Here is a 40,932-nt window from a genome sequence, read left to right on the forward strand (position 1 = left end):
CCAAGCTTTTCACGCAGGCGCTTCATCGTGACCGTCAATGTATTGTCATTCACAAAGCTTCCGCTGCTGTCCCAGATCTGCTCAAGAAGCCGGGCGCGTGTCATAGTCCTCCCTTTATTCTCCATCAGGATCTGAAACAGCTGGTATTCCGGCTGGCTTAAGCTGATTTCTCTGGAGCCCCGGAACACCGCCATCCTTTCCCGGTCCAGCGCCAGATCGCCGCAGCAAAGCCTTGCCGGCCTCCGCCCGCCTGTCCTCCGTAAGAGTGCCTGTATCCTGGAATACAGCACCTCCAGCTCAAAGGGCTTCACCACATAATCGTCCGCTCCGCTCTGAAAACCGGACACCACGTCCCTGGAGTCTCCCCGGACCGTAAGAAAGATGAGCGGAAGCTCCGGCTGCCTCTCCCGAATCCAGCGGCACAGAGCGTCGCCCCGGCCATCCGGCATATTCCAGTCCACCAGAGTCAAATCAGGCAGCTCCAGCAGCAGCTTCCTCCTGGCTGTCTCGATCCGGTCAAATACAGTGACCCGGCAGTTCTTCTGTTCCAGATATTCCTTTACCGCGCAGGCAATCGCCGCGTCGTCCTCCACATAATAAATATCAGGCATGGCTGGCATTCTTCCCTTTCTTTCTCTATTTTGCGCCCTGCTTCGCCTGCACAGGCTTTCATTCCTTTACAGAATCAGCAAATGCGTCAGAGGTATTTTTTTCATTGTACATGGAATTAAAAGCTGCTGCAACCTTTCCCGGCTGGGAAGTGTTCTCAGGTATCAAATGCTCCATATGAATACCTAAGGCTTTAAAAGTTCCAGGCCGCCAGCACGCCAAATAACCCAAAAACCAGGAGCCGTATCCGGCTCCTGGTCTGCTCATCGTGCGCCCGGCGGGACGCACGTTCTATTTCTTTATCATATTACACATTTCTACAGCTATTCTGAAAGATAGACCTGGAGAAGCTCTACCGCCTTTTTACGTCTCTTTTCGCTGCAGTTATCCAGATAAAACATAATGCTTTTTGTTTCCTTCGGAAGTTCATGTTCCTCTTCTTCCCCAAAAGCAATATAGTCCAGTGTAAGCCCCAGCGTACCGGCAATCCCGATCATTGTTTCCAGAGACATCCCGCAATAGCCGCGCTCAATATCCGCATAATACTTTTCTGCTTTTCCGATATATTCTGCCATCCTCTGCCTGCTGATGCCGAGCCTCTTCCTCTGATCGCTGATCCTTCGCCCAGCCGCGATTTTATCATAATACTGTCTATTCTGTTCCATAAAAATCTCCTTCTGATATCTTCCTGTCCTGTTTCTTTCTGCCGCAGGCCTGACGCCCGGCAAAAAAAACGGCTGTATGCTCCAGAAGTAAAATACGGCCGGGGAGGAGCCCTGCTCCTCCCCAGCCGCCACAGACCCAAATCAGATCTGTACTCAGTTTCCGCTTATGCCAAGCTTATCTCTGTCTGCTTTTACGGAAATATACTACCAATGCTGCAGCGATAGCCAAAAGCGATACCGCTATAATACCCACAAACAACGCTATCGGTGAGGAATCACCAGTCTGGGCTGACTGCACAGCCTGAACCGGAGCCGGCGACGAAGAGCCGCCTGAGCCCGACGATGAACCGCCGTCTGAAGTATCCTTTTCCGGTTCCTTATAGGTATTTGTAAATGCAATCGCCTTTCCGCCGTTGTCGATGGATGCGGTCAGATATCCCTTTCCGCTGTCCGCCACATGGATCGTCACTGTATAAACCGTGCTGTCGTAGGTGACATTCTCGGCATTGCCCTTTTCCTCAGAAATCGTGTAGGTGTAAGAGCCCGGTGTGTCGAAGCTCAGATCTGCGAACTGGATTGCTCCAGTCTCGCTGTTGACTGCTTTCGATACCACATTGCCATTGCTGTCCTTCAGCAGGAAAATGAATTCTCCGGCTTTCAGCGTACGTCCGCTCAAGGTCTTGCTGGCTGCGAGGGTTACTCCCACTGTGCCCTGATAGCTGTACTCATTCTGGAATACGATGCTGTCAATCGGATTTCCATCTGTGTCTTTCACTGTCCATTCTGCCGAAAGGGTTCCGTCTCCGTTGTCTGTCACTTCCGCAGTCGCATAATATACAGAAGAATCATATACGACTCCGCCCAATTCTCCCGGAACTTCTCTAATCTGATACCGATAGTCTCCAGGAGCGCTAAACTCGATTCCGGTAAACGTCACGCTTCCATCGGCTGCGTTTTTCGCCTCAATCCGGGTGTCACCTGCATCCTGCATGATAAAGCTGAATTCGCCTTCGTTCATCGCACGTCCGCTCAGCTCTTTTCTGATCGTGACCGCCGCTTCGCCTGACGCGTCAGGATGTGTCGGATCCGTCGGATCTGTCGGTTTCACAGAATAGGTGTTAGTAAATGTGAACAGTATTCCATCGGTTCCTTCAGAATCAATACTAATCGTTCCATTTCCATTGTCTGTCACAGTGACGGTGAAGGTCTTCGGCGTATCATTTGACACTCCCGGAACCTCTCCGGTCTCAGTCACAGTGTAGGTGAAGGTTCTTGTACGCTTCCCTGTCTCCGGATCTGTCACAATTCCAGATTTTCCGTTTTTAACTACCAGATCCTGTCCTGCTGCCTCTATTACCTCTGCTTCTGATTCTCCTGCAGTTCCATCTGTATCCGGCGTCTCTGCATCCGTTCCAGGCTCTTCTGTTTCAGGCACGTCTGTATCCGTTCCAGGCTCTTCCGTTTCAGGCAAATCAGTACCTGTTCCAGGTTCTTCCGTTTCAGGCACGTCTGTACCCGTTCCAGGCTCTTCCGTTTCAGGCAAATCAGTACCTGTTCCAGGTTCTTCCGTTTCAGGCACATCTGTACCCGTTCCAGGCTCTTCCGTTTCAGGCACGTCTGTACCTATTCCCGGTTCCTCTGCCTCCGGCGCATCTGTACCTGTTCCCGGTTCTTCTGCTTCCGGTGCATCTACATCCGTTCCCGGTTCCTCCGCAGGATCTTCCGTTTCTTCTTCCGACGCATCAGAAGCGTCCCCGAAGACATTTTCCATTGTAAATTCGATGTCTCCGAAAGATACCGTTCCTGTTCTGTCATTCTTCGCCTCAGTGGAAGCCGGCATCGGAGCATCCGGATCATCGCTCGTTATCGTGAAGCTGAATTTTCCGGTAATGTCATCGGGAGTAAGATTATCAGCGTGCTCCAGCTTTTTCTCACCCTTTACCGGCAACGTAACTTTTGCAGCTTCTCCATAGGTATTACGGAATGTAAGCTCCGTTCCATCGCCAGGATATGTCACAGCAATGCTCAGAGTACCGTCTCCATTATCCGTCACTGTTACCGTAATATTGAACGTATGGTCTACCGGTCTGATACCTTTGTCATCCAAGCCAATTGTGTCCTCGGCTACCGTATACTGATACGTGTAGGTATCCCTGCCATCCACTACTGTATGTGTCGCGATACCGTTCTTGACGTCTTTCAGCATCTGAGTTATCTCATAACGGATATCTCCAAATGTGATGTTTCCGTCAGCATCATTGGTGCCAGTTACAACTACGCTATCGTTCGCGTCGAATACCTGGAAGGTAAACTCTTTGTCAATCAGATCGCGGTTTTCCAGTACTTTCTTTGCTTCTATACTGGTCTGGCCGCTGGCTCCAAGAGTACTCTCTGCGTTATAGCTGTTATCAAAGGTCACTACCGCAGGGCCATTATTCAATTCTGTATTTGTGCTGCAGGTATACTCTGTGCTCTGGCCTCCTGTGCTGACAGTCGTCGTAGCTGTCAGGGTTCCCTGTCCATCGCCACTTATTACAATCACTACTTCATATGACTTAGAGTCATAGGTGTAACCAGCCGCTCTGCTGTCCACTTCGGTAATGGTATAACGATAGGTTTTCCCTACATCGTCCTGCGTAAAGCTCATACCGGCAAACGGCCGCATTGTATCTGTACTGATGCCCGCTTCGTCATGAGTCTGGGCACTGTTCGTAAACGTCTTGGAAAGCCCGTCTTCGATACTGGCCTTCGCGGCAGACGCCTCATCTATTGCAGTCAATGTAAATGTAAACTGTCCTTCTTCCAGATCGTGACCTGTCAGATTCTTTACTACGTTTAATCCGTCATTTAAATTATCCGGATCATCATAGTTCAGATCCATATCGTAAGCATTCGTGATCGTTTGATTATTGCCTTCCACAAATGCATCAAGCTGACCGTCATAATTCTCATCTGTTACAAAAACTGTGATAGTCTTTGGCTGATTATCATAGGTCCAGCCCTCTACCTCCGTGGTCGTCGTTTCTGTTACTGTAAAGGTATAGGTTCCCCCAGCAGTAAACGTGAGATCACCAAAGCTTACTGTCTGACGTTCTTCCTTTCCAGTCAGATCTGAAGTTCTTACAGAAATACCAGCCTCTGGGAACTCTGCTGCAGTCTCGCCTGTTCCTACCTTCACATTAGCGCGGTTATCAGAGGTAAGCCGGAGTGTAAACGCAAACTCTTCCATCGCCGGGGCTCCGGTTACCTCCTTGGTTACCTGAAGCTCCTCTTCATCATCTCCTACTACCACGGAACCTGCTGTATAGCTGTTAGTAAATACAGGATCATTTCCCTCAACGCTTGCTATAAGCTCGCCTTCCGTATTATCCGTAACTGTCACAACAATCTGATGGGTAGATCTGTCATAAGTCCAGCCCGTGGCAGTCGTGGTATTATCCTCAGTCACATCAAATACATAGACTCCCGGCTTCTTAAATGTCACCGTTCCAAAATCAGCGGACTTCGTATCGCCAGCCGCAAAATCATCCGAGATAGTCGCAGTCAGCTTTCCATCTGTCAAGCCCTCAATATCGTCGATAAAGCCTGTATTCTTCTCATCGTCAGCATTGAATACTGCCGTGAAGGTAAAGTCCTCTGTGTTCGGAGCACCGGTCACAGTTTTCTGAACGCCGATTCCAGTGTCTGTGTTCTGCTCAAGCGTAGCCGGCGTATAGGAGTAGGTATTTGTAAAGATACCTGTATTATTCTCTACGGTAACGCCTGTAATATCTGTATTTACCTGAAGCTTTCCGGTGCCCGGATCGGTCACAGTAAACTTAATCACAGCCGTATCCTTGCTGTAAATTACACCTGCCGTATCCGTACCTTTTGCAGGCTGTGTCTCTGTCACCTTATAGGCATACGTTCCCGCCTTGGTAAAGTTGAACCCGCCAAAGGAGAATGTCTTGTCTGCATCTGTGCCGCTGACAGTTTCTGTCACGGTATCCGGCATGGCTGCTTTAAGCTCTTCTTCTGTCACACCGACTGAATCTGTAAGATCCGTTGAAAGTGTGAACTCAAAGCTGTCTGTATCCTTCCAGTCACGTCCTGTGAGCTGTTTCTCAAAGTCGACAGAAACCGGATCTGCATCCGCCGCATCATAGCTGTTCACAAATGCCGCTGTCGGATAAGTTGAGAAATCGCCGCTCACAAAATCCTCACTATTATAAACAATCGGTTCTGAACCATCTTTCGTAACCGTAGTCTCTGTACTCATGCTGCCGTCGCCATCATCATTCACTGCGATTACAACGGTAACAGGCTTATCATCGTACGTGTATCCGCTGGCTCCACCATTTGTCTCACTTATGATAAACGTAAACGTCTTTCCTGCATCATCCTGGTCAAATGTCAAACCTGCAATGCCTCTCCAAAACGCCGCCGCTCCATCTTCCGCTCCATAACGGTTAGAGAGTGTCCGCGTTGCTTCAGCCAGCTTTTCTGCAGAATCCGTATCGTCATCAGGTGTAGTCACAGTAAAGTTAAACTGATTAGCTGTAAGCGCGCGCCCATCCAGTGTCTTACTGAACAGGATACCGCCTGCCTCATTATCAAAGTTCATGGAGGCCTTATAGCTGTTCGTAAATGTAGCAGAGCCGTTGGTTGTAACCGGATCTGCAATCGTCAGCTGGCCATTCTCATCTGTCACAGTAAAGCTTACCTGATAGGTATGACCATCATAGGTCCATGCATTATTAAGCGGATTCTGAGTTTCTGTAATATTAAATGTATAGGTTCCCGGATGTGTAAAGGTCAGGTTATCAAACAGAATATTTGCAGAACCATCCTTTGCAATTGCCGGTGACGTCTTCACATTACCGTCCGCATCGATACCGATTACCCAGTCATTTGTGATAGCTGTCTCAGTTTCCGGATCAGCTGCTGTCATCGTAAAGGTAAACTGGCCTTCTGTGCCGGCAGCTCCGTCAAGCTGCTTGGTAATCTGCAGACCGTCAGCAGCGCCCTCTGTGGTAACGGAAGAAGCTTGATAGCTGTTGGTAAATTCAAATCCATTTCCCGTGACTGTCGCAACCACACTTCCGGTCTGCTGGTCCTGAGTGACTGCAATACTTACTGTCTTTGTGGATGTGTCATATGTCATACCATTTAAAGTTGCGGTTCCATCTCCATTATCAACTGCACCGGCTGGAACCTCTTCCTTAATCTGATACTCATAGGTTTTTCCAATATCATCGATACCAAACGTAATGTCAGAGAATTCGATTGCTCCGGTTCCAAGATTACCGGTACGAGTCTCATCTGGCATTGGCGCACCTGGTGTGACAGCTGTCAATGTAAAATAGAAATCATTGATATCCAGCGTCTCGCCAGTGGTATAATTCGTAAATCTTTTGACGCCGGTAATATTAGCATAATCGACCTCTTCACCACCGAAACTGTTCACAAATGCCGCATTGCGATCATCAATGGGAGGCCAGTCGTTCTCGTTATCTCCTGTGCTGTCACCATTATCATTAAATGTACGATACATGGATTCAATAGACGCAGAGAGCTTGCCCGCACCGTCATCTGTTACATTAACAGTCACGCGGTATACAGCATTAGAGTAAGCCAGTCCGTACTCATCACCTTCTGTTTCCTGCACCAGGTAGATATACCTGCCAGCACTTGTATAGGTAATGCTGTCAAAATCAAACGCAACTTCCTGTGATTCTGCATAGTTATTAGCATCACTGTTAGTAAGTGTTACAGAGGCGCTTTCCTGTGCATCTCCAGGTAGCGGGGCTCCTAGCGTAACCGGAGTCAGCGTAAAGGTAAAGCTTTCATTATCACGCCAGTCGCGGCCTGTTAAAGTCTTCGTTCCATGTATGGAACCTTCGGCAAGCGTAACCGGGGTCACACTATAGGTATTGGTATAATCCACCTCAATTGTGTCATTAGAGGCAATCGTACCCTCAGCTATATTACCATCGTCACTTGCTGCGCCTTCCACTGTGTTGGAAGCGGTATAACCAGCAGCCGCAGCCTCTGTCACAGTAAAATCTGTATTCGCAGGCAGACCGCTGATTACCACATGTTCACCATTGGAAAGTGAAAGAGTTTCACCATCCTGAATCTGTCCTGTCGCTGCAGGCTGTTCCCCCGGGGCTACAGTCTGAGGATTGCCGTCCGCATCAACAGGCTGTCCTTGTGCGTTATATTTGATATAGTCGAATCTGCCCTGCACATCTCCCTCAAGATCTACTGTATATGTGAACTCTTTCTCATCATGCGTCACTCCTGTATCTGCCCAGTCAACAATCTTGCTGATCTGCAGCGAACCGGAAACCGGATAAGCAATCTTACCGTTGTTGCCAAGGCTTACAACTATTGCTGTCCCATTCCAAGTGGGAGAAATGGCGTTTGCCGCTGTTTCTGTTGTATTCGCACCCTCCTCCTTGGCAGCCTCAAACTCCATAGCACGTGTCAGACGTGGAGAGCCTTTTTCAATATAATAGCTATCAGTAGACTCATCATACTGAACATAACGGCCCAACTGATTCTCTGCTGCAATGAAGGATACCCATTCTGTCTTCAGTTCATTCTCAGCATAGTATGTCCGCTGATAGTAATATGTCTGATCGGGAACATAGCTCTCTGCAGGACTGTATTCTGCTGCTTCTCCCTGTCCCGTACGTGTATAGATGGTAGTATCTTCTGTAAAGTAATAGAAGCTGTTCGTCTCAGCCGGAGTAAAGGTGGCTGTAGTTGTCCCATTGTTCCCACCGCTGTAAGCGTTAGAATAGAAGTAAACGTTTCCATCTTCATCCGTATGCGTGGATATATAGGTTCCGTCAAGCTTAGATGCATCAATGTTGCTTCCATCCATCACTCCGCTCTTCAGCCCAACTGTATAGTACACACGAATAGGATAGGCCGGAACTACGCTTGTACTCGTAGTAGTTTCGCCATCCACCGTCTCACTTTCTGCTGTATAAACACGAAGTGGGAGCAGTGAAGATGGGATCTGAACAGTCACTGTATCACCTGTCTGCAAGTCTGCTGATTTGTTAACAGTAATGATAATATCGCTCAGATTATGATCACCCGGATAGACATCATTACCGCTTACTGTGCCAGTAAAATGATATTCATGAGATCCGCTTCCATCGGCCGACGGCTGTGTGCCAGAATAGTGGAATTCCTCTCCCGCAAACACAATCGTCTTGAGGTTCTTGACTTCCATATAATTGCCCAGAGTGTCCTCAAATGTCAGATATCCTACCTGGTCACCACCAATAGTCGTGGTATTTTCGATAGGTGACACAGCCCCGCTGCTAAAATCATCATAAATTGACTGGAAAACATCATTTAATGCTTCAGCATCTGAAGCTGCAAAATAATAATTTCCCTCTGCACGTTCACCTAACGTACAGTTATTTGAAAAATCAGCTTCGTCATCCCATGTATTTCTTGACTGAGCATCAGGATAATTGCTAGACACAGCATTCATAAAATAGTTTGCATCATGTGTTGTACTACCCTGACCAGTCAGATCATCAGGATCAGCTCCCTCAAACACTCCTACAGAATAAATAGTTGCGCCAGCTTGTTTCATCTGATAAGCAGTGTTAACGGAAGAACCTGCATTATCATTTTCAACATACTGTCCATTTCCAGGCATGCCATCCGTAAAGAAAATGACAACTTTTTTTGCTTCATCACGTGCTCCGCTTCCATATCCAGAATCTCCGTTTATAATATCTTGAGCACGATCAAAGCCAAGATCAGCTTCCGTTCCACCGTTATAAGTAAAATCCTCTACATACCCGATTAATGCATTCGCATTGGCACCCTGTGTACAGTAGGTAAAATAGGTTTGATTTGGCCTTCTTCCGGTACTGTACTGATCCACATCTCCGGCATAATCAACAATAGCTATTCGGTGCTGATCGGACTGCTCCTTACCAACATTTTCGGTCGCAACCGTATTGATAAAATTGGTCACCGCCGTCTCCATGGCTACATCTATACGCGTTTCTGTACTTGTATAAGTATAGAACTGAATATGCGAAGAATCTTGATCAGAAGCACTGGTCTTTGGTTCCACGGTCTGACCATTGACAGTCCAGCTTACATGCTCATTATAGCTCGTCCGCCAATCGCCCGTGACTTCTCTTGTAACCTCATTAATACGTACATATTCGTTGCCAATGAGAGCATAATATTCTCCACCTTGTGTGTCCTGTACAGCTACTGTCCAACTACTCCCAAGAGGACCACTCTGTTCTTCAATGTGGCCGCTCGACTCGACAATATCATAAACAGCGTCATATCTGCTGCTTGTAAGATATCTATCATTCATCGAGCCCGATCTATCAAGCACCAGCACAATATCAAGCGGCTGGTTGATCGTCGTCTGGCCGGAGATATTCGCAGCCGAAGAAAGCGCTGAAAGTCCTACCAGGGCAGTTCCCTCGTCATTCTCTATCGTAAATGTCTCCTCACCACTCTGGCTTGTCAGCGTAAGAGCACTGGTATAGACGGACTTATCTGTCCAGATACGGCCGGTATTTCTGGTAGAATCACCGCCCTGTCCGGACACACCGAGGCTTCCTTCATACCAGGCATCATGTGTGCTGCCGTCTGCTGCCCACAATCCTGCCGCACTTACCTGCATGCCCGAATTCAGGAACAGTCCCGCGCCCATCGCCGCGACAAGCACTACCGCAATCGCTGCCGACAGAAGCTTCCCGAACCGCCTCTGGCGTCTCCTTCCTTTCTTGATTGGTCTTTTACTTTGCATTTCACTCATCCTCTCTTTTGGCCCATACCCGGCCGACCAGACGGATACGTCCCATTTTTCATATTACTTCTTTGGTACCTTTGCCTGTTTCCGGCATCCTTTTGGTGGCTGAACCGTCCGTCTCCCGCATAAAAGCAAGACACCGGTTTAGGCAGCTGCCTGCACGAAGAAACTGTCTTTGTTCTGAGCTTGCCCAAAAAGCCTGCAGAAGCCCCCGATGTGAACTGAAACCTTTTCCCTCCTTTTCTCCGCCACTTAGCTGACTGGTACTTTGCAAAGCCTTTTGCCCGCCGCGTCTTCTCTTTCAGAGGAAATGCAACATAACATTAATTATGTAGTTAAAATTCATTCTTTTTCTTTTTTTGAATTATCCTGGAGTTTAATAAAAGGGATTTTCAGAAAAATAAAGGAAAATAGTTGAAAAAACAGAAATAAACAGACCGCGCAAGAAGCAGCCAAAAGAGGCTATAGACCTTATAGCCTTTATTTGCATGTTCTTTTAAATTCTGTCCATCGGGGCTGCCGCATTTTTGGATAAAAGATACAATATGTAGAGTTATATTTATTGACTTTTAAATTGTTGTATTATAAAATCATAAAAGGTGGATGAGTCTGTCTTTTTTTACAAAAGCCTTTTACCACATAATTAATGTTATGTTGTCATTTCAAGCAGCTTCACCCGTTCGATATTTTTCTTCCACTCGCTGAGTCCGTCCGACGCATAGATCCGCGTCACCTCCAGACTGCTGTGCCCGAGAATATCAGCCAGATTCAGCATGTTTTTTGTCTCCTTGTAGAATGTTCTCGCAAAGAGATGGCGCAGGTTGTGGGGAAACACCTTTCGCAGGCTTACCTCTGCCCTGCCGGCTATCGTCTTCATTTCCTTCCATATATTAGAACGGTTTTTCGCTTTTCCTGTCCTGGTACGGAAGATCAGGCCGGAACGAATATTATTTTTCTTCATATAGAATAGAAGTCTTTTTCTCAAGGCTGCCGGGAGTATCACCAGCCGGTACTTGCCCTTATTCCAGACTTTCACCATGCCGCTTCGGACATTTTCAGCACAAAAAAATTTAAGCTCGCTCACCCGTACCCCTGTCGCTCCCATAGTCTCCATCATCACGGCCAGCTGCTGCCTGTTGTCTTCTCTCGCTTTACGCACCAGCCTTCTGAATTCCTCTCTGGTGAGCATTTTTTCCATCTGATCGATATCCGCCCGCTGTACCCTGATTCGTTTCAGCTTCAGCCTTTCCAGCCCTTGAAAGCTCAAAAACTGATTCAGGGCTGCAATCATGGAGTTTGCGCTGCTGACCGCGTACCGCCCAAGCAGCCATTCTTTATAAGCCAGAAGCATTTCCTTCGTAATCTCGCTTCCTTCTCCTGCGAATTCAAAGAATGTCTTTACGTCGCGCATGTATTTTTTCATTGTCAGCGCTGAGCTCTCTTTTTCCATAAGATACTCTCTGAATTCCTCCAGAACTGCATTTCTGATCACATCCGTTTTCTTTTCCATAACCTGGCATCTCCTTATACATATGATAAATTTATTTTTATAGTTTACCCTAAGTTGACAAGGATATATACGGTAAAAGCAGAACTGTTCCAGCGTCCTGAACGTACCAGCGATTAGCTCAGACTCTGTCACAGGAGCTATTGTCAATCAGCGGCGGTCAGTCACCGCTCCTTGTGGGAGGACAGGAAATCTGATATGATAACAAAAGGCAGATGCCTCCTAAAGCTGATAAGAAACCGGGGTGACAGTATGAAAACCGACGAATACTGCGAAATCATTCATAAAAGCAGCCCTGTGCTGCGGTTCTGCGAACGTTTTGACGAAAGCAGCGATAAATGGAATCTGAAGAAACACTCACATCCTTACATTGAACTGATTTATTATATGGAAGGAAAGGCTGGTCTGGAAGCAGGCCGCCTTCATATAGATGCTTCTATTTTTGACACCATTGCCTCTCCTGCTGCACGAACAGGATGGTATGCTGCGGGAGCTCTTTAAAATGATTTACACAGAAGGAAAAAGAAAAGAAGCAAATCCTTACATTATAGAGTATCTCCTAAAGCTGCTGCTCACATCCATGATCCGGCAGGCGGAGCTTTCCAGCTATTCCAACCGCTTCGTGCGGGAGGTGATTCCCTATATCCATGAACACTTTACCGAAAAGATAACCCTGGATACCTTGGCTGATCTGGCGCATATCAGTGTGTCCTATCTGTCCAGAAGATTCAAACAGTACACTGGTATGACTGTCGTATCCTATATAAACCATCTGCGCATAGAAGCCGCAAAGCAGCTTCTGGCATCCACAGATTCCAGCGCCTCAGAGATTGCCTGGCAGGTCGGCTTTGAATCTCCCAAATATTTTCACCGTATTTTCAAGGCCGAGACAGGAGAATCGCCCTCTGCGTTCCGCAGAGCATATCAGGCAATAAGGTAAAAATCGGATACCTATTGTGCGTTTCTGTGAGTGTTCCCGGCACATATGCCTATAGTATAATGAGCCCATAGAAAAAGAAAACAGGGAATTTCCCTATATGAAAAAAGGAGGCAGCACACATGAAAAAATGGGCACGCGCGCTTTTTCATCCAAATCTTCCGCTTGAAGGCAGACATTATGTCACAGCCAGTAAAGAACATATCGAGCTTTCCAGAAAAGCGGCAGCAGAAGGAATGGTTCTGTTAAAAAATAAAAACAGCGTCCTTCCGCTGGCACAGGGAAGCGTAATCGCTGCTGTAGGAAGAGGCATCCGCGATATCGTGAAGGGCGGAGGCGGCACCGGCGACGTATTTACGCCCTTTGTCACCACGCTTGAACAAGGCCTGCGGCAATGCGGCATTCATATGGATGAGGCTTTGCTGGAATATTATCGAAATGACGTGGAACAGCAATATGCCCAGGGGGCTGTCCCCGGAATGACAGTAGAACCACCAGCACCTGCTGCGCTTCTTGACTCAGCCGCCTCTGTAACCGATACCGCCCTGATTGTCTTCTGTCGTTTTTCCGGCGAGGGCTGGGATCGGGTGGACGGCGGCTTTCAAAATCCGGAATTCAATCCTTTCAAAGAGCGGGATATGCTCTCCCAACGCATTGCAAAGGTCTACCCTGACGGCGATTTCTATTTGACGCAGGAGGAAAAGGAGCTGGTAAAAGCAGTATGCAGCCGTTTCAGCAAAGTGATAGCCGTACTTAACACCGGCGGCATCATAGATCTTTCCTGGATTCGGGATAACGCCTGCATTCAAGGCGCACTGCTGATGTGGCAGGGCGGCACGGACGGCGGAACCGCTGCGGCACGATGAATTTCCCAATGGCATTCATCCTCTCATTGATGTGGCTGAAGGCAGAATCAGTATGGACGACTTTTTAAAACAGCTCTCCGATGACGACTTGATCGCGCTTCTCGGCGGCGTGCCAAACTCTGGCGTAGCAAATACCAATGGCGTCGGCGACCTTCCCGAATATGGTGTTCCGGCTGTCATGACCGCAGATGGAAACGCAGGCATCCGCATTGATGAGGCCTGTCCTGTCCCCACAACTGCCTGGCCCTGCCAGACACTTCTGGCTGCAACCTGGGATACTGATCTTCTCTATGAAGTAGGAAAAGCGGCAGCGAAAGAACTGAAAGAAAATAATCTGCAGATCTGGCTTGCCCCTGGCATGAACATCCATCGCTGCCCTATCTGTGGCCGAAATTTTGAATATTATTCAGAAGATCCCTTCCTGACAGGAAAAATGGGAGCGGCACAGGTCCGCGGTGTCCAGTCCCAGGGAGTGGCTGCCTGTGTCAAGCATTTTGCCTGCAACGACAAGGAAACCAACCGCAAACACAGCGATTCCAGAGTCTCTCTGCGCGCTCTCAGGGAAATTCATCTTCGCGGATTCGAGATTGCCGTCCGTGAAGCACAGCCCTGGACGCTGATGTGCGGCTACAATGTCATCAATGGGCAGCGGTGCTCTGAAAGCTGGGATCTGCTTACAGGCATACTCCGCAAGGAATGGGGCTATGAAGGAATCGTACTCTCTGACTGGTGGGATCGTTCTGAACATTACAAACAGATTCTCGCCGGAGATGATGTAAAAATGCCCACCGGGTTCCCCGATAGAGTAAAAATGGCGATAGAGCTTGGCGCTTTGAACCGCAGCGATCTGGAGAAATGTGCTGCAAGAGTGCTCACCCTGATCTGCCGTCTGGATTAAGGAAAGGAGTTCTGTTTATGAAAAGACGGCGGGAAGCATCCTCCTGGACGCTTCCCGCCGCACTTTTATCTCTTCTCTCTGTTTATTGATTCTTATATTTCTATTGTCCGGCCGTTCCCCCGGCTTACGCCAGGCACAGCCTCTTCGTCATCTCAATTCCCATCGCTCTGTTCACCAGGTTCATAATCGCCTGAACCACCTGATGGCAGATGCGTACAATAAACTCACAGTCCTCCTTCACACCGTGCTCCCTGCTCAGATATTCTGCATGGGCATTGCGGATAAAGGAGCATACTGCCTCCGGTGTCTCAAATTTCCTTACGTCGATTCTCGTCCGGAAGGCCTCCCCGCTTCTCACATACTCTACCAGGCGGAGCTTCAGCTCCTTCTCGTATACGCAGTGGTCCTTGAAGCCGCCCTCATAGATCAGGTTGTGCGGAAATGTGAAATAATCCGCGATATAATGAATGATCTCGCCAAGCCTTCTCATAAAGGCACGCGCGTTGCGCAGGATAAGCTCCGCGTCCAGCGACAAATCACAGATGCGTTCCTTCACCATCTCAAACGTCCCGTCAAATTCATGGCGCTGCGTCAGGAAAGACGGCTTGCAGTCCGGGAGAATGCTTCCCAGGTAAAATGCCTTCCGGTGATCCATCATAACTGGAACCTCCATATCCTTCACAATATATTTCGCCAGTGAGATGTGTGATTTCTTTCTCAATACCTTATTCCTCCTCTATATGTCCCGGCCTCTTCCGGCACATATATATAAAACCCTTCTTTTCGCCACCTTTCTTATCATACTCTAAAAACGCCCCAGTTGTCCATAACTAACTTTGCCAATCATTTAAAAATTTCCGGCCGGTTTTTCGCCTTTTTTAATAAAAATCCACAAAACCAAGGTCTCTGAAACGATTTACATAACATTCTCTTTACAAAAGCCTGTAAATTTCTTCCGCGATCTCTTCCGCGCTGCGGCCGTCCGTAGCTGTAAGGACATCCGCGGCCGCCTCATATTTTTCTATGCGTCCGGAAAGCAGAGCCGAGATATATTCCACATCCTTATGCCCTTCCAGAAGCGGGCGATCGTGGCTGTCCTTTACCCGCTCGAGAATCGTCTCAGGACGGGCCGTCAGAAATACGACGACGCCGCTTTTTTTCATAGCCTCCACGTTGCAGGCCCGAAGAGGCGCGCCCCCTCCACAGGAAACCACCGTATGCTCCTTATTTTCCAGGGACAGGAGGAGCTCTGTTTCCTTTTCCCGGAAATATTCCTCGCCCTTCTGGCAAAATATCTCAGAGATCGGCATGCCCTCGCTCCGCTCAATCTCCCGATCCATCTCGAGCCATTCCATTCCATAGCGTCTGTGCAGACAGCGGGCCACAGTGCTTTTTCCCGCTCCCATAAAGCCGATCAAAAATATGTTTTTCTTTGACTCCATGTCTCTCTTCTCCGTTTCCGCAGCTGGATCCCATGCTGCGCCGGGCCGACGCCCGGCGCGCATGCATACTGCTTATACAAAATCAAACAGCGAAAGCTGGTTGGACTCTGGCATGTCTCCGAGAAGCCCCAGGTCTCCCATCAAATCGACGACTGTTTTGGACAGCTTGCTTCTGGTCCGCAGATCGTCCTTGGACAGGAAGGGACCGTCCTTTGCCGCCTCATAGAGCTGATCCGCCGCCTTGTCGCCCAGGCCCTCGATCGTACTTAAGGCCGGCATCAGCTTGCCGTCGATAATCTGAAAATGATGTGCCTTCGCCCGGTAGATGTCGATAGGCCAGAACTCAAAGCCCCGGGCATACATTTCCTGTACGATATGCATGTCCTTCATGGTATCCTGCTCCTTTTTGGACAGGGAGTCGCTGCGCCGCTTGTAATCTGCCATATAATAGGCCAGGCGCTCCTTTCCCTGGCACATCAGCTCGTAGCTGAAGGCTGAGGCACGGATACTGAAATAGGCCGCATAATAGGCCAGCGGATAATTGATCTTGCAATAGGCGATACGCCAGGCCATCATAACATAGGCCGCCGCATGGGCCTTCGGGAACATGTATTTGATCAGCGTGCAGGACTCGATGTACCAGTCCTCCACGCCCGCCGCCTTCATGGCCTCGATCCACTCCGGTTTCAGGCCCTTTCCCTTACGCACGCTCTCCATGATGGTAAAGGAAAGGCTTGGCTCTACGCCCATCTGAATCAGATAAAGCATGATATCGTCACGGGTACAGATAGCTGTGGAAATCGTCGCCTTGCCCTCCTTGATGAAGCGCTGGGCATTGTTCAGCCACACGTCCGTACCATGAGACAGTCCGGAGATCCGGATCAGGTCTGAGAAGGACTGCGGCTTCGCGTCCACGACCATCTGGATTACGAAATCCGTGCCGAACTCCGGGATGCCGAGGCACCCCAGCGGGCAGCCGTCGATATCCTCAGGGCTGATTCCCAGGGCCTCCGTACTCTTAAACAGCGACATCACCTTCTGATCGTCCAGCGGAATCGTCTTCGCGTCGATCCCAGTCAGATCCTCCAGCATACGAATCATCGTCGGATCATCGTGCCCGAGAATATCGAGCTTCAGAAGGTTGTGGTCAATGGAGTGATAATCAAAATGTGTCGTGATAATATCCGTCGTCATATCATTGGCAGGATGCTGAATCGGCGTAAAGGAATGGATCTCCTCCCCGTGAGGCAGCACGACGATACCGCCGGGATGCTGGCCTGTCGAACGGCGCACGCCTACGCAGCCCTGCACGATCCGTTCAATCTCACAGCCCCTCTTGTGCTGTCCACGTTCCTCATAATAATTTTTCACATAGCCGTACGCCGTCTTGTCTGCCAGCGTACCGATGGTCCCCGCCCGGAAGGTCTGTCCCTTTCCAAATATGACCTCCGTGTATTTATGGGCCTTCGACTGGTAATCGCCGGAAAAGTTCAGGTCGATATCCGGCTCCTTGTCGCCCTTAAAGCCCAGGAACGTCTCAAAAGGAATATCAAAGCCGTCCTTCTTAAGAGGAGTGCCGCAGACCGGGCAGGCCTTGTCCGGCATATCACAGCCGGCTGCTCCTGCGTATTTCCGGACATCCTCCGACTCGAAATCGCTGTAATGGCAGGATGGACAATAGTAATGAGGCGGCAGCGGGTTGACCTCCGTGATGCCCGCCATCGTCGCCACGAAGGACGAGCCGACCGAGCCTCTGGAGCCTACCAGGTAGCCGTCGTCATTGGACTTCCACACCAGCTTCTGGGCAATGATATACATTACGGCGAAGCCATTGGAGATAATGGAGTGCAGCTCCTTTTCCAGCCGCTCCGTCACTACCGACGGCAGCTCATCCCCGTAAATGGAATGCGCCTTCTCATAACAGATATCACGCAGGGTCTGATCGGAATTTTCAATGACAGGGGGACACTTATCCGGCCGCACCGGAGAAATCCGCTCTATCATATCCGCAATCTTATTCGTATTTCCGACCACGACCTCCCAGGCCTTATCGCTTCCCAGGTATTCAAACTCCGCCAGCATCTCTTCCGTCGTCCGCAGATAAAGCGGAGCCTGATCGTCCGCATCCTTAAAGCCCTTTCCGGCCATGATAATGCGGCGGTAGACCTCGTCCTCCGGGTTCAGGAAATGCACGTCGCAGGTAGCCACCACAGGCTTGTGGAACTGCTCACCCAGAGAAACGATCCTTTTATTCAGGCGGATCAAGTCCTCCTTCGACTCAAAGACCGGCCGTTCTCCCCGCAGCATGAACTCGTTGTTTCCAAGAGGCTGAATCTCCAGATAATCATAGAAATTCACCAGCCTCGCGATCTCCTCCTCCGGCGCGGAACGCACCAGGGCCTGGTACAGCTCTCCCGCCTCACAGGCGGATCCGATGATCAGGCCCTCCCTGTATTTTTGCAGGATGCTCTTCGGAATCCTGGGCACTCTCGCATAATAATCCAGATGAGACCAGGATACCATACGGTACAGATTCACGCGCCCGATCTCATTTTTCGCAAGAATGATCACATGATGGCTGGGAAGCTTCTTGACTGCCTCCTTATCCAGAGCGCTCATCTGGTTTACGCCGTCCAGATCCGTAATGTCCCTGTCCTTCAGCATCTGGATAAACTTTACAAAAATTTCTGCGGTACAGCCCGCGTCATCCACAGCCCGGTGATGGTTTTCCAGAGAGACATTTAAGGCCTTCGCCACCGTATCCAGCTTGTAGCGGGGTAGCTTCGGCAGCAGCACTCTGGCCAGAGCCACCGTATCCACCACCGTAAACGCACAGGGAAGCCCCTGGCGTTCGCTGTTTTTGCGGATAAAGCTCATATCAAAGCCTGCGTTGTGGGCTACCATAACAGCCCCTTCGCAGAACTCCAGAAACCGGGGCAGGACCTCTTCAATCGCAGGCTCGCTCATGACCATCTCGTCACTGATGCCGGTCAGCTTCTCGATCTCAAACGGAATCGGAGTCTGAGGATTCACAAAGACGCTGAATTTGTCTGTAATCTCTCCACCTTCCACGCGGACTGCACCGATCTCGATGATCCGGTCGTTTTCCGCGCTGAAGCCGGTCGTCTCAATGTCGAAGACCACATAAGGCGCGTCAAGGCTCTGCCCTTTTGCATCCTCCACGATATCCTTCATATCGTCTACAAGATAGCCCTCCATGCCGTAGATCACCTTGAAGGAATCTCCCTTGTCCAGGCTGTGGCTGGCATCCGGATAAGCCTGCACGACGCCGTGATCCGTCACAGCGATCGCAGTATGGCCCCAGGACTTGGCTCTCTTGATGATATCCTTCACATCCGAGACGCCGTCCATATCGCTCATCTTCGTATGGCAGTGGAGCTCTACCCTCTTCATCTCACTGTTATCCATCCGGGGCTTCCGGAAATCTGAGGATTTCTTGATTCCCCGCACATGGCCGATATTCAGCTCATTGTCAAAGCGATCCTGGGCCGTGGTTCCAAAAATGCACACAAAGGCTCCCTTTTTTACCTTTTCCCGCAGAGCGTTCAGCTCTTCCTCATCCTTTGCAAAAACCTTTACATGGATCGTGTCGGTATAATCTGTGACAGTAAGCGTGACAATCGTCTTTCCGCCGCGGATCTCTCTCTCATCCCAGCCTGTGATCTGTCCATGGATAGCCACGTCTCCCATCTCGCCCACTATCTGTACCAGATCGATGATGTCGGAATCGTCAAAATCACGCCCATACAGCACGTCAGGATTGGGGCTCTTACCGCCGCGGAACCGGGAATTCGCACTCTTCAGATGCTTCCCGTAGGCATACTCGCTCTGTCCAAAGCCGCCATAGCCCTTCTTGGCTCCGCCTGCTCCGCTCTTTCCGGACGTTCCTTTTTTCTGGGATCCGCCCTGCTTCGTTCCCGTATGCCCTCCTGCAGCCGCGCCTCCCGCCGCCTCTGCCTGTCCGCCTGCAGGCCCGGAGCTTCCGCCCTCACGGGCCTGCCCGTCTGCAGCCTGCTCCTGCGCGTTCTGCAGCTGAATCATGTTCTCGATCAGCCTGGCCGCCTGCTGCTCGATATCCGTCCGTCCTGTCCGCCGCTTCTGTTCCTCCTCCTGCTCTACAAATTCTGTCCGAATATGCAGATCAAGGCCGCAGCGCTCCGTGAAAATCTTGTAGAGCACCCGGATCAGCTCGTCCGCCGCGTCCTCGCCCAGCGTCGTCTTCCGAAGCTCCAGCTTCATGACGTTTGGCTCCGGAAAGGAAATCTCTGCCCCGCGGAACAGGTTATATTCCAGAATATTGTAATGCTTCAGCTCATAAAGAATACTGTCCTTGTAAAGCTCCAGGAGCTTCTCCGGCGTGTACTGGCCTGACAGCTCGTACCGCTCCAGAATTTTCAGCTCTACCTCCGCGCGCCCAAACAGCTTCCGCTTCAGCGCGCGCTCAAGCTGAAAAAGCTGCTCCTTATGGATCAGCTTTCCGCTTACAAGATAGACCCGTATGAAATTTTTTGCCCGGTTAGAGGTCACCTTTTCCACCCGGACCTGGCCCAGCAGATCCAGAAAGCTCTGCTCCAGCTCCAAAGGCGGAAACACCTCCTCGAACCTTCTCGTCATATGTATCTACTCCTCGCCCCAGTGAAGAAGCTCCTGGCGCAGCGCCTCCAGAAGCTCATCCTCCGGAAGCTTCTTTACAATCTCGCCCTTTTTAATCAGAAGACCGGTTCCCACACCGCCTGCAATTCCGATATCCGCTTCCTTCGCCTCGCCCGGGCCGTTCACGACGCAGCCCATGACTGCCACCTTGATATCCAGCGGAATATCCTCCACCATGCGCTCTACCCGGTTTGCAAGGCCGATGAGATCAATCTGCGTCCGCCCGCAGGTGGGACATGACACCACCTCAATGCCGCCCTTCTTCAGACCCAGCGTCTTTAAGATTCTTTTCGCGGACCGTACCTCCTCCAGCGGGTCTCCGGTCAGGGACACGCGGATGGTATCGCCGATTCCCTGATAGAGAATGATCCCGAGCCCAACCGCAGACTTGATATTTCCGGAAAACAGGGTTCCTGCCTCCGTAATTCCTACATGAAGCGGATAATCCGTCTTGTCCGCAATCAGCTCATGGGCGCGGGCACACATCAGGACGTCTGAGGATTTGATGCTGATGACCAGCTGGTCATATCCCATGTCCTCAATCAGGTGCACCTTGTCGAGAGCGCTCTCCACGATGCCCTCCGCCGTCACGCCATGATACTTCTCCACAAGCTCCTTTTCCAGAGAGCCGCTGTTTACGCCCACGCGGATCGGAATCTGCCGCTCCTTTGCCGCGTCCACAACTGCCTGCACACGGCTGCGGCTTCCGATATTGCCGGGATTGATGCGGATCTTATCCGCTCCGTTTTCTATCGCGGCAATCGCCAGTCTGTAATCGAAATGAATATCCGCCACCAGCGGAATCGAAATCTCTTTCTTAATCTCTGCCAGGGCCTTCGCCGCTTCAAACGTCGGCACAGCGCAGCGGATGATATCACAGCCCGCTGCAGCCAGCTCCTGTATCTGCTTCACAGTGGCGCGCACATCCTCTGTCTTTGTATTTGTCATAGACTGAATCAGCACCGGATTTCCTCCGCCGATGACTCTGTCTCCGATTTTAATCACCTTTGTATGCTCTCTCATACGGCTCTTGCCTCCCTCAATTCCCGCTCTCTCTGAAAGCGGCTCACTTTTTCCACATTCAGTACCATGCCAATCTCAATCAGCAGAAAAACCGTCGCCGTTCCTCCAGAGCTGAAGAAGGGCAGGGTCACGCCCGTTGTCGGAATGATGCTCGTCACCACCATCAGGTTCAGAATTACCTGCAGGGCCACATGGGAAAATACCCCGATGGCAAGCAGACGGCCAAACAAATCCTCCGCCTGCTGGGCCACGCTGTACAGCTGGTACAAAAGATAGATAAACATCAGGATTACCAGCCCTGCCCCGAAAACGCCAAGCTCCTCACAGACCACCGCAAAAATCATATCATTGTAGGGCTCCGGGATTCCACCCAGCTTCTGGATACTGTTTCCCAGCCCCTTCCCGAACAGTCCCCCGGATCCAATCGCGTACAGCGCCTGCAGCGGCTGGTAGGACGTATCGGCATACTCTTCCGAATATGGCCTCAGCCATGCCTGAATCCTGCTGATACGGAAGGCGGAGTCAGCATCCGCGTGGTACAGGGAATAGTAGATGACAGCCCCTACAAAAACCGCTCCGATGGCTCCCATAATCACAAAGGGATAATACTTCGGATACACCATAAAAGCCATCAGAAAGCTGATCCCAAATACAATCACTGCCGTACTCATATTATCGCTGATGATCAGAATCATTACAGAAATCACTGCGGTCGGGATCATCACCTTGATAAAAATCCGCAGATTATTCAACGCTGACGCATATTTACAAATCAGGGCCGCCGAGAAAATAATCATCGCCACCTTCACCGGCTCCGCCACCTGAAACTGGCCGATCCCCGGCACCTGGATCCACCGCGTAGCTCCCTTTACATTGACGCCGAGTCCCGGCACCAGCAGCAAAAGAATCAGCACTGCCGAACCAATCAGCCCCAGTACGGCAAAGTATCTCCAGTTATGGTAATTGATATTTGCCACAACCAGCATCAGGATGAGGCCGATGATACTGTATTTCAGCTGGCTTTTCAAAAAGAAAGCGGGATCGTAATTAAAAGACTGCCGCATGCTGGCTGTATAATAGCTGGCGCTGTACAGCATAATCAGACCGAACACGATCAGGAAAATGACCGCCACGATCAGGTTCGTATCATAATTGAGCAGATAGGAAAGCGCTCTTTTCTTCCTTCCTCTGTTTGCCATGCTGTTCCTCCGAAAATCTGTCAAGTCCGTTTCCTTTTTTATTATACGTGTTTGCGGTTTCTCCCGCAAGAGCAGAAAATGACAATCGCCAGGCTGACGCCTTCAAAAAGAAACGACTGCATCTCGACTTCCCTTGCAGTGTCACAGACGCAGTCTTTTCTCTTTCGTCAAAAATCCTCTGTCAGAACCAAAGGCTCCTCTTACTCTACCACATGAATCCAGCCTTCGGGAGCTTCGATTCTTCCCATCTGAATTCCGGTCAGAGTGTCATACAGCTTCTGGGTAACCGGCCCCATCTTCTCCATGCCGCTGGGCATGCAGATCTCGTTTCCATGATCCACAATCCTGCCGACCGGAGAGATCACTGCCGCGGTTCCGCACAGACCGCACTCTGCAAAATCCTTTACCTCGTCGAAGAAAACCTCTCTCTCCTCTACCTCCAGGCCCAGGTACTCCTTTGCTACGTAAATCAGGGAGCGGCGGGTGATAGACGGAAGAATACTGCCGGATTTCGGGGTTACCACCTTATTGTCCTTTGTCACAAACAGGAAGTTGGCTCCGCCTGTCTCCTCTACCTTCGTCCTGGTAGCCGCGTCCAGATACATATTCTCATCAAAGCCATTCCTGTGCGCTTCCATAATCGCGTGCATGCTCATGGCATAATTCAGTCCCGCCTTGATGTGACCTGTTCCGTGAGGAGCCGCGCGGTCAAAATCAGACACGCAGATCGTGATCGGCTTCACGCCGCCCTTGAAGTAAGGGCCTACCGGAGTACAGAACATCCGGAACTGATACTCGTCCGCAGGCTTTACGCCGATGACCGGATTGGTTCCGAACATGTATGGACGGATATAGAGGGTCGCTCCTGTGCCATACGGCGGCACATAAGCTGCATTTGCCCTGACCACCTGCGTCACAGCGTCTACAAAGCGCTCCTTCGGAAATACAGGCATCTCCAGGCGCTTCGCGGACTGCTCCAGGCGCTCTGCGTTCAGATCAGGGCGGAAGGTCACGATATGGCCGTCCTCTGTTGTATAGGCTTTCAGGCCTTCAAACACTGTCTGCGCATACTGCAGAACACCGGCGCATTCATTCAGAACTACGTTGGCGTCATCTGTGAGAACGCCCTCGTCCCATGCGCCGTCCTTATAATTGGATACATAGCGCTTATCCGTCACAATGTACCCAAAGCTAAGATTTCCCCAGTCAATATTCTTCTTTTCCATAACCAGTCTCCTCCTGAACTGCTGCAATTTTATACATTATAGATCACTTTTTTCCATTGCGCAATCAAAAATCCTTCTTCTTCCGCTCGTACCGGCAGAAGGTAAACTCCAGGTCAAAATACGTCTTTTCCCCGCTCTGCCCCGTCAGCTCCCAGTCCGGATCCTCGTCCAGATTCGGAAACCAGGCATCTGCGTCATACGCATGGTCCGTCCGTGTCACATGCGCCACATCGCAGTAGGGAAGAAATTGCTTGTAAATCGTGTCGCCTCCAATGATGTAAATGTCCTCGGAAGGATATTTTTTCAGCTCTTCCAGCGCTTCCTCCACATCATGGCACACGACTGCTCCCTTTGCCGAAAAATCCGGATTCCGGGTCAGAATGATGTTCGTCCTGTTTTTCAACGGCAGGCCGCCCGGAAACGTGGCGAGCGTCTTGCGGCCCAGCACCACCACCTTGCCCGTCGTCTCCGAACGGAAAAATTTCATATCCTCCGGAATGCTGACCAGCAGCCTTCCCTTATATCCAATCGCCCAGTTTTTATCCACATTTACAATCAGATTCATCTCTCTTTTCCACCTTTCCCAAGCTTTTCCCCGCTTTTTTACACCGCTATGGGGATATCCTTAATCTGCGGCCCTGTCACATAGTCCTCGACAATCAGATCCTGCGTGGTAAACGCATAAAAATCTGTCACATCCGGATTCAGCGATACCTTCGGAGCCGGATACGCCGGACGGGAAATCAGCTCCTTGATGATATCCACATGCCTGTCATAGATATGAGCGTCTGCAATCACGTGAACCAGCTCGCCGGGAACCATTCCGCTCACCTGCGCCACCATCATCAGAAGAATCGCATACTGGCACACATTCCAGTTGTTCGCCGCCAGCACGTCCTGGGAACGCTGATTCAGAATCATATTGAGCACCAGCCTGTCCTCTCCGGGCCGTTTCGTCACATTGTAGGTCACCCCGTAGGCACAGGGATACAGATGCATCTCGCTCAAATCTGAGAACACATAGGTGTTTGTCATAATCCGGCGGCTGTAGGGATTGGCCTTCAGATCAAACAGCACCCGGTCCATCTGATCCATATCGCCTTCCTTGTAATGGCTTTTCACACCGATCTGATAGCCGTAGGCCTTCCCGATAGATCCGGTCTCGTCTGCCCACTCATCCCAGATATGGCTGTTCAGGTCATGGATATTGTTGGATTTCTTCTGGTAAATCCACAGAATCTCATCCATGCAGCTCTTAAGCCCTGTCCTTCGCAGGGTCAGCGCCGGGAATTCCTTTGAGATATCATAACGGTTCACAACGCCGAATCTTTTTATCGTATAGGCGAAGTTTCCGTCCTCCCACTTCGGGCGTACCTTTTCTCCTTCCGTGCTGGTGCCGTTTTCAATAATATCTCGGCACATGTCTATAAATACCTGATCTGCGTAGCTCATCCTCTTCCTGCCTCCCTGTCCCGTTTTTCTTTATAAGCTGTTTCTTATCATTTCATTATAGGGAATTCCCTGCGGCTTGACAAGCTGAAAAAAGATCTGCCGGCAGAATCCTGCGGAAGCAGGAGGACAAAAAAAAGAAGTCCTGATTCTCAGGACTTCCCAAGAGCGATAGACGGGACTCGAACCCGCGGTCTCGACCTTGGCAAGGTCGCGCGTTACCAACTACGCCACTATCGCATCTTCTGTTGTGTCTTGCCGCTGTTCATCAGCGACATGTTGTATATTACATGAAAAAGATCCATTTGTCAACACTTTTTGAAAAAAATATTTAAAATATTTTTTCACCGTGAAACAGATGGATATTTTCCGGTTTTCTGATAAATTTTCCAGCTTCCGCACATACTATCCCAAAAAGAGGAAGGAGTATCATTATGTCAGTAGAATTTCAGAAAAGCGAAACCAGAGAAAACCTCATGCGGGCCTTCGCCGGTGAAAGCCAGGCCCGGAACCGCTACACCTTTGCCGCATCCCAGGCACGGCGCCAGCAGCTCCCTGTGATCGAAGCTGTTTTCAGCTTTACCGCAAACCAGGAGCGCGCCCATGCAAAAATCTTTTACGATCACCTGAAGCAGCTTGCCGGAACCACGATTCATGTGGACGGCGGCTATCCCGTAGACATTTCTGCCAGCGTCAGCGACCTCTTAAAGGCCGCCCAGCATAACGAATACGAGGAGCATGACCCTGTCTACAGAACCTTCGGCGATATTGCCCGCGAGGAAGGCTTTCCCGAGATAGCTGCCTCATTTCATAATATCGCCAAGATTGAGAAAACTCACGGAGACCGTTTCGGCGCCTTCGCAAGGCTTCTGGATGAGGGCCGCCTGTTTTCCTCTGAAAAGGAGGAAGCCTGGATCTGCCTGAACTGCGGCCATATCTACACTGGCTGCGAGGTTCCTCCCCGCTGCCCGGTATGCCAGGAAGAGCAGGGATATTTCATCCGCCTTTCCAGTCTTATGCTCAGCTGAATCCGCGGCCTTCCTCCTGAGGGCTGGTTCCACACCAGCCCTGCGCCCTTCAAAAGACAGAGGATGCACAGGAGAAGCGCCGCTTGAAAAATATCAGGGAACCTCTTATAATAGGTATTGCTGCCGCAGACAGAAATATTCCTGCCGGATATTCCGGGCTGGACGCGGCTGACAAGGAGGTTCCCTTTTATGATCATAGACTTTCATACTCACATATTTCCTGATAAAATCGCCCACAAGGCTGTCTACGGTCTGGAATTTACAGGCAGGGTAGTCGCTTATACAGACGGAACCCTGGAGGAGCTGCGTCTCTCCATGAAGGAGGCAGGCGTCACCCACTCCGTCGTGCTTCCCATCGTCACAAGGCCGGAGCAGTTCCGCCACATCAATGAATTCGCCCGGGCCATTACCCATGAGGAGCCGGATGAGGAAGGCCTTTCTGTCATTTCCTTCGGCGGGATCCATCCCGCCTCTCCCGATTACAGGGAGGAGCTGCACATCATCCAGCAGCTGGGCCTGAAAGGGATCAAGCTTCATCCCACCTACCAGAATACGTACATCGACGATATCCGCTATGAGCGTATCATCGATTACGCCACACAGCTGGGCCTTATCGTCTCCATCCATTGCGGACGGGATCTGGGCTTTCCCAAGCAGGTAAACGCCACACCCGAACGCCTCCGCCGCATGATTCAGGACGTCTTCCCCGGAGGCTCTACCGGGAAGCTTGTTCTGGCCCATCTGGGCGGCCATGACATGGAAAATGAATCAGAGCAGCTCCTGGTGGGCGGCAATTATTATATGGATCTGGCCTACATTCTGCGTCTGGCCCTGCCAAGCCAGATTCTGCGCATGTGCAGAAACCACGGCATCGACAAAATTCTCTTTGCCACGGATTCTCCCTGGAGCGGCCAGAAGGAGGACGTGGAGTACATCCGGAAAATCGGCTTTACAGAAGAAGAGCTGGAACAAATCCTGTACAAAAACGGAGCCCGGCTGCTGGGTCTGCCCCTGTAAGGGGCTCCCCGCTGCCCGGCTCCTTTCTATTTCTCCGGACGGCTGCTACCGTCTTTCTGCCTCCGTTCTCAATTCATACGTATTATAAGCGCGGACAATCAGATCCGATTCCTGGCTGGCTGATATCTCCGCAGCAAACGTAACCGGCCCCTCTTCCGTCCATTCCTGCGCGCTCTGCCATGTCTCTCCTCCATCCAAGCTGTAATCATAATACATCAGGCTGCTCTCCGGCTCCTCTGCATACAGTGTGATCTCCGCACTGTTTTCACTGACTCGTGAAAGCGTGTACCATACCTCCTCTGGAGGCGTGATGTCCGGCTGCACCGGCGATATCTCAGGGAGCTCAAGCTCTGGTTCCATAAGCTCTGCCAGAGTTCTTCCCTTTTCCAGCCCGAAATAGGCCGCTATGCCCGCCGCGTCTCTCCTTCCGAGCTCCTGAAGCTCTTCTTCACTGTCCATCCGTCCCCAGTCCCGATCCTCGTCCATATATCCGTGCTCCACTATGATCGCAGGAATTCCAAGGCTGCCGCATTCACGGATAATTCCATAATAGTCTCCATGGCTGCCAAGCCTTGTCTTCACGCCCTTGGAGGCAAAGCCATAATCCACAAGCTCAGAAAGAATCCTGCTGCCAAGCCCGGAACCATACGCATATTTCTCCCCATATGCAGACACAAAGACCTCTGAGCCGAACAGGTTGTGCTCCCTGGAAGCATTCAGATGCAGGCTTATCAAAACATCGGCGTCTACAGACGCTGCATAGGCAGCCCTTTCCTTCAGCGTCAGGGCTGTGTCACTTTCTCTTGTATAAAAGATTTCCACATTTCCGTACTGCGACAGCTCTTCTCCCAATGCCCTTGCAATTTCGAGAGTCAGATATTTCTCATACGTATTCCGGTAAATCGCTCCCAGCTCCTGTTCGTCTGTGATTCCCGGCCCTCCATGTCCCGGATCCAGCACAATCCGAAGCTTCGGCGCATTCTCCGGATCGGAAGCGTATTTCCCGCTGGAATCTGCCTCAAGGTCCTGCGCCGTCTGCTCTGCACCGGTCATTTCTTCTGCCGGTTCCTGAAGCTTTTGCTGCGTTTCCTGCCGTTCTTCCGTATCGCGGACAGCCTCCTCTATCCGGCCGCCTGCGCCCATCAAAACAGCAGACCCGGCATCGCTGCCAGGTCCGCACTCCCCTCTCATAATCTGATGTATACCTAAGGCTGCCGCTGCTGCCAGCACAGCCATCAGCAGAAATACAGGCAGCTTCCGAAAGCCCGCACGCCTGCGTCTCCTTCTTCTCTTTTTCATACTCTGTCCTACTCATTTCTGATAGCCGCCAGAGGGCTCAGGCGCATCGCCCGGAGCGCCGGAAACAGTCCGGCCAGCATACCGATAATCACCGCAAATACCAGCGCCAGAAGAGACAGGTAAATGGGAATATACGAGATTCCCGAATCATACATGCCCCTCATTACAAAGTTGATAACCGCAGAGATGCCGTAGCTCAGAATCAGGCCGATCGCTCCGCCTATCAGGCCGATAAAGCCTGCCTCCGTCAGAAACATATTCCGGATCGCCGACAGATCACAGCCCAGCACCTTCATGACGCCGATTTCCTTCGTCCGCTCATAAATGGACATCATCATCGTATTGGCAATGCCGATAGCCGCCACAAAGAGGGAAACCGCGCCGATTCCGCCCAGAGCCGCCTGGATAGAGCGTGACTGCTCCTGCACCTGGTTCATCCACTCAATATTGCTGCTTGCCTGCAGGCCAAGAGCACGGATCTGCTCCTGTACCTCTTCCACATATTTCATATCATCCACGCGGATATACGCCTCATCATAATAAATTTCTTTATAGGGCTTTCCCGCGCTGTTCGTGGGCTGTCCCGGAATAGCTTTCCCCTTGAACGCTTTCTGAAGCTGTGCCTTCAGGGCCTCCACATTACAGAGGACATAGCTGGAATTGTTGTCCGAATAATCGTCCGGCCCTCCCTCCATCACGCCGCAGGCAGGAACCAGATACTTCTTCGGAGCCGGAACCGGGGTTCCATTCTCGTCTGTCCCGCCGTATTTATTATTATAATAAGCGTCCATATCGAAAATCACGAACATGGGATCGTTAAAGTCTACCTCCGGAAGCTCTCCCGTCTCCCAGTAATCCTGCTGGGTCTTCGCATTGCAGAAATTTGTAATCACTGTATTTCCATAAAACAGCTGAAGCTCTTCCTGTGATGTAGGCAGACTTCCCTCCGCCACTTTGATATTCTGGCTTTCCAATGCTTCCTGGCTCATGCCCCTGATATAGATATTTCCTTCCCAGACTCCTTGTTTTGCAAGCGCTGAAATGGACAGTACCGGAGAAGCAATCTCCACATGCTCTATCTGGGAAAGGCTCTCCATCATTGCGTCGTCAATGCGGATAGGCTCGCTGCTTCCGCTGTCGCTGGAGCCTGCGCTCTCGATCATGACGCCCCCGCCTGCATAGCTCGTATAGCTGTAGCCACCTTCATTGGGATAGACTGTGATCGTCGTCAGGCCGCCGTATTGCTCGATTTGTTCCATACTGGCCTTATTCAGCCCCAGTCCGAGGGATATCATAACCACAATGGAAGCCGTGCCTACGACCACGCCCAGCACCGTCAGAACCGTCCGCAGCTTCCGCCGCCAGAGACTGCTCAGGCTCATTCTGAGCAAATCAACATAACTCATGGATTACTCCCTTTCTTTTACTCGTTCCAGTGATTCTGCCCGTCATCGTCCGTCATATCAGCCAAATCGTCATCCAGACCGCTCAGCTCATCCGCCTGCTCTTTTTTCTTCTTATTCTTCCTGCGGATCACCAGAATCACCACGACTATCGCAATCACAAGAACCAGCGGCACAAGCACGTACCAAAGCTTAAATCCGCCGCCCTGGTCCATCATCGGGTCTTCCATCATCCCCATATCCATTTCCGGATAGTAAGGCTCGGTGACATAGAGATTCATCTCTCTTTCCACTGTTGTCGCCTCTCCGGCCTCATCCTCAAAGGTAATCTCTATTTTTACGATTCCCTCATCCATCGTGGCCGCCGCGCCTGTCAGGTAGGCATCCACATTTCCCGTAGCGCCCGGCGCAATATTTCCGAGATAAGTCTCTCCTCCGCTGATAGAATCCGCGACAAATCTCACTGTCGTGTTATAAAGCTGCGTTTTTCCGATATTATAAATGCTGAACATAACGTTGGCATCTGAGCCCACGTCGATCGTCTCCGGCATCACCTCAATACTGCTGGTATCGATCCTCGCCTCCTGGCGGACCGGAATCGAAACACTGGCTGTATTCTCATAGGCATTGACGTTCTCGTCCTCATAGTTCATTTTCACATTCACGACATAGGGCTTCTGAGCCAGATCCGCCCGTGCTTCCATCTCCATGGAAATATCCTTTGTAGCCCCCGGCGCAATCTGATCCACAAAAATCGTGCTGGAACCGGCCGTCGGCAGAAAGGCTGCCGCTACATAGGTTGTATCGGTACTCTCACTGGCCGCCTGAATGTCAAAGACCATGTTCTTGACCGCAGTCGCCTGAGAGGTATTCTGCATATGAAGTGTCAGGGTAAAGGTCTCACCTGCGTGAACAGTCTCCGGATCTGTTGAAAAGCCCGTGACAATCACCCGCGGCGTGGACGCCTTTCCGTCTGCAGACACACCTGTAGTGCCCACCACCTTTACATAGGAGGTCAGCGTCACATTGGTAAGCACATTATTTTCATCCTCATAGGACACATTAAAGTTAATCGGCACATACCCGCTGGGCGCGTCCTTTCTCGTCTTCAGCGTCCAGGTCAGCTCCCGCCGTCTGTCCATATCGGAGCCGCCGTTATCCGTTCCCGGAAGGCCCTCGATGGTCTGGCTGTAATTGGATGTCTCGATCTCAAAGGGCCATGTGGCTGCGTCCTGGCTGATCTGCGGCGTCACCACGACGTGATCGACCCAGCTCCGCCCCATATTCACCACCGGCAGAACGACGTTCACGTACTGGCCTGCGTTCGCTACCGGAGTCACCCAGTTGCCGCCGATCATGATGTTGCTGTTGCTGGTGGACGGCTGGGGCTCTTCCTCAGGCTGCTCGGGTGTTTCAGCCTTTACAGTGTAAGCATCCAGCTGGCCTTTCACATCCGTTTCAAATGTAGTCAGATTGCTGGTATACATCTCAGCAGCAAGCGTTCCGCCCACCTCATTCGGTTTCGTGATATCACCGATCATACTCTGGAGATACTGCAGAGCTGCTTCACTGTTGCCAGCCTGTTCAATCTGAGCCTTCTTAATATTATAATGGCTGATCAGAACTCTTTTTAACGATATCTTCTGTTCTTCTGTAACCAGCTGCTCTGACGGAGGATTGCCCTCATCACCAGGATCGCTGCCATTGTCCAATGTCGCCGTCTTCGCAGCGCCATCCGCTCCTACTCCTTCCAGAGCTTCTTCCGCTTCCGCCGTCATCGGCATCCAGCCCAGTCCCACAGACGGAACAGCCAGCGCGGCACAAAGCGCCAGCAGCAATGCTTTTTTTGCTAATCCAAGGTTTCTCATTCTCCCTCTTCCTCCCTGTTTCCTCGATTGTCTTCTATCTGCACGATCTTTCCGTCGATAATATGGAATATTCTGTCCGCGAAGCTGGCCAGATGGTTGTCGTGAGTTACCATGACCAGCGTCTGGTTCTGCTCCCTCACGATTTTTTTCATCAGCTCCATGACCTCCGCCGACGTATTGGAATCCAGGTTTCCCGTGGGCTCATCCGCGAAAATGATTTCCGGATCTACCACGAGAGCCCTTGCCACGCCCACGCGCTGCTGCTGGCCTCCCGACATTTCGTTCGGCCTGTGAGCCTTGTGCCTGGACAATCCCACAAGCTCTATCATCTTATCTGCCTTCTCCAGCCTCTCCTTTTTGGGAACACCGCGGAACATCAGCGGCAGGGCCACATTCTCTACCGCATTCATCGTTCCCAGCAGATTAAAGGACTGAAAAATAAATCCCACATGCTCTCTCCGGAAGCGGACCAGCTGGCTCTCGTTCATATGCTCCAGATGGGTTCCGCTTATGACAATCTCGCCCTTTGTCGGCTTCTCAAGACCGGCCAGCATATTCAGCATGGTGGATTTTCCGGAGCCAGAGGGACCTACTATCGAGCAGAACTCCCCCCTGTAGATATCCAGGCTTACGCCGTTTAAGGCCCTGACCCGGTTCTCGCCTATCCGGTATATCTTGTACAGGTTCCGCACCTGTATTACCGCTTCTCTTTTCTGCGCCATTTTTTCGTTCTCCCGCTTCCGGCAGAATCGCACGGCATATCTTACAATTCTACCATATCTTGTATTATACGGTTTCAGTATAGCACAAGAATTTCGAAAAAACTATTTAAGAATTCTTTAATATTCTGAAGTCTTGAACCGCCAAAATCCGCGACTCTGCGCAGAAGGCCCCCGGAATCCGCTGCCGGATTCCGGGGGCCTCCCATCGTCATTTTATACTATGCTTCTTAAATTCTGAGAACGTATTCTTATACTCCGTCCAAACAAACCCTTACATATCCAGCGGATACTTGTCTGTCAGGCTCTTTACAAGCTCCTTTGCCTTTTCGGTTGCGCTCTCGCCCTCCTTGATCATCATGGCAACCGCCTCGGCTACCGTCTCCATATCCTCCTCCTTCAGGCCACGGGAGGTCACCGCCGGCGTACCGATCCGGATACCGCTGGTCACAAATGCAGACTTGGGATCATTCGGGATTGTATTCTTGTTGGCCGTTATATTCGCCGCATCCAGAAGATGCTCCACTTCCTTTCCGGTCAAATCAAACGGCGTCAGATCTACCAGCATCAGATGATTGTCTGTACCGCCGGACACGATCTTAATTCCTCTGTCCATCAGGCCTTTGCAGAGCGCCTGGGCATTCTGCACGATCTGCGTCTGGTACTCCTTATATTCCGGAGTCAGTGCCTCCGCGAAGCAGACCGCCTTTGCAGCAATCACATGCATCAGAGGACCGCCCTGGATCCCGGGGAATACAGCCTTGTTGAAATTAAACCTCTTTGCAGTCTCGGCGTCCGACATAATCATGCCGCCGCGCGGCCCGCGCAGGGTCTTGTGCGTCGTAGTCGTCGTCACATGCGCATAGGGAATCGGGCTCGGATGAAGCCCTGCCGCTACCAGTCCTGCAATATGAGCGATATCTACCATCAGATACGCTCCTACCTCATCTGCGATCTCGCGGAACCGCTTGAAATCCAGGGTCCGGGCATAGGCGCTCGCTCCTGCGATAATCATCTTCGGCCTGCATTCCAGCGCAATGCGGCGGATTTCATCATAATCCAGTACGCCGTCATCATTGACTCCATAAGGCACCACATTAAAATAGGTTCCGGAGAAATTGGCAGGACTTCCGTGTGTGAGATGTCCGCCGTGGGCCAGATTCTGTCCCATGATCGTATCGCCCGGCTTCAGCATCGCAAACTGCACTGCCATATTCGCCTGCGCCCCGGAATGAGGCTGCACATTCACATATTCGCAGCCGAAAATCTTCTTTGCACGCTCAATCGCCAGATCCTCTACCACATCCACGCATTCACAGCCGCCGTAATACCGCTTTCCGGAATAGCCCTCTGCATATTTATTTGTTAAAGGGCTGCCCATAGCCGCCATAACCGCCTTGGATACCCAGTTTTCTGACGCAATCAGCTCGATATGGCTGTTCTGGCGGTTCATCTCCGCCTCAATCGCGGCCGCGATTTCCGGGTCAGCCGCTCTCACTTCTTCCAATGAATACATCTCTCTCTTCCTCCTGTGATCTGCCCTGAAGCATTCTTTTAATGTCCTTGTGACGCGTACATTTGTCTTTGTCACATATGAGCCTATTATATTAGACGGGGATGAAAAAAGCAAGTGTTTTTTCCGGAATCTGCTTTCTGTTCTCACAGGCTTATAAAGATTGATAAGCTCCGGTTTAAAATCCCAAAACCGCCAGGCATTATTGCAAAACTGCAATTGCCTTCTCACCTTCTATACGGTATGATATTCATATCGGCATCTATCCTGCACCGGCGCCAAGCTCCAAACAGAAAATACTGTCTGCAAAGATAAAAAAAGGAGATCCTTATGAAACCCGCTTCTATTATTATTCTTTACCTTATTATCATAAATCTGCTTGCCTTCCTGCTCATGGGCCTGGATAAGAGGAAGGCAAAGCGTCATAAATGGCGCATTCCCGAAAAGACGCTCTTTCTGTCCGCCATCATCGGCGGCAGTATCGGCGCGCTTCTCGGCATGCAGGTATTCCGGCATAAAACCAAGCATGCATCCTTCCGGATCGGCATGCCCTGTATTCTGATTGTGCAGATTGCTCTGGCAGTCTCATATTATATTTTTAGATAAAAAGGAGATTTAAACATGGGCTTATTTGGAAGAAGCAGAAAAGAGAAGGAAATAGAGGCCGCATACATGGAACGAATCAACGTGCCTGCATGCATGAACCAGAATTTCTCTCTCACAATTGACGACACCTTTACCATTATCGGCACAGGAACCGTCGTGACAGGCGTCATCGAATCCGGCATGTGCAGAAGAGGGGAGACCGCTGTCATCGTACAGGATGCAGGAAATCTCTCTGCTGAAATCACCGGCATAGACGTCCGCGTAAAGGAACGGCGCCCAAACGGCGCCGCATACCGCACCGAACATGTGGGGCTGGCTCTGAGAGGTGTCTCCAGGGAGCAGATCCAGATCGGAGCTAAGGTGATTATAAAAAATGCCGGAATCTATTCTGCGTAAGGCTTCTGTCTGAGCCAGCGCCGAATATCGCTTCTATTCCTCTGTCTCAAACAGGATTCCCAGTGTATTCGGCCCGCAATGGCAGGAGATCGTACAGCTGGCCTGCGTGATATAAATATTGTCAAAGGAGGCTTCCTGCTCCACGGCCTCCTTTACCAAGGCAATATAAGACTCATCGATACCGGAATGCGTGATAAAAAGGCGCCCTGTATTCAGCTTCTCGTAAGACTGCAGGGTGTCTTTTACATAGCGCGGAAGCACCTTATCCAGGGTTCCCCGGTATTTTCTGCCCACATGCATGGCCCCGGAGGTATTGTCTACCTCGATGCAGGGCTTAATATTCAGCAGGTTCGCTCCCAGTGCAGTGATGCTGCTGCACCGGCCGCCGGCACTCATAAATTTCAGCGTATCCAGAATAAAGCTGGCATGAACCAGACTCTTCCGGCTTTCCAGACGGGCCGCCACCTCGGCCGCAGAAAGCCCCTGCCGGATCCAGTCGGACGCATCCAGTACCAGGTGGCCGATTCCTGTAGACAGGTTACAGGAATCTACAGGATAGACCCCCGGCAGCTCCTTTGCCGCCAGCACACAGTTCTGGTGCGCGCTGGAAAGAGCTCCTCCCAGATTCAGGTGCACTATCTCATATCCCTGCTCCACAAAGGGCGTAAAATAGTCCAGATACTCCTGCACGTTGATGGCCGCCGTCTGTGGAAGAAGCTTTCTGTCATAATAGGCCTGAAAAATATCCTGCGGCGTAATATCCACATTATCCTGATAATCCTTTCCGTCCAAAATAATGTGAAACGGATAATAATGTACCTGGTGCTGCTCCTTCAGCTGAGCCCCCAGATCACAGGTACTGTCGGCGCTTAAAAGTATTTTGCTCATAAATTCTCCCTTTCTGTCATAATACGAGATCAGCTTCCTTTTCTGCAACAGACAAGAGAAAGCCACCATAAGGCAGCCTTTACCGCTCATCCTCCCACACGTACGGCGTAAGCTGATATACGTAATAATTGATCCAGTTTGTATATAATGTATTTGCATGCGCTCTCCACATCAGAAGAGGCCTGTTTTCGCTGTTGTTGTCCGGGAAATAATCCTTCGGAAGCTGAATATCCAACCCCTTGCTCTTATCCCGCACATATTCCTTCTCAAGCGTCAGCCTGTCATACTCCGGATGCCCGAAGACGAAAATCTTGCGTCCTTCCTCAGCCATGGCGATAAAGACGCCCGCCTCCTCAGACTCCGCCAGAATCGTCAGCTCGCTGCAGGCCCGTATTTCCTCCGCATCTACAGTCGTATGCCGGGAATGAGGCGCGTAAAACTCATCATCAAAGCCGCGCACCAGCGGCTCCTTCCGGTTGCGCACCTTGTGGCGGTAGAGGCCGAACAGCTTCTGCGGAAGCAGCTTTTTCTTCAGTCCATAAAAATGATACATCGCTGCCTGCGCTCCCCAGCAGATAAAGAACGTGGACGTAACATGCGCGTCAGCCCAGTCCATGATCTCTACCAGCTCCTCCCAGTAATCCACTTCCTCAAACTCCATCTGCTCCACCGGAGCTCCTGTGATGATCAGGCCGTCAAAGCGCCGCTTTTTGATCTCGCAGAACGGCTCATAGAATTTGTTGATGTGGCTCTGAGCCGTATTCTTGGATTCATGGCTGCTGACCATAATAAAGGTGATATCCAGCTGCAGCGGTGTGTTGGACAGGGAACGCAGCAGCTGAAGCTCTGTGTCCTCCTTCAAAGGCATCAGATTCAGGATTCCTATCTTCAACGGACGGATATCCTGATTCAGCGCCCGCGTCTCATCCATGACGAAAATATTTTCACTTTCAAGAATTGCCCTTACAGGCAAATCACTCTGTACCTTAATTGGCATCTTTGCTTCACTCCTCCGCCTTCATTTTCATGCCGATTTCTTCTGTCCGGCTCTTCCCGCGAGCACGGACACTGATTATTACTATAGCACATTTTTTACCGGTTGGCTATCCTGCAAAAATGAATCTTCACTTTGATTCGGTCTGTGATATAATCTGTATTTAAAGGAGGGAAACTGACATGAAAGTATTAATGATCAACGGAAGCCCTCACAAAGAGGGAAACACCTATATTGCACTTCATGAGATGGAGAAGGTGTTCGGGCAGGAGCAAATCGAGACCGAACTGATCCATGTCGGAAACAAGGATATCCGGGGCTGCGTTGCCTGCGGTGTCTGTCATAAAAAGGGAGCCTGTACCTTTGACGATCTGGTCAACGAGACCGCTCCCAAATTCGAAGCCTGCGACGGCCTTGTGATTGCAAGCCCCGTCTACTACGCCTCTGCAAACGCAACGCTGATTGCCTTTCTCGACCGCCTGTTCTACAGCACACCCTTTGACAAGACCATGAAGGTGGGCGCAAGCGTGGTCGCAGCCAGAAGAGGCGGCCTTTCCGCTACCTTCGACGAGCTGAACAAGTATTTCACGATCTCCGGCATGCCGGTAGCCTCCAGCCAGTACTGGAACAGCATCCACGGCAGAACGCCGGGCGAGGCTCTCCAGGATGCTGAAGGCCTGCAGACCATGCGGACTCTGGCGAGAAATATGGCCTTTCTCATGAAGAGCATCAAGCTCGGAAAGGAAGCCTATGGCCTTCCGGAAATCCCGGAAGAGCATCAGATGACGAATTTTATCCGTTAAACGAAAGGAAGGAGCCCTCTGGCATTCCGGCCGCTTCGGTTATGAGCGGCAGCCAGGGGATTGCCCTCTTTTGTTTTTTGCCTCTTTTCAGACAGCGAATCCCTCTTTTCATTCTTTTGCTGCCTTACGATTCTGTAAGGTAAGAATCCCCGGAATCTGATATAATAACAAGGACAGTACCCCTGCTGACAAGAACATACGGGACATTGGAAACGTGTAAGCTTGTCAGCAGAGGATGACATCGCAAATACTTGCGCCGGCTCTCTTCTATACGGGCCGGCTGCCGACGGAGGAATTTTTTTGAACAGATTATTATTGCTGGAGGACGATATCAGCCTCATAGACGGATTAAAATATTCTTTAAAGAAAAACGGCTTTGAGACGGAGGCTGTCCGGACGCTTCGGGAGGCCGCCGGGCTTCTTCCCGAAATCGGCCGCTACGACCTGCTGCTCCTGGACGTCACCCTGCCGGACGGAACCGGCTTCGACTTCTGCGAACGAGTGCGCCGGCAGGGCAGCCGGATTCCCGTCATCTTTCTGACCGCCTCTGACGAGGAGGTCAGCGTCATCCGCGGCCTGGACTGCGGCGGAGACGATTACATCACCAAGCCCTTCCGGCTCGGGGAGCTCTGCTCCCGTATCCGGGCCCTGCTGCGCAGGGCCCGGATATCAGAGCATGACGCCGGCTCCTCCCTTACCTGCGGCAGCGTCACAATCGACTTTCTGAGCAGCCGTGCCTTTCTGGACGGAAAGCCCCTGGAGCTGACAGGGGCTGAATACCGCCTGCTTGGCCTTCTGCTGCGCAACGCGGGCCGCATCGTCACAAGAGACGCTATTCTGAATGAGCTCTGGGACGAGGCCGGAAGCTTTGTGGACGACAATACTCTGTCCGTGTATGTGCGGCGCCTCCGGGAAAAGGTGGAAGCCGATCCTTCCAATCCCCGGCGCATCATCACAGTCCGGGGCTTTGGATACCAGTGGAAGGAGGAGGTATGATGCATATGATTCAAGACCGGCAGGTTCGGCATTTCTGCTCTTTTCTGCTTCTTTTCTCTGTTCTGGCCGCTGCCCTTTTCAGTCTTTTCTGCTTTTTTCAGCTTCACACAGCCAGGGAAATGTATCTGCTCCACAGTAAAGCCGCTGCCTCCGCCCTCCTGGAACAGGGCGTTCCGGAGACCGCCATCGCAGCCGCTCTTACCGGCAGCGCCGTCAGCCCGGAGGGAGAAGCCCTACTGAACAAAATCAGTTTTGGGGAGTCTTCCTCCTCCTGGCTTCTCCCTTTCCTGAACAGCTTTCTCCGGGAGAACCTGATTTTTCTCGCCGGACTGCTTCTCCTCCTGGGTCTGATCCTTTTCCTTGGAACCATTCTTTTCTTCCGCAGCCGCAGGCGGCTGTATCTTCAGGCCGGACAGATCATCCAGAGCTATACAGACGGCGACTTTTCCGCTCACCTGCCGCAGAATCAGGAAGGGGAGCTTTTCCGCCTCTTTGCCTCTGTGGAACAGCTGGCCACAATCCTGCAGTCCAAAAACGAGACAGAGCACAAGACAAAGGAATTTCTCAAAACTACGATTTCTGATATCTCGCATCAGCTGAAAACCCCGCTGGCAGCCCTTGCGATGTATCAGGAAATTCTGGCGGATGAACCGGACAACGCAGACGCAGTCCGTGAATTTTCCGGAAAGATGGGAGCTGCCCTCACGCGCATGGAGCAGCTCATCCTTTCCATGCTGAAAATCACCCGCCTGGATACCGGAAATATCGTCTTTGAGCAGAAGGCGCACCCGCTGCCCGAGCTTATCTCCCGCTCATTAAGCGATCTGACTGAACGGGCCAGACAGGAGGGAAAGGAGCTCCTGATAAACGGCGATCCCGAAGCGACTCTGTACTGCGACGCCGGCTGGACCAGCGAGGCCATCGGCAATCTGGTGAAAAATGCGCTCGATCACACAGATGCCGGCGGACATATCCAGATTTCCTGGAAACACACACCAGCCATGCTCCAGATCACTGTCGCAGACGACGGCAGCGGAATCGCCCCGGAAGACATTCATCATATTTTTAAGCGTTTTTACCGCAGCAGCCGCTCTCTTGATACGACGGGCGTCGGCCTGGGGCTTCCCCTTGCAAAATCCATTATTGAAGGACAGGGCGGCCTGATTTCCGTGCAGAGCACTCCCGGTGAGGGAACTGCGTTTACTCTCTCCTTCCTTACAAAACCGTAAGGCAAAATTCACCTTGCTGTAAGGCAGCTCTGCTAGGATCAGAGCCGGAGGGACCGTTCCTCCAAATACCAACACCTATTTTCTGAAAGGGAGGTCTTAATCAATGGAAATCCTGAAGGTCCAGAACCTTTGCAAAACCTACGGAAAGGGCGAGGCGAAGGTAGACGCGCTGAAAAATGTCAGCTTTTCTCTTGAAAAGGGGGAGTTCGCCGCTGTCATCGGCGAATCCGGTTCCGGCAAGAGCACACTTTTAAACTGTATCGGAGGCCTGGACGTCCCCACATCCGGAACTGTGCTGATAGACGGGCAGAACCTGTTCTCCATGAAGGATGAGGCGCGCACCATCTTCCGGCGGCGCGGCATCGGCTTTATCTTCCAGGCCTTTCAGCTGGTTCCCGAACTGAATGTCGAGCAGAACATTCTGTTTCCTCTGCTTCTGGATTACCGCCAGCCAAAGCAGGATGAGGTGGATGAGCTGCTGGAGCTTCTGGGGCTTAAAGACCGGCGGAAGCATCTTCCCAGCCAGCTCTCCGGCGGCCAGCAGCAGCGCACCGCCATCGGCAGGGCGCTCATCACCCGTCCCAAGCTTATTCTGGCAGACGAGCCCACCGGAAACCTGGACAGCAGAAACAGCCAGGACGTCATTGCTCTGCTCACCAGAGCTTCCAGGCGCTTCCAGCAGACCATTCTGATGATCACCCACAACAGAAGCCTGACGGCGTCTGTAGACCGGGTCTTTCAGGTCTCGGACGGCGTCCTCACGGATTTGGGAGGGAATAAGATTGAAAATGAAAAGTAGAGGGTATCCATTCCCTTGATCGCATGACAAAGAAACCATCTTTCGGTGGCTGCTTTAAAAATTGAATATTGAAAAGTTAAGGTTATGC

At 51.1% G+C, this 40,932-nt stretch carries 31 protein-coding genes and 1 tRNA gene (1 of these 32 only partly in view); 12 read left to right on the forward strand and 20 right to left on the reverse strand.

The genetic code is table 11. The features are described 5' to 3' along the window. The 4 genes from B5E77_RS05770 to B5E77_RS05790 all read right to left on the reverse strand — a co-directional run. Positions 1–611: the 5' portion of a response regulator transcription factor gene (locus B5E77_RS05770; protein WP_087164420.1), read on the reverse strand. The gene continues 61 nt to the left of window position 1, outside the view; 611 of the gene's 672 nt are visible here — the first part of the coding sequence; the start codon lies at positions 609–611; its stop codon lies off the left edge, out of view. Between the two features lie 321 nt (positions 612–932). Next, positions 933–1,274: a helix-turn-helix domain-containing protein gene (locus B5E77_RS05780; protein WP_143468584.1), complete on the reverse strand. Its 342-nt coding sequence runs from the start codon at positions 1,272–1,274 to the stop codon at positions 933–935. Positions 1,275–1,449: 175 nt separating this feature from the next. Then, a complete protein-coding gene (locus tag B5E77_RS05785; RefSeq protein ID WP_162609657.1) occupies positions 1,450–10,062 on the reverse strand; it encodes a Spy0128 family protein in 8,613 nt (2,870 codons plus the stop codon). A 652-nt stretch (positions 10,063–10,714) separates the two neighbouring features. Beyond that, the gene (locus B5E77_RS05790; RefSeq protein WP_087164424.1) at positions 10,715–11,575 is read right to left on the reverse strand and encodes a tyrosine-type recombinase/integrase; all 861 of its coding nucleotides are present in this window, start codon (positions 11,573–11,575) and stop codon (positions 10,715–10,717) included. A gap of 249 nt (positions 11,576–11,824) precedes the next feature. On the opposite strand from B5E77_RS05790, the gene B5E77_RS16790 reads away from it, so the two are divergent. The 4 genes from B5E77_RS16790 (at position 11,825) to B5E77_RS17485 (ending at position 14,273) form a co-directional block, all read left to right on the forward strand. After that, positions 11,825–12,073, forward strand: a complete 249-nt coding sequence (locus B5E77_RS16790) for a hypothetical protein (protein WP_162609658.1) — start codon at positions 11,825–11,827, stop codon at positions 12,071–12,073. A 1-nt stretch (position 12,074) separates the two neighbouring features. After that, positions 12,075–12,512 carry a helix-turn-helix domain-containing protein gene (locus B5E77_RS05795; protein WP_162609659.1) on the forward strand — a complete coding sequence of 146 codons (438 nt, stop codon included), beginning with the start codon at positions 12,075–12,077 and terminating at the stop codon, positions 12,510–12,512. 119 nt (positions 12,513–12,631) lie between these two features. After that, positions 12,632–13,375 (forward strand): glycoside hydrolase family 3 protein, encoded by a 744-nt coding sequence (locus B5E77_RS17480; protein ID WP_330394624.1) that lies wholly within the window; start codon positions 12,632–12,634, stop codon positions 13,373–13,375. 52 nt (positions 13,376–13,427) lie between these two features. Beyond that, a complete protein-coding gene (locus tag B5E77_RS17485; protein WP_330394625.1) occupies positions 13,428–14,273 on the forward strand; it encodes a glycoside hydrolase family 3 protein in 846 nt (281 codons plus the stop codon). Between the two features lie 124 nt (positions 14,274–14,397). Here the strand turns inward: B5E77_RS17485 and B5E77_RS05805 are convergent, their stop codons facing one another. The 9 genes from B5E77_RS05805 to B5E77_RS05845 form a co-directional block, all read right to left on the reverse strand. After that, positions 14,398–14,994 (reverse strand): zinc dependent phospholipase C family protein, encoded by a 597-nt coding sequence (locus B5E77_RS05805; protein WP_087164426.1) that lies wholly within the window; start codon positions 14,992–14,994, stop codon positions 14,398–14,400. A 211-nt stretch (positions 14,995–15,205) separates the two neighbouring features. Next, positions 15,206–15,715, reverse strand: coding sequence for a shikimate kinase (locus tag B5E77_RS05810; protein ID WP_087164427.1), 510 nt, complete (start codon positions 15,713–15,715; stop codon positions 15,206–15,208). Between the two features lie 72 nt (positions 15,716–15,787). Beyond that, entirely contained in the window at positions 15,788–20,350 is a 4,563-nt protein-coding gene (locus tag B5E77_RS05815) for a PolC-type DNA polymerase III (RefSeq protein WP_087164428.1), read from the reverse strand. Between the two features lie 6 nt (positions 20,351–20,356). Then, positions 20,357–21,412 (reverse strand): flavodoxin-dependent (E)-4-hydroxy-3-methylbut-2-enyl-diphosphate synthase, encoded by a 1,056-nt coding sequence (gene ispG, locus B5E77_RS05820; RefSeq protein ID WP_087164429.1) that lies wholly within the window; start codon positions 21,410–21,412, stop codon positions 20,357–20,359. After that, a complete protein-coding gene (locus tag B5E77_RS05825; protein ID WP_087164430.1) occupies positions 21,409–22,611 on the reverse strand; it encodes an FtsW/RodA/SpoVE family cell cycle protein in 1,203 nt (400 codons plus the stop codon). The genes ispG and B5E77_RS05825 overlap by 4 nt, the downstream gene beginning before the upstream one ends. A 200-nt stretch (positions 22,612–22,811) precedes the next feature. Next, the gene (locus B5E77_RS05830) at positions 22,812–23,837 is read right to left on the reverse strand and encodes a branched-chain amino acid aminotransferase (RefSeq protein ID WP_087164431.1); all 1,026 of its coding nucleotides are present in this window, start codon (positions 23,835–23,837) and stop codon (positions 22,812–22,814) included. Between the two features lie 64 nt (positions 23,838–23,901). Beyond that, a complete protein-coding gene (locus tag B5E77_RS05835; protein WP_087164432.1) occupies positions 23,902–24,402 on the reverse strand; it encodes a dihydrofolate reductase in 501 nt (166 codons plus the stop codon). 38 nt (positions 24,403–24,440) lie between these two features. After that, a complete protein-coding gene (gene thyA, locus B5E77_RS05840; RefSeq protein WP_087164433.1) occupies positions 24,441–25,289 on the reverse strand; it encodes a thymidylate synthase in 849 nt (282 codons plus the stop codon). 164 nt (positions 25,290–25,453) lie between these two features. Continuing rightward, positions 25,454–25,526: transfer RNA gene (locus tag B5E77_RS05845), tRNA-Gly, on the reverse strand. Positions 25,527–25,720: 194 nt separating this feature from the next. Here B5E77_RS05845 and rbr point away from each other — a divergent pair. Then, positions 25,721–26,314, forward strand: coding sequence for a rubrerythrin (gene rbr, locus B5E77_RS05850; RefSeq protein ID WP_087164434.1), 594 nt, complete (start codon positions 25,721–25,723; stop codon positions 26,312–26,314). 189 nt (positions 26,315–26,503) lie between these two features. Then, the gene (locus tag B5E77_RS05855) at positions 26,504–27,331 is read left to right on the forward strand and encodes an amidohydrolase family protein (protein ID WP_087164435.1); all 828 of its coding nucleotides are present in this window, start codon (positions 26,504–26,506) and stop codon (positions 27,329–27,331) included. A gap of 45 nt (positions 27,332–27,376) precedes the next feature. Here the strand turns inward: B5E77_RS05855 and B5E77_RS05860 are convergent, their stop codons facing one another. From B5E77_RS05860 to glyA, 5 genes are all read right to left on the reverse strand, one after another. Beyond that, positions 27,377–28,630 (reverse strand): N-acetylmuramoyl-L-alanine amidase family protein, encoded by a 1,254-nt coding sequence (locus B5E77_RS05860; protein WP_087164436.1) that lies wholly within the window; start codon positions 28,628–28,630, stop codon positions 27,377–27,379. 8 nt (positions 28,631–28,638) lie between these two features. Further along, positions 28,639–30,036 carry an ABC transporter permease gene (locus B5E77_RS05865; protein ID WP_087164437.1) on the reverse strand — a complete coding sequence of 466 codons (1,398 nt, stop codon included), beginning with the start codon at positions 30,034–30,036 and terminating at the stop codon, positions 28,639–28,641. 17 nt (positions 30,037–30,053) lie between these two features. Further along, on the reverse strand, positions 30,054–31,901 hold the full coding sequence (locus tag B5E77_RS05870; RefSeq protein WP_087164438.1) for a COG1361 S-layer family protein: 1,848 nt from the start codon (positions 31,899–31,901) through the stop codon (positions 30,054–30,056). Then, complete coding sequence (locus B5E77_RS05875) at positions 31,898–32,623, reverse strand: ABC transporter ATP-binding protein (protein WP_087164439.1); 726 nt, start codon at positions 32,621–32,623, stop codon at positions 31,898–31,900. The genes B5E77_RS05870 and B5E77_RS05875 overlap by 4 nt, the downstream gene beginning before the upstream one ends. 271 nt (positions 32,624–32,894) lie before the next feature. Further along, positions 32,895–34,136 carry a serine hydroxymethyltransferase gene (gene glyA / locus B5E77_RS05880; protein ID WP_087164440.1) on the reverse strand — a complete coding sequence of 414 codons (1,242 nt, stop codon included), beginning with the start codon at positions 34,134–34,136 and terminating at the stop codon, positions 32,895–32,897. A gap of 327 nt (positions 34,137–34,463) precedes the next feature. On the opposite strand from glyA, the gene B5E77_RS05885 reads away from it, so the two are divergent. Both B5E77_RS05885 and B5E77_RS05890 read left to right on the forward strand, forming a co-directional pair. Beyond that, complete coding sequence (locus tag B5E77_RS05885; RefSeq protein WP_087164441.1) at positions 34,464–34,739, forward strand: DUF1294 domain-containing protein; 276 nt, start codon at positions 34,464–34,466, stop codon at positions 34,737–34,739. A gap of 15 nt (positions 34,740–34,754) precedes the next feature. Continuing rightward, a complete protein-coding gene (locus B5E77_RS05890) occupies positions 34,755–35,135 on the forward strand; it encodes a hypothetical protein (RefSeq protein ID WP_087164442.1) in 381 nt (126 codons plus the stop codon). Between the two features lie 33 nt (positions 35,136–35,168). Here the strand turns inward: B5E77_RS05890 and B5E77_RS05895 are convergent, their stop codons facing one another. Then, complete coding sequence (locus B5E77_RS05895) at positions 35,169–36,023, reverse strand: DegV family protein (protein ID WP_087164458.1); 855 nt, start codon at positions 36,021–36,023, stop codon at positions 35,169–35,171. Positions 36,024–36,102: 79 nt separating this feature from the next. Continuing rightward, positions 36,103–37,020 carry a homoserine O-acetyltransferase MetA gene (gene metA / locus B5E77_RS05900; RefSeq protein ID WP_087164443.1) on the reverse strand — a complete coding sequence of 306 codons (918 nt, stop codon included), beginning with the start codon at positions 37,018–37,020 and terminating at the stop codon, positions 36,103–36,105. A 179-nt stretch (positions 37,021–37,199) separates the two neighbouring features. On the opposite strand from metA, the gene B5E77_RS05905 reads away from it, so the two are divergent. The 4 genes from B5E77_RS05905 to B5E77_RS05920 all read left to right on the forward strand — a co-directional run bounded on the left by B5E77_RS05905 (position 37,200) and on the right by B5E77_RS05920 (position 40,844). After that, entirely contained in the window at positions 37,200–37,820 is a 621-nt protein-coding gene (locus tag B5E77_RS05905) for a flavodoxin family protein (protein WP_087164444.1), read from the forward strand. Between the two features lie 300 nt (positions 37,821–38,120). Further along, the gene (locus B5E77_RS05910) at positions 38,121–38,816 is read left to right on the forward strand and encodes a response regulator transcription factor (RefSeq protein ID WP_087164459.1); all 696 of its coding nucleotides are present in this window, start codon (positions 38,121–38,123) and stop codon (positions 38,814–38,816) included. Further along, positions 38,816–40,045 carry a sensor histidine kinase gene (locus B5E77_RS05915; protein WP_087164445.1) on the forward strand — a complete coding sequence of 410 codons (1,230 nt, stop codon included), beginning with the start codon at positions 38,816–38,818 and terminating at the stop codon, positions 40,043–40,045. Before B5E77_RS05910 ends, B5E77_RS05915 begins: the two co-directional genes overlap by 1 nt. 103 nt (positions 40,046–40,148) lie before the next feature. Next, on the forward strand, positions 40,149–40,844 hold the full coding sequence (locus B5E77_RS05920) for an ABC transporter ATP-binding protein (protein WP_087164446.1): 696 nt from the start codon (positions 40,149–40,151) through the stop codon (positions 40,842–40,844). Positions 40,845–40,932 lie beyond the last annotated feature (88 nt).

This window comes from Lachnoclostridium sp. An131, from assembly GCF_002160825.1.
Classification (GTDB): Bacteria; Bacillota; Clostridia; order Lachnospirales; family Lachnospiraceae; genus Laedolimicola.

What these genes read in the sequence shown, in the direction of transcription:
- B5E77_RS05780 (WP_143468584.1), bottom strand. Translation starts at nt 1,274, where the DNA reads ATGGAACAGAATAGACAGTATTATGATAAAATCGCGGCTGGGCGAAGG.
- B5E77_RS05785 (WP_162609657.1), bottom strand. Translation starts at nt 10,062, where the DNA reads ATGCAAAGTAAAAGACCAATCAAGAAAGGAAGGAGACGCCAGAGGCGG.
- B5E77_RS05790 (WP_087164424.1), bottom strand. Translation starts at nt 11,575, where the DNA reads ATGGAAAAGAAAACGGATGTGATCAGAAATGCAGTTCTGGAGGAATTC.
- B5E77_RS16790 (WP_162609658.1), top strand. Translation starts at nt 11,825, where the DNA reads ATGAAAACCGACGAATACTGCGAAATCATTCATAAAAGCAGCCCTGTG.
- B5E77_RS05795 (WP_162609659.1), top strand. Translation starts at nt 12,075, where the DNA reads ATGATTTACACAGAAGGAAAAAGAAAAGAAGCAAATCCTTACATTATA.
- B5E77_RS17480 (WP_330394624.1), top strand. Translation starts at nt 12,632, where the DNA reads ATGAAAAAATGGGCACGCGCGCTTTTTCATCCAAATCTTCCGCTTGAA.
- B5E77_RS17485 (WP_330394625.1), top strand. Translation starts at nt 13,428, where the DNA reads ATGGACGACTTTTTAAAACAGCTCTCCGATGACGACTTGATCGCGCTT.
- B5E77_RS05810 (WP_087164427.1), bottom strand. Translation starts at nt 15,715, where the DNA reads ATGGAGTCAAAGAAAAACATATTTTTGATCGGCTTTATGGGAGCGGGA.
- B5E77_RS05815 (WP_087164428.1), bottom strand. Translation starts at nt 20,350, where the DNA reads ATGACGAGAAGGTTCGAGGAGGTGTTTCCGCCTTTGGAGCTGGAGCAG.
- ispG (WP_087164429.1), bottom strand. Translation starts at nt 21,412, where the DNA reads ATGAGAGAGCATACAAAGGTGATTAAAATCGGAGACAGAGTCATCGGC.
- B5E77_RS05825 (WP_087164430.1), bottom strand. Translation starts at nt 22,611, where the DNA reads ATGGCAAACAGAGGAAGGAAGAAAAGAGCGCTTTCCTATCTGCTCAAT.
- B5E77_RS05830 (WP_087164431.1), bottom strand. Translation starts at nt 23,837, where the DNA reads ATGGAAAAGAAGAATATTGACTGGGGAAATCTTAGCTTTGGGTACATT.
- B5E77_RS05835 (WP_087164432.1), bottom strand. Translation starts at nt 24,402, where the DNA reads ATGAATCTGATTGTAAATGTGGATAAAAACTGGGCGATTGGATATAAG.
- thyA (WP_087164433.1), bottom strand. Translation starts at nt 25,289, where the DNA reads ATGAGCTACGCAGATCAGGTATTTATAGACATGTGCCGAGATATTATT.
- rbr (WP_087164434.1), top strand. Translation starts at nt 25,721, where the DNA reads ATGTCAGTAGAATTTCAGAAAAGCGAAACCAGAGAAAACCTCATGCGG.
- B5E77_RS05855 (WP_087164435.1), top strand. Translation starts at nt 26,504, where the DNA reads ATGATCATAGACTTTCATACTCACATATTTCCTGATAAAATCGCCCAC.
- B5E77_RS05860 (WP_087164436.1), bottom strand. Translation starts at nt 28,630, where the DNA reads ATGAAAAAGAGAAGAAGGAGACGCAGGCGTGCGGGCTTTCGGAAGCTG.
- B5E77_RS05865 (WP_087164437.1), bottom strand. Translation starts at nt 30,036, where the DNA reads ATGAGTTATGTTGATTTGCTCAGAATGAGCCTGAGCAGTCTCTGGCGG.
- B5E77_RS05870 (WP_087164438.1), bottom strand. Translation starts at nt 31,901, where the DNA reads ATGAGAAACCTTGGATTAGCAAAAAAAGCATTGCTGCTGGCGCTTTGT.
- B5E77_RS05875 (WP_087164439.1), bottom strand. Translation starts at nt 32,623, where the DNA reads ATGGCGCAGAAAAGAGAAGCGGTAATACAGGTGCGGAACCTGTACAAG.
- glyA (WP_087164440.1), bottom strand. Translation starts at nt 34,136, where the DNA reads ATGTATTCATTGGAAGAAGTGAGAGCGGCTGACCCGGAAATCGCGGCC.
- B5E77_RS05885 (WP_087164441.1), top strand. Translation starts at nt 34,464, where the DNA reads ATGAAACCCGCTTCTATTATTATTCTTTACCTTATTATCATAAATCTG.
- B5E77_RS05890 (WP_087164442.1), top strand. Translation starts at nt 34,755, where the DNA reads ATGGGCTTATTTGGAAGAAGCAGAAAAGAGAAGGAAATAGAGGCCGCA.
- B5E77_RS05895 (WP_087164458.1), bottom strand. Translation starts at nt 36,023, where the DNA reads ATGAGCAAAATACTTTTAAGCGCCGACAGTACCTGTGATCTGGGGGCT.
- metA (WP_087164443.1), bottom strand. Translation starts at nt 37,020, where the DNA reads ATGCCAATTAAGGTACAGAGTGATTTGCCTGTAAGGGCAATTCTTGAA.
- B5E77_RS05905 (WP_087164444.1), top strand. Translation starts at nt 37,200, where the DNA reads ATGAAAGTATTAATGATCAACGGAAGCCCTCACAAAGAGGGAAACACC.
- B5E77_RS05915 (WP_087164445.1), top strand. Translation starts at nt 38,816, where the DNA reads ATGCATATGATTCAAGACCGGCAGGTTCGGCATTTCTGCTCTTTTCTG.
- B5E77_RS05920 (WP_087164446.1), top strand. Translation starts at nt 40,149, where the DNA reads ATGGAAATCCTGAAGGTCCAGAACCTTTGCAAAACCTACGGAAAGGGC.